This is a genomic window from Paraburkholderia sp. BL9I2N2 (genome assembly GCF_004339745.1).
Lineage (GTDB): Bacteria > Pseudomonadota > Gammaproteobacteria > Burkholderiales > Burkholderiaceae > Paraburkholderia.
This window is the reverse complement of sequence record NZ_SMGP01000001.1, coordinates 1,841,556-1,899,035: the sequence shown is the minus strand read 5'-3', so window position 1 is coordinate 1,899,035 and position 57,480 is coordinate 1,841,556. Positions and strand designations below refer to the sequence as shown.

Annotated in this window: 49 protein-coding genes and 2 pseudogenes (2 of these 51 running past the window's edge); 27 read left to right on the top strand and 24 right to left on the bottom strand. The window is 62.8% G+C overall.

Translation table 11 applies throughout. The features are described from left to right. The 3 genes in view from B0G74_RS08860 to B0G74_RS08850 are tightly spaced (each overlapping or abutting the next) and all read right to left on the bottom strand, a layout consistent with a single transcriptional unit that may run on beyond the window. Window positions 1-52 carry the 5' end (the start) of a cytochrome c gene (locus B0G74_RS08860; RefSeq protein WP_132374449.1) on the bottom strand. Its footprint begins 527 nt before the window's first position, so 52 of the gene's 579 nt are visible here — the first part of the coding sequence; its start codon is at window positions 50-52; its stop codon lies off the left edge, out of view. Continuing rightward, entirely contained in the window at window positions 45-1,322 is a 1,278-nt protein-coding gene (gene soxC / locus B0G74_RS08855; protein WP_132374448.1) for a sulfite dehydrogenase, read from the bottom strand. Before soxC ends, B0G74_RS08860 begins: the two co-directional genes overlap by 8 nt. Beyond that, entirely contained in the window at window positions 1,322-2,812 is a 1,491-nt protein-coding gene (locus B0G74_RS08850; RefSeq protein WP_132374447.1) for an MFS transporter, read from the bottom strand. The genes soxC and B0G74_RS08850 overlap by 1 nt, the downstream gene beginning before the upstream one ends. A gap of 291 nt (window positions 2,813-3,103) precedes the next feature. Here B0G74_RS08850 and B0G74_RS08845 point away from each other — a divergent pair, with 291 nt between their 5' ends. The 6 genes from B0G74_RS08845 (at window position 3,104) to B0G74_RS08820 (ending at window position 9,299) form a co-directional block, all read left to right on the top strand. Then, window positions 3,104-4,171 carry an ABC transporter substrate-binding protein gene (locus B0G74_RS08845; protein ID WP_132374446.1) on the top strand — a complete coding sequence of 356 codons (1,068 nt, stop codon included), beginning with the start codon at window positions 3,104-3,106 and terminating at the stop codon, window positions 4,169-4,171. Between the two features lie 18 nt (window positions 4,172-4,189). Further along, on the top strand, window positions 4,190-5,041 hold the full coding sequence (locus B0G74_RS08840) for an ABC transporter permease (protein WP_132374445.1): 852 nt from the start codon (window positions 4,190-4,192) through the stop codon (window positions 5,039-5,041). Between the two features lie 43 nt (window positions 5,042-5,084). Continuing rightward, a complete protein-coding gene (locus B0G74_RS08835) occupies window positions 5,085-5,963 on the top strand; it encodes an ABC transporter permease (protein WP_132374444.1) in 879 nt (292 codons plus the stop codon). 34 nt (window positions 5,964-5,997) lie between these two features. Beyond that, window positions 5,998-6,873 (top strand): ABC transporter ATP-binding protein, encoded by an 876-nt coding sequence (locus B0G74_RS08830; RefSeq protein ID WP_132374443.1) that lies wholly within the window; start codon window positions 5,998-6,000, stop codon window positions 6,871-6,873. A 43-nt stretch (window positions 6,874-6,916) separates the two neighbouring features. Continuing rightward, window positions 6,917-8,290, top strand: a complete 1,374-nt coding sequence (locus tag B0G74_RS08825; RefSeq protein WP_132374442.1) for an LLM class flavin-dependent oxidoreductase — start codon at window positions 6,917-6,919, stop codon at window positions 8,288-8,290. Between the two features lie 61 nt (window positions 8,291-8,351). Next, window positions 8,352-9,299, top strand: coding sequence for a TauD/TfdA family dioxygenase (locus tag B0G74_RS08820; RefSeq protein WP_132374441.1), 948 nt, complete (start codon window positions 8,352-8,354; stop codon window positions 9,297-9,299). 91 nt (window positions 9,300-9,390) lie between these two features. Here B0G74_RS08820 and B0G74_RS08815 read toward each other — a convergent pair whose 3' ends face one another. Both B0G74_RS08815 and B0G74_RS08810 read right to left on the bottom strand, forming a co-directional pair. Beyond that, window positions 9,391-10,704 carry a replication-associated recombination protein A gene (locus B0G74_RS08815; protein ID WP_132374440.1) on the bottom strand — a complete coding sequence of 438 codons (1,314 nt, stop codon included), beginning with the start codon at window positions 10,702-10,704 and terminating at the stop codon, window positions 9,391-9,393. A 73-nt stretch (window positions 10,705-10,777) separates the two neighbouring features. After that, window positions 10,778-11,209 (bottom strand): Lrp/AsnC family transcriptional regulator, encoded by a 432-nt coding sequence (locus B0G74_RS08810; RefSeq protein WP_132374439.1) that lies wholly within the window; start codon window positions 11,207-11,209, stop codon window positions 10,778-10,780. A 225-nt stretch (window positions 11,210-11,434) separates the two neighbouring features. On the opposite strand from B0G74_RS08810, the gene B0G74_RS08805 reads away from it, so the two are divergent. The 3 genes from B0G74_RS08805 to B0G74_RS08795 all read left to right on the top strand — a co-directional run bounded on the left by B0G74_RS08805 (window position 11,435) and on the right by B0G74_RS08795 (window position 15,183). Next, window positions 11,435-12,496 (top strand): ornithine cyclodeaminase, encoded by a 1,062-nt coding sequence (locus tag B0G74_RS08805; RefSeq protein WP_132374438.1) that lies wholly within the window; start codon window positions 11,435-11,437, stop codon window positions 12,494-12,496. Between the two features lie 52 nt (window positions 12,497-12,548). Further along, window positions 12,549-13,493 (top strand): arginine deiminase-related protein, encoded by a 945-nt coding sequence (locus tag B0G74_RS08800; protein WP_132374437.1) that lies wholly within the window; start codon window positions 12,549-12,551, stop codon window positions 13,491-13,493. 124 nt (window positions 13,494-13,617) lie between these two features. Beyond that, complete coding sequence (locus B0G74_RS08795; protein WP_132374436.1) at window positions 13,618-15,183, top strand: phospholipase D family protein; 1,566 nt, start codon at window positions 13,618-13,620, stop codon at window positions 15,181-15,183. 81 nt (window positions 15,184-15,264) lie between these two features. Here B0G74_RS08795 and B0G74_RS08790 read toward each other — a convergent pair whose 3' ends face one another. From B0G74_RS08790 to B0G74_RS08780, 3 genes are all read right to left on the bottom strand, one after another. Further along, on the bottom strand, window positions 15,265-16,095 hold the full coding sequence (locus tag B0G74_RS08790) for a polysaccharide deacetylase family protein (protein ID WP_132374435.1): 831 nt from the start codon (window positions 16,093-16,095) through the stop codon (window positions 15,265-15,267). Beyond that, window positions 16,092-17,207, bottom strand: a complete 1,116-nt coding sequence (locus tag B0G74_RS08785) for a glycosyltransferase family 4 protein (RefSeq protein ID WP_132374434.1) — start codon at window positions 17,205-17,207, stop codon at window positions 16,092-16,094. The genes B0G74_RS08790 and B0G74_RS08785 overlap by 4 nt, the downstream gene beginning before the upstream one ends. Window positions 17,208-17,768: 561 nt before the next feature. Further along, window positions 17,769-18,386, bottom strand: coding sequence for a DJ-1/PfpI family protein (locus B0G74_RS08780; RefSeq protein ID WP_132376893.1), 618 nt, complete (start codon window positions 18,384-18,386; stop codon window positions 17,769-17,771). A 166-nt stretch (window positions 18,387-18,552) separates the two neighbouring features. Between B0G74_RS08780 and B0G74_RS08775 the strand changes: the two genes are divergently transcribed. Both B0G74_RS08775 and B0G74_RS08770 read left to right on the top strand, forming a co-directional pair. Continuing rightward, entirely contained in the window at window positions 18,553-19,887 is a 1,335-nt protein-coding gene (locus B0G74_RS08775) for a PLP-dependent aminotransferase family protein (RefSeq protein ID WP_132374433.1), read from the top strand. A 296-nt stretch (window positions 19,888-20,183) separates the two neighbouring features. Next, a complete protein-coding gene (locus tag B0G74_RS08770; RefSeq protein ID WP_132376892.1) occupies window positions 20,184-21,293 on the top strand; it encodes a branched-chain amino acid ABC transporter substrate-binding protein in 1,110 nt (369 codons plus the stop codon). Window positions 21,294-21,300: 7 nt separating this feature from the next. Here the strand turns inward: B0G74_RS08770 and B0G74_RS08765 are convergent, their stop codons facing one another. Next, window positions 21,301-21,777 carry an Lrp/AsnC family transcriptional regulator gene (locus B0G74_RS08765; RefSeq protein WP_132374432.1) on the bottom strand — a complete coding sequence of 159 codons (477 nt, stop codon included), beginning with the start codon at window positions 21,775-21,777 and terminating at the stop codon, window positions 21,301-21,303. Window positions 21,778-21,955: 178 nt separating this feature from the next. Here B0G74_RS08765 and B0G74_RS08760 point away from each other — a divergent pair, with 178 nt between their 5' ends. The 4 genes from B0G74_RS08760 (at window position 21,956) to B0G74_RS08745 (ending at window position 26,764) form a co-directional block, all read left to right on the top strand. Next, window positions 21,956-23,203: a diaminopropionate ammonia-lyase gene (locus B0G74_RS08760; protein ID WP_132374431.1), complete on the top strand. Its 1,248-nt coding sequence runs from the start codon at window positions 21,956-21,958 to the stop codon at window positions 23,201-23,203. 39 nt (window positions 23,204-23,242) lie between these two features. Then, entirely contained in the window at window positions 23,243-24,406 is a 1,164-nt protein-coding gene (locus B0G74_RS08755; protein WP_132374430.1) for a M20 aminoacylase family protein, read from the top strand. An 85-nt stretch (window positions 24,407-24,491) separates the two neighbouring features. Continuing rightward, window positions 24,492-25,241: an aldolase gene (locus B0G74_RS08750; protein WP_132374429.1), complete on the top strand. Its 750-nt coding sequence runs from the start codon at window positions 24,492-24,494 to the stop codon at window positions 25,239-25,241. A 380-nt stretch (window positions 25,242-25,621) separates the two neighbouring features. Further along, window positions 25,622-26,764: an aminoacyl--tRNA ligase-related protein gene (locus B0G74_RS08745; protein ID WP_132374428.1), complete on the top strand. Its 1,143-nt coding sequence runs from the start codon at window positions 25,622-25,624 to the stop codon at window positions 26,762-26,764. A gap of 110 nt (window positions 26,765-26,874) precedes the next feature. On the opposite strand, the pseudogene B0G74_RS08740 reads toward B0G74_RS08745, so the two are convergent. Together B0G74_RS08740 and B0G74_RS08735 are read right to left on the bottom strand one after the other, a co-directional pair. Continuing rightward, window positions 26,875-26,955: pseudogene (locus B0G74_RS08740) on the bottom strand (hypothetical protein); the annotation flags it as partial. A gap of 73 nt (window positions 26,956-27,028) precedes the next feature. After that, window positions 27,029-27,358 carry a hypothetical protein gene (locus B0G74_RS08735; RefSeq protein ID WP_132374427.1) on the bottom strand — a complete coding sequence of 110 codons (330 nt, stop codon included), beginning with the start codon at window positions 27,356-27,358 and terminating at the stop codon, window positions 27,029-27,031. A gap of 199 nt (window positions 27,359-27,557) precedes the next feature. Here B0G74_RS08735 and B0G74_RS08730 point away from each other — a divergent pair, with 199 nt between their 5' ends. After that, window positions 27,558-28,070 (top strand): RidA family protein, encoded by a 513-nt coding sequence (locus B0G74_RS08730; RefSeq protein WP_243658149.1) that lies wholly within the window; start codon window positions 27,558-27,560, stop codon window positions 28,068-28,070. On the opposite strand, the gene B0G74_RS08725 is transcribed toward B0G74_RS08730, so the two are convergent. The 5 genes from B0G74_RS08725 to B0G74_RS08705 all read right to left on the bottom strand — a co-directional run bounded on the left by B0G74_RS08725 (window position 28,067) and on the right by B0G74_RS08705 (window position 33,853). Then, complete coding sequence (locus B0G74_RS08725) at window positions 28,067-29,005, bottom strand: LysR substrate-binding domain-containing protein (protein WP_132374426.1); 939 nt, start codon at window positions 29,003-29,005, stop codon at window positions 28,067-28,069. The genes B0G74_RS08730 and B0G74_RS08725 overlap by 4 nt on opposite strands. 127 nt (window positions 29,006-29,132) lie before the next feature. After that, window positions 29,133-29,942, bottom strand: a complete 810-nt coding sequence (locus B0G74_RS08720; RefSeq protein ID WP_132374425.1) for an aldolase/citrate lyase family protein — start codon at window positions 29,940-29,942, stop codon at window positions 29,133-29,135. A 55-nt stretch (window positions 29,943-29,997) separates the two neighbouring features. After that, entirely contained in the window at window positions 29,998-31,728 is a 1,731-nt protein-coding gene (locus B0G74_RS08715; RefSeq protein ID WP_132374424.1) for an iron ABC transporter permease, read from the bottom strand. Between the two features lie 2 nt (window positions 31,729-31,730). Next, a complete protein-coding gene (locus tag B0G74_RS08710) occupies window positions 31,731-32,795 on the bottom strand; it encodes an ABC transporter ATP-binding protein (protein WP_132374423.1) in 1,065 nt (354 codons plus the stop codon). Between the two features lie 8 nt (window positions 32,796-32,803). Next, complete coding sequence (locus B0G74_RS08705; protein WP_132374422.1) at window positions 32,804-33,853, bottom strand: extracellular solute-binding protein; 1,050 nt, start codon at window positions 33,851-33,853, stop codon at window positions 32,804-32,806. Window positions 33,854-34,120: 267 nt separating this feature from the next. Here B0G74_RS08705 and B0G74_RS08700 point away from each other — a divergent pair, with 267 nt between their 5' ends. Further along, window positions 34,121-35,521, top strand: coding sequence for an MmgE/PrpD family protein (locus B0G74_RS08700; protein ID WP_132374421.1), 1,401 nt, complete (start codon window positions 34,121-34,123; stop codon window positions 35,519-35,521). A 51-nt stretch (window positions 35,522-35,572) separates the two neighbouring features. On the opposite strand, the gene B0G74_RS08695 is transcribed toward B0G74_RS08700, so the two are convergent. Next, window positions 35,573-36,325 carry an IclR family transcriptional regulator gene (locus tag B0G74_RS08695; RefSeq protein ID WP_165923839.1) on the bottom strand — a complete coding sequence of 251 codons (753 nt, stop codon included), beginning with the start codon at window positions 36,323-36,325 and terminating at the stop codon, window positions 35,573-35,575. 224 nt (window positions 36,326-36,549) lie between these two features. Between B0G74_RS08695 and B0G74_RS08690 the strand changes: the two genes are divergently transcribed. Both B0G74_RS08690 and B0G74_RS08685 read left to right on the top strand, forming a co-directional pair. Continuing rightward, window positions 36,550-37,389: a TauD/TfdA family dioxygenase gene (locus B0G74_RS08690; protein WP_132374419.1), complete on the top strand. Its 840-nt coding sequence runs from the start codon at window positions 36,550-36,552 to the stop codon at window positions 37,387-37,389. Between the two features lie 58 nt (window positions 37,390-37,447). Next, a complete protein-coding gene (locus B0G74_RS08685; protein ID WP_132374418.1) occupies window positions 37,448-38,842 on the top strand; it encodes an MFS transporter in 1,395 nt (464 codons plus the stop codon). A 57-nt stretch (window positions 38,843-38,899) separates the two neighbouring features. On the opposite strand, the gene B0G74_RS08680 is transcribed toward B0G74_RS08685, so the two are convergent. Beyond that, on the bottom strand, window positions 38,900-39,910 hold the full coding sequence (locus tag B0G74_RS08680; RefSeq protein ID WP_132374417.1) for a LysR substrate-binding domain-containing protein: 1,011 nt from the start codon (window positions 39,908-39,910) through the stop codon (window positions 38,900-38,902). Window positions 39,911-40,191: 281 nt separating this feature from the next. On the opposite strand from B0G74_RS08680, the gene B0G74_RS08675 reads away from it, so the two are divergent. The 3 genes from B0G74_RS08675 (at window position 40,192) to B0G74_RS08665 (ending at window position 44,601) form a co-directional block, all read left to right on the top strand. Next, window positions 40,192-41,892, top strand: coding sequence for a thiamine pyrophosphate-dependent enzyme (locus tag B0G74_RS08675; protein ID WP_132374416.1), 1,701 nt, complete (start codon window positions 40,192-40,194; stop codon window positions 41,890-41,892). A 43-nt stretch (window positions 41,893-41,935) separates the two neighbouring features. Continuing rightward, window positions 41,936-43,114, top strand: coding sequence for a porin (locus tag B0G74_RS08670; RefSeq protein ID WP_132374415.1), 1,179 nt, complete (start codon window positions 41,936-41,938; stop codon window positions 43,112-43,114). 116 nt (window positions 43,115-43,230) lie between these two features. After that, window positions 43,231-44,601, top strand: coding sequence for an MFS transporter (locus B0G74_RS08665; protein WP_132374414.1), 1,371 nt, complete (start codon window positions 43,231-43,233; stop codon window positions 44,599-44,601). Window positions 44,602-44,682: 81 nt separating this feature from the next. Here B0G74_RS08665 and B0G74_RS08660 read toward each other — a convergent pair. After that, a pseudogene (locus B0G74_RS08660) lies at window positions 44,683-45,713 on the bottom strand (isocitrate/isopropylmalate family dehydrogenase). A gap of 167 nt (window positions 45,714-45,880) precedes the next feature. Between B0G74_RS08660 and B0G74_RS08655 the strand changes: the two are divergent. From B0G74_RS08655 to B0G74_RS08635, 5 genes are all read left to right on the top strand, one after another. Beyond that, window positions 45,881-46,813 (top strand): LysR family transcriptional regulator, encoded by a 933-nt coding sequence (locus tag B0G74_RS08655; protein WP_132374413.1) that lies wholly within the window; start codon window positions 45,881-45,883, stop codon window positions 46,811-46,813. A gap of 397 nt (window positions 46,814-47,210) precedes the next feature. Beyond that, complete coding sequence (locus B0G74_RS08650; protein WP_132374412.1) at window positions 47,211-47,774, top strand: hypothetical protein; 564 nt, start codon at window positions 47,211-47,213, stop codon at window positions 47,772-47,774. Between the two features lie 48 nt (window positions 47,775-47,822). Further along, the gene (locus tag B0G74_RS08645) at window positions 47,823-48,785 is read left to right on the top strand and encodes an isocitrate lyase/PEP mutase family protein (protein ID WP_132374411.1); all 963 of its coding nucleotides are present in this window, start codon (window positions 47,823-47,825) and stop codon (window positions 48,783-48,785) included. Window position 48,786: 1 nt separating this feature from the next. Continuing rightward, window positions 48,787-49,677, top strand: a complete 891-nt coding sequence (locus tag B0G74_RS08640; protein ID WP_132374410.1) for an amidohydrolase family protein — start codon at window positions 48,787-48,789, stop codon at window positions 49,675-49,677. Between the two features lie 39 nt (window positions 49,678-49,716). Further along, window positions 49,717-50,670, top strand: coding sequence for an isocitrate lyase/PEP mutase family protein (locus B0G74_RS08635; protein WP_132374409.1), 954 nt, complete (start codon window positions 49,717-49,719; stop codon window positions 50,668-50,670). Between the two features lie 257 nt (window positions 50,671-50,927). Here the strand turns inward: B0G74_RS08635 and B0G74_RS08625 are convergent, their stop codons facing one another. The 5 genes from B0G74_RS08625 to B0G74_RS08605 all read right to left on the bottom strand — a co-directional run. Then, window positions 50,928-51,272 carry a hypothetical protein gene (locus B0G74_RS08625; protein WP_243658148.1) on the bottom strand — a complete coding sequence of 115 codons (345 nt, stop codon included), beginning with the start codon at window positions 51,270-51,272 and terminating at the stop codon, window positions 50,928-50,930. Between the two features lie 231 nt (window positions 51,273-51,503). Further along, window positions 51,504-51,857: a copper-binding protein gene (locus B0G74_RS08620; protein WP_132374408.1), complete on the bottom strand. Its 354-nt coding sequence runs from the start codon at window positions 51,855-51,857 to the stop codon at window positions 51,504-51,506. Continuing rightward, window positions 51,854-55,072, bottom strand: coding sequence for an efflux RND transporter permease subunit (locus B0G74_RS08615; RefSeq protein WP_132374407.1), 3,219 nt, complete (start codon window positions 55,070-55,072; stop codon window positions 51,854-51,856). Before B0G74_RS08615 ends, B0G74_RS08620 begins: the two co-directional genes overlap by 4 nt. Then, window positions 55,069-56,625 (bottom strand): efflux RND transporter periplasmic adaptor subunit, encoded by a 1,557-nt coding sequence (locus B0G74_RS08610; protein ID WP_132374406.1) that lies wholly within the window; start codon window positions 56,623-56,625, stop codon window positions 55,069-55,071. Before B0G74_RS08610 ends, B0G74_RS08615 begins: the two co-directional genes overlap by 4 nt. Before the next feature lie 10 nt (window positions 56,626-56,635). Beyond that, window positions 56,636-57,480: the 3' portion of a TolC family protein gene (locus tag B0G74_RS08605; RefSeq protein WP_132374405.1), read on the bottom strand. The gene runs 457 nt beyond the window's last position; the window shows 845 of its 1,302 coding nt (coding positions 458-1,302); the start codon falls outside the window, past its right edge; its stop codon occupies window positions 56,636-56,638.

The window sequence follows — 57,480 nt, the reverse complement described above, 5'->3', positions numbered from 1 at the left end:
GCACGGCCAGCGCCGCACGCGCAAGCGTGTATCGCGAAAGCCTCTCACGCATTCCGCACCTCGCCGCTTGCGTCCACGCGCCACTGCTGAATCGCGTTGTAGTGGTACTGCGAATTCAGCCCGCGCGCGGCGACGAGTTCGGCGCGCGTCGGCTGCACATAACCGGTCGAATCCGTGGCGCGCGACAGAATCGCGGCGGCGCCGCCGTCCCACCGCCAGTCCGCCTCGAAGCGCGTCAACGCGCGATCATGGATCGCGCCGACGAGACGCGCGGCGCGCCACGTCGTCCCGCCATCGGTCGAGACCTCGACCTTGCGGACCGTGCCGCGCCCGGACCAGGCCAGACCGGTGATCGGGTAATAACCGTGCGTGGTGAGCCGATGCCCCGGTGACGGCCGCGTGATCACCGACTTCGCGTCCATCTCGAACGCGAACTGACGCGCGGTGCCGTTCGCGAGCAGGCTGGTGTACTTCGAGGTTTCCTCGCGCGTTTGCAGCGGTGCGTCGACCACCTTCAGCCGACGCAGCCACTTGACGTTGGTATTGCCCTCGAATCCGGGGACGATCAGACGCAACGGATAACCATTCTCCGGACGCAAGCGTTCACCGTTTTGCGCGTACACCACGAGCGCGCGATCGAGTATCCGTTCGAGCGGCAAACTGCGGGTCATTGCAGAGGCGTCCGCGCCTTCCGCGAGTAACCAGCCGCCCTGTGTTCCGTTGCCGGACACCGATACACCGCCGACCTCTTCCAGCAAGGTGGAAAGGCGCACGCCGGTCCATTCGCAACACGACAGCAGACCGTGTGTGAGTTGCACGGGCATGCCGCTGGGCCCGTTCCATTCATTGCCGGTATTCCCGGAACATTCGAGAAAATGAATCCGCGATTCGGATGGCAGGCGCAGCAGGTCGTCCATCGTGAACAGTTTCGGCGTCCGCACGAGTCCGTGAATCGCCAGCCTGTGCTGATCGGGATCGATATCGGGCACGCCGCCGTGATGACGTTCGTAGACGAGACCGTTGGGCGTGAGCGTGCCGTGCAAATCGGCGAGCGGGGTCATCGACGAAGCCGCGCCGGGCAGCGGCCATGCGCGTGCGCTGCGCCGCACGACGTCCGCCTCATGCGGCGACGGCACGCCGTACGGATGCTCGAGTATGGGCGCGCCGGGCACGCGGCTCGACGGCGCGACCTCGAGCGGCTTGAGCAATTCGCTCGCTGCCGCGGCTTGCGAAGCAACGAGGCTGCCGAGTGCCAAACGGCCAAGCACGCGACGGCGACCGCGCGACGGCGGCGTATCCGGTTGAGCGATACGCGCAGGCATTATCGCGTTCCCGTCACGGCTGGCTCCGCGTAATCCTCGCCGTCGATGTCATAGCCCGACGGCTCCCACCGAATTACCAGCAACGTGAGCAGCGAACTCAGCGGCGCGATCGCGATCAGCCAGAACACCTTCGTGCCGAGCGCGGCGGCCAGCACCGGAAAGAGAAACAGCGAGACCGTCGAGGCGGAGCGCACCAGCGTCTGGTTGAAACCCACGCCGATCCCGCGCAATGAGGTGGGATAGCTCAGCGACGCATACGTCATCGAATGAGAGCCCGGTCCGAAACCTTGCCCGAACAGATAGCCGCCGAGCAGCAGGATCGCCACCACGACGAGCGCGCCGCTGCCCGGTTTGCCGATCAGCGCGAGGCCGATCAGCGAGGCGAACTGCAGCGCGTGTCCGAGCACCGTCATTTTCCATGCGCCGACCGTCGGCGCGGTGCGCACGCCGATCAGGCCGCCGACGAATGCGAACGCCAGATTCAGCGCCAGCGCGGCGATGATCGTCGTGAGCGGCCCCTGCTGGAAGAAGCTGGTGATGATCACCGGCAAGCCGAAGATGATCGCGTTGTAGCCGAACGAGGAAGCACTGCCGATCACCGCGGCGAGAATCGTGCGGCGGCGATACGTTGCGTTGAAGAGCACACCGTAGTTGCGCCATGAAGCGGCACGCGGCGTTTTAACCGGCGTGTCGCTTTTCTCGACCACAGCATCCACGCCATATGAGCGTTTCAGGATGCGGGCGGCTTCGTCGAGATTGCCCTGATTCGCGGCCCACACCGGCGATTCGCTGATATAACGGCTGCGCACGAGAATGATCGCGATGGCGGGCACGGCGCCGAAGGCCAGCGTCAGACGCCACAGCCAGCCGAGCTGATGGTCGGGCAAAATCGCGTAGAGGCCGAGAATCAGCAGATAGCAGGTGCTCGTGGCCGCATACCACGCCGGACACCACGCGGCGACGCTGGCCGCCTTGTTGCCCTTGCCCGCCACGCGCGAGAACTCCGCGAGAAACGCCATCGCCACCGGCAGATCGAGACCGACGCCGAAACCCATCAGAAACCGCGCGCCGCCGAGCACCCACGCATTCGGCGCGAGACCGGCCGCGATCGCGGCGACCACGAAGAACAGCATGTCGGCCATGAACACACGATAGCGGCCGATGCGATCCGTCAGATAACCGCCGAACAGCGCACCGAGAATCGCGCCGAAGGTAATGGCCGATGAAACGAAACCCACCTGCACCGGCGACAGCGAGAACTGACGCGCGATGTCCTTGATCCCATAAGCAAGCGAGGTCAGATCGTAAGCATCCAGAAAGACACCGCCGAGCGCGATGGCAATCACGATGCGCGCATTGCTGCCCTTCGCGGCGCCGGCGTTGACGATGCGCGAAACGTCTTGCGCGCTACGGATGACAGCGGGCCGCGCCGCGCTGTCGGCGGGCGTTTGAGTGTCGACGGCGGTCGACGGAAAAGCAACAGTGGACATGATCCGGGTTTCGCATGAATGGCTGAAGCGTTGCATGGTAGCCATGCGATTCACGCCGGCAAAACGACGAATTCAACTATGCAAATCGGGATTTCCGCGCTGGCTTCATGGCGCGCCACGCAGTGGCGCTGCTCACCGCACGGTTCGCACTTCTGCAGATTTTCTTATCTGCAATGATTGGTTGGATTCGAGCACACGCGAATCTAACGTGTAGTTCCGGCGGCCGGCGCGCCGGTTATCCGCCAACCCGAGCTTTTACACCCGCTCCCACTCCTCGATTGGTATTTGCGCATGCGCTATTTCCGTCTGCTGAAGTCTTTCGTCGCCGTGGCGACCCTCTCGCTTGCCGCGGCTCACGCCTATGCCGACAAGCCCGCGGTGATCCGCATCGGCGTCGCGCAGCAAGGCACGGGCGATCCGCCCTCCTTCGGCGGCTCGCCGGCGGCGACCGTGCAATTGCAGCAGTCGCTCGAAAAGGAATTCGCCGCCGACGGCATCAAGGTCGAGTGGCTGTTCTTTAAAGGTGCCGGTCCGGCAGTCAATGAAGCGATCGCCGACAAATCGCTCGACTTCGCTTTCCAAGGTGACCTCCCGGCGGTGCTCGCCCGCGCCAATGGCCTGAAAACGCACTTGCTGCTCGCCTCGGGCGTGCGCACCGGCATCAAGGTCGCGGTGCCGGCCGACTCGGATGTGCGTTCGATCAAGGACCTGAAGGGCCGGCGCGTGTCGATCTTTCGCGGCACCAATCTGCAGCTCGTCGCCGACAACGCGCTCGCCGCGAATCAGTTGAACGAGCGCGACCTGCGCGTGATCAATCTGGACACCGCGAGTTCGCTCGCGGCGCTCGCCTCCAAGGGCATCGACGCGTCGGTCAACGATTACCACGTCTACAAGCTGCGCGATCAGGGCCTTGCGAAGGTGGTCTACGAATCGCAGAACGACGGTCCGCAATTCACGCGGCAGTCGCACCTGCTTGTGGTCGATGACTTCGATCATGCGCATCCGGACATCGTGCAGCGTGTCGTCAACGTGTTCGTGCAAGGCGCGCAATGGTCCTCCGACGAAGCGAACCGCGATGCCCTCTTCAAGCTATGGGCCAAAAGCGGCGTGCCCTATTCGTCGTGGCAGGCCGAGTTCGCCAATCAGAAGCTGAAGGATCGCAACTCACCGTTGATCGATCCGTTCATCGTGGGTCGCTACAAAGCCGTCGCGACGGATGCGCTGAACCTCAAACTAATCCGCCAGCCGGTCGAGGTCGATGGCTGGTTCGAAACGAAATATCTCGACAATGCGCTGCGCACGCAAAAGCTCGACCACTACTGGACGCGTTACGACGCTGCGGGCAAACCGCTCAGCTAATCCACCGGAGCGATCACGATGAGCGACACCGCAATCCAGGTCGAACGCGAACGGCTCGCGTCGTCCACCACGCCTCACGTTCCGCTGTTTCGCGAGCCGCGCCTGCGCGCGCTCGCGTGGCGGCTCGCGCCATGGGTCTTGCCCGCGCTGCTGTTCGCGCTGTGGGCCGTGGGTTGCGAACGCGGCTGGATCGCGCCGCAGATTCTGCCGCCGCCCGAGCGCGTGTTCGAGACGCTGCTCGAACTGGCGAAGAGCGGCGACCTCGCGCGCAATACGCTGGTCAGCCTGCAACGCGTGCTGCTCGGTTTCGGCGCTGGCACGCTGCTCGGCTTCGCGCTCGGCGCGGCGCTGGGGTTGTCGCGCACGCTCGAGGCTTACGTGCTGCCGAGCTTCAATGCGCTGGTGCAGATTCCGGTGCTCGGCTGGCTGCCGTTCCTGCTGTTGCTCGTGGGCGTGGGCGAGCCGCTCAAATACATCCTGATCGCGCATGCGGCACTCGTGCCGGTCACGTTGAGCACGCTGCAGGGATTCCGCCAGACACCCGCCGCGCTCGATGAAGTCGCGCGCGTATTCGAATACAGCGGCTGGCAGCGGATTGTCTATCTCGTGCTGCCCGCGGCTGTACCGACGCTCGCCACGGGCGTGCGGCTCGCGTTCACTAAAGCCTGGCTCGCGCTGGTGGTCGTCGAACTGGTTGCGTCTTCTGAAGGGCTCGGCTATCTGATCGTCTACGGGCGGCAACTTTTTCAGCTCGATCTGGTGATGGCGTCGGTGGTCGTGGTCGGCGCGATTGGCTATGCGGTGAACCGTGCGCTCGATGCGCTCGAAGCGCGTTTGCGGCGCGGACAGCCGTCGGCGTTTCGCGAGTGATCGCATCAATCGCATCCATGACGCTACACGTGAGGTAACTACGATGAGTCTCGCCCTCTTCAAGCGTTCCAGTCAGTCGCAACAGTCCGCCGACGCGTCCTGCGATTGCGGCGCGCCCGCTTCCTTCCGGCGCGCCGCCCAACCGCGCCGCCCGCTGCTGACACGCGTCGACTGGCGCGGCGCCGTCTTGCCCGTCATCGCAATCGTGATCTGGTGGGCCGTCTCGGAAGCGCACGTGGTCAAAAGCGGATTGCTCGTGAGTCCCGCGCAAGTCCTCGCCACCGCATGGCAGCAGATCGAGAGCGGCGCGCTGCTGAAGGCGCTCTCGGCATCGCTCGCGCGCGAAGCGAGCGGCTTCGTGATCGGCACGCTGGGCGGTTTGCTGCTCGGCAGCGCGCTCGGCTTTTCGCGGCTCGCCACACGCATGGTCGGACCGAGCTTCGACACCTTCAAACAGATCTCGCTGTTTGCATGGATCCCGTTGATCTCCGTGTGGTTCGGTCTCGGCGATGCCGCGAAAGTCGTGTTCCTCTCGCTCGCCGCGCTCCTGCCCGTCACCGCGCATACCTGCGACGGCATCCACGCCGTGCCGCGCGCCTATATCGAAGTCGCGCGCGCGTTCCGCTACTCGCGATGGCAGCTCATCCGCGCGGTGATTCTGCCGGCCGCGCTGCCGTCGATCTTTACCGGCATCTACCTCGCGCTGATCTATTCGTGGCTCGCCACGCTCGGCGCCGAGTATCTGCTGGTGGCCGGCAGCGGCATCGGCAACACCTTGATCGACGGCAGCGAGCAATTCCGCATGGACCTGGTGCTGTTCGGCGTGATCGTGGTCGGGGTGACGGGCTGGGCGTTGAATGCGCTCGCGCGGGCCGTCGAACGGGCGATCTTTGCGCGCCGGTTCCAGTCGGCCACGCGCTGAACCCGCACCTGAACTCTCACACACCGGACCGCCCATGACTGCTTCCACGCTCTCCGACAGCATCGACATTCTTCACGTCAGCAAGCGCTACGCGCAGCAAGGCGGCGCGCCGCTCGCGGTGCTCGACGACATCAGCCTGCGCGTGCGCGCGGGCGAGTTCGTCAGCGTGCTCGGCTCGAGCGGCTGCGGCAAATCAACGTTGCTGCGGCTGATCGCGGGACTCGACACCGACTATAGCGGCGACATCGTCGTCGCCGGCGACAAGGTCCGCGATACGTCGCTCGAACGCGGCATCGTGTTCCAGGACCACCGGCTCTTTCCGTGGCTCACGGCGTCGCAAAACATTCTCGCCGCGCTGCGTAACGCGCCGCTTTCCGCACGCGAGAAACGCGAAGCCGTGGCGGAACATATCGCGCTGGTCGGACTCAAGGGTTTTGAAAATGCTTACCCGCATCAATTGTCGGGCGGCATGGCGCAGCGCGTCGCGATCGCGCGCGGCCTCGTCAATCGTCCGCGCGTGCTGCTGCTCGACGAGCCGTTCGGCGCACTCGACGCGCTCACGCGCGGCCGTTTGCAGAACGAGTTGCAGCGCATCTGGGAACACGAGCGCATCACGATGATCCTCGTCACGCACGACGTCGACGAAGCGCTTTACCTCGGCGAGCGCGTCGTCACGATGGCGCCGCGGCCGGGCCGCATCAAGCGGATCGTCGACGTCGCATTGCCGCGGCCACGCGAGCGCAACGATCCACGCTTCATCCGTTTGCGCGACGAAGTGCTGGCCGACTTCGCCGATCAGGATGGCACGCGACGCGAAGCGCGCGAGGACCGCGATGATGACAGGCCGAACGGAGGCACGCGCGTTCCAGTAGCAAGCCCGCCGATCACGGAATGGCGGCTTGCATGGTGACGCACGCGTTCTCCCCGAACAACAAACCTTCATGGAGCAGACGATGAGCGGCGAAACACAGCGGAAGCGGCAGATCAAACTGGGGGCCTTCCTGATGGAGACGGGCCATCACATTGCCGCATGGCGACACCCCGATGCGCATGCGACGGGTGGACTCGACTTCGCGCACTACGCGGAACTCGCGCAGATCGCCGAGCGCGCCAAATTCGACGCGATTTTTTTCGCCGACAGCGTGAGCGTACGCGACACGAATCTGCCTTCCCTATCCCGCACCGCGCGCGCCGATCATTTCGAACCGCTGACCTTGCTTTCGGCACTCTCGGTTGTCACGAAACACGTCGGCCTGATCGCGACGGTCTCCACGACATTCAACGAACCGTACAACCTCGCGCGCAAATTCGCATCGCTCGATCATCTGAGCGGCGGCCGCTCGGGTTGGAATCTCGTCACGTCGAGCACGGAATCCGAGGCGCTCAATTTCAGTTTCGATCGGCATCCGGATCACGCGGTCCGCTACGAGCGCGCTCGCGAGTTCTACGACGTGGTGGCAGGGCTGTGGGATAGCTGGGAAGACGATGCGTTTATCCGCGACAAGGAGAGCGGCGTCTACTTCGACCCGGACAAGCTGCACGTGCTCGGCCATGCGGGCAAGCATTTCAAGGTACGCGGGCCGCTGAACGTCGCGCGTTCGCCGCAGGGCTGGCCGGTCGTCGTGCAGGCCGGCGCGTCCGAGGCCGGGCGCGAGCTCGCCGCGCAGACCGCGGAGGTGATCTTCGTCGCGCATCAGACGCTCGACGAAGCGCAGTCGTTCTATCGCGACGTCAAAGGGCGTCTGGCGAAATACGGGCGCGCGCCGGATCATCTGAAGATCATGCCGGGCATTTTCCCGATTGTCGGCCGCACGCAGGAGGAAGCCGAGGAGAAATTCGCCAAGCTGCAGGACCTGATTCATCCGACCGTGGGTCTCTCGCTGCTGTCGAACATGTCGGGCGGCGTGGACCTTTCCCAGTATCCCGTCGACGGGCCGCTGCCCGAATTGCCGGAAACCAATGGCGGCAAGAGCCGTCAACGGCTGCTGTTCGATCTCGCGCGGCGCGAGAACCTGACGATCCGCGATCTGTATCTGCGCATTGCGGGCGCGCGCGGCCATCAGCAGGTGGTCGGCACGCCGACGAGCATTGCGGACCAGTTGCAACAGTGGTTCGAAGAAGAAGGCGCGGATGGGTTCAACATCATGTCGCCGTGGTTGCCGGGCGGGTTGACGGAATTCGCCGACCAGGTCGTGCCGGAGTTGCAACGGCGTGGACTGTTCCGCACGGAATACGAGGGCAGCACGCTGCGCGACAACCTCGGGCTGCCGCGCCCCGTGAATCGCCATGCGTCAGCGACGCAGCAAGTCGCCGCCCTGGCAAGCTGATCAAGCGGCGGTTTTCGCGCCGCCGGACACGTTCTCTTCATCAGGACATCAGGAGCTTTTCATGAGTGCAGCCGCAGTGCAGGACGTACAGTCGATTCAGGTCACGCCGCTTTCCGCGCATATCGGCGCGGAAATTCATGGTGTCGATCTTACGCAAAAGCTGGATGCGCGCCAGATCGCGGAGATTCGCGCGGCGCTTCTGAAGTGGCGCGTCGTCTTCTTTCGCGAGCAGTTTCTCACGCACGAGCAGCACGTCGCGTTCTCGGCGCAGTTCGGCGAACTGACCTTGGGGCATCCGGTGTTCGGCCACGTGGACGGTCATCCGGAGATCTACTCGATTTCGAAGTACCGCAAAGCGACGCGCTTCGAGGGGCAAACGCTGCAACGCCCGTGGACCGGCTGGCATACGGACGTGACGGCCGCGCTCAATCCGCCCTGGGCGTCGATCCTGCGTGGCGTGACGATTCCGCCTTACGGCGGCGACACGCAGTGGACCAACCTGGTGGCCGCCTATCAGAAGCTGTCCGCACCGCTGCGTGCGTTCGTCGATGGTCTGCGCGGGCTGCACCGTTTCACGCCGCCGGCCGGCGCGAGCGGCACGGAGGCGTTCAACAAAGCCGTCGAGCAACGCAGGCTCGTCACCGAACATCCGCTTGTCAGAGTTCATCCGGAAACGGGCGAGCGGGCGCTCTATGTCAGCCCGAGCTTCCTGAAGTCGATCGTCGGCGTGAGCCCGCGTGAAAGCCAGGTGTTGCTCGAGCTGCTCTGGGAACATGTGACGCGGCCGGAGTTCACCGTGCGCTTCAAATGGGAGGCGGGCAGCATCGCGTTCTGGGACAACCGGGCGACGGCCCACCTCGCGCCCACGGATATTTTCGATCTCGACTTCGACCGGCAACTGTATCGCACGACACTCGTTGGCGACGTGCCCGTTGGCCCGGACGGCACGCAGTCGGTGGCGATAGAAGGCTCGCCGGTGAGCGCCGCGGCGGCGGTTGCGTTGAACTAAGGACGAAGGCCCCGCGAGCGGAAAACCGGCAGCGGGCGCAGCAAAAAGATATCGCGGCCCTGACCGGCGCTGTCGATCAGATCGACAGCGCCTACCGCTTCAGTTTCCCGCGTGCCTGCGCGTCGAGTTCGCGCAGATGAGCGAGCTTGTCGCCGATTTTTGATTCCAGTCCGCGCGGCACCGGCTGATACCAGCGTTGTTCGGCGACGTCTTCGGGAAAGTAGTGTTCGCCCGCCGCGTACGCATCCGGTTCGTCATGCGCGTAGCGGTAGTCCTTTTTGTAGCCGAGATCCTTCATGAGCTGCGTCGGCGCATTCCGAAGATGTAGCGGCACCGCCCGCGTGCGGTCGCCGCGCACGAATGACAGCGCCTGATGCCACGCCATGCTGAGCGCATTCGACTTCGGCGCGACGGCGATATACACGAGGGCCTGGGCGAGCGCCAGTTCGCCTTCGGGCGAACCGAGCCGTTCATAGGCCTCGGCCGCGTTCACTGCGACCTGCAACGCTCGCGGATCCGCATTACCCACCTCCTCGCTCGCCAGGATGATGATGCGGCGCGCGAGATAACGCACGTCGACACCGCCGTCGATCATTCGCGCCATCCAGTACAACGCGGCATCCGGATCGGAGCCGCGCGCGGATTTGATCAGCGCGGAAATCTGGTCGTAGAACTCCTCGCCCCCTTTGTCGAAACGCCGCGTCGTTGTCGCGGACGCGGTGCTGACGAAGCTCGCGTCGATGCGTGTGAGCCCGGCTGCGGTAGCGGCATTGGCGAGCTGCTCGACGAGGTTCAGAAACTTGCGGCCGTCGCCGTCGGCAAAGCCGATCACGGCATCGAGCGCGGATGGCTCGAACTCGAGTTCGCCCAACACCGCCTGCGCTCGCCGGAAGAGCTGCCGCAATTCCTCGTCGGATAGCGGCTTGAGCACGTACACCTGCGCCCGCGACAGCAGCGCGCTGTTGACCTCGAAGCTGGGATTCTCCGTGGTCGCGCCGATGAGCGTCAGCCGGCCCGTTTCCACGTGCGGCAGCAAGGCGTCTTGCTGGCTCTTGTTGAGCCGGTGAATTTCATCGAGGAACAGGACGGTCGAGCGGCCCCGGTGGTCGAGCATCTGCTGGGCACGCGCGGCGGCCTCCCTCAGTTCCTTGACGCCGGCGGCGACGGCCGACTCGGCAATGAACTCGTAGTCGAAAGCCCGCGCGGCAAGCCGCGCAATCGTCGTCTTGCCGACGCCGGGCGGCCCCCACAGAATGAACGAGTGCAGTCGTTGGGAGTCGAGGGCGAGCCGCAGCGGCTTACCCGGGCCCAGCAGGTGAGACTGCCCGACGACATCGTCGAGCGATTCGGGCCGGAGTTGCTCGGCGAGCGGCGCGCGAGGCTGAGTGGCAAAGAGGTCGGTCATGGTGCGGATGTGAGCGGCTTTCCCTTGGCGGACGTGCGGGCTCACGGAATTGAGTGGCCGCAATAAAACGCCCTTATATCTTGTGAGTCGACAGCAGAATACTCGTTTCAGTACTCGCGATGCCGTCGATCAGACGGATCGCGCCAAGCACCCGATCGAAGTTTTCCAGTGAATCCGCCCGCAGCTCCGCGATCAGGTCCCAACGCCCATTGGTGCTGTGGATCGTCGCGACGTTGGGGTGGCCACGAAGCACTTTGAGCACATCGGCCGCGCGGTTGCCTTCAACCGCAATCGACATCAACGCCCGGATCCGGTGCGCCTCCGCCGCGGGTTTCAGGCGCACGGTATAGCCCACGATCACGCCGCTCTTTTCCAGCCGCGTCAGCCGGTTCTGCACCGTGGCGCGAGCGACCCGCAAGTGCTTCGCCAGCGTCACAACGGACATGCGCGCGTCATCGCGCAGTAAAGCAATCAACTGCCGGTCGATGTCGTCGAGATCGATCATTTTTTGAGCCTACACCGGTTTCCGGCCGGGTTCCGTTCAGGCTGCGTCGAGCATACCTGGGTCAGATAGAAGTGCGGACAGTACAAAACGCGCATTCGGAGTGCGCATCTTGACACTTCCGAGCACCAAACTGCAATGTTTGTTGTCTTTTTGTTGGCGTGGAGGCACGGAATAATTTCGCTATCGCTCCGGTTCGGAGCCTGCAACAACAACGGAGACATCACCATGACCCGCTTCCTCGACGTACCCGCAACGTACCGGCTCGTCGCCGATATCGGCGTACCGCGCTTTCTCGACGAACTTGCCCAGATCATCCGTGCCGACTATCTGCGCTGGAGCGAGTTCGACAAGTCGCCGCGTGTCGCCTGCCATTCGCGACTCGGCGTCATCGAGTTGATGCCTGTGGCCGACGCGGAGCTGTTTGCCTTCAAGTACGTGAACGGTCATCCCATCAATGCCGAGCGCGGCATGCAAACCGTCATGGCGTTTGGCGCACTGGCCTCGGTGGATACCGGTTACCCGCTGTTTCTTTCCGAACTCACCTTGACCACGGCGCTGCGTACCGCGGCGACTTCCGCGCTGGCGGCGAATGCACTGGCTCGGCCCGATTCGCGACGCATGGCCTTGATCGGCAATGGCGCGCAAAGCGAGTTTCAGGCCATTGCGTTCCATACACTTGTGGGCATCGACGAGCTTCGCGTGTTCGACGTCGACGACCGCGCCACGGACAAACTCATTCGCAATCTCGCGGCGTGGCCGCAATTGCGCATCGTCCGCGCGACGTCGGTTGCGCAGGCCGTGCGCGGCGCCGATATCGTCACGACCGTGACCGCCGACAAGGCCTACGCGACGATCATCACGCCGGACATGATCGAACCGGGCATGCATCTGAACGCCGTGGGCGGCGACTGTCCGGGCAAGACCGAACTGCATGCCGATGTGCTGAACATGAGCCGCGTGATCGTGGAGTACGAGCCGCAGACCCGTATTGAAGGCGAGATTCAGCAATTGGCCGCCGACTCGCCCGTGGTCGAACTGTGGCGCGTGTTGCGCGGCGAAATCGCCGGACGCGAAAATGCGCAGCAGGTCACCGTATTCGACTCCGTCGGCTTCGCGCTCGAAGACTATTCGGCACTGCGCTATTTGCATGAGCTCGCGCGGACACACAAAGTCGGAATCGAAGTCGCGCTGATTCCGCCTGCCGCGGATCCGAAGGACTTGTTCGGCGAACTCGCACTGGCAGCCATCGAGCGGGCGAGTGTCGACCACGTATTGGCGCCGGTCTGACGCGCAGCCCGCTATCGACGCGCATGTTCTCTTACTTCCGCGATCCCTATCCATGAGCCTTCTGTCGATTCAGGCGCCGTCCGCTGTCGTCGTGATCCGCCCGCACTGTTTTTATCCCAACCCCGAGACGGCAAGCGACAACGCGTTTCAGCGCACCGGCGGCTTCCCAGATCCCAATGAAGCGGGATCGCTAGCGGCCGCCGCCTATGACGAAGTGACGGCCGCTGCGGCGGCGTTGGAAGCCGCGGGCGTGCGCGTTCATCTCTTCGAGGACCACGGAACACGGGGCACGCCCGATTCCGTGTTCCCGAACAACTGGTTCTCGACGCACCCCGGCGGGCACGTCGCGTTGTATCCGATGCACTGCGTCAACCGCCGGCGTGAGCGCAGAAGCGATGTGATCGAGATGTTCAAGGCACAGTATCGCGTGCAGGACGTCATCGACTATTCGGGACTCGAATACGACGACGTGTTTCTCGAAGGCACGGGAGCCATGGTGCTGGACCACATCGCGCGCATCGCGTATGCCGTGCGCTCGCGCCGCGCGGATCCGGTGGCGCTCGAACGGTTCTGCACGAACTTCAACTTCGAGCCGGTATGCTTCGACGCGGTCGACTCGGCAGGTCTCGCGGTCTATCACACCAACGTCATGATGAGCGTCGCAACAGAGTTCGCGTTGATCGGGCTCGACCTGATCGCCGATGAACGTCGGCGCGCCGAAGTGAGGGCGCGCCTGATGGAAAGCGGACGCGTCGTGATCGATCTCGACGCCTCGCAGATCGGCAACTTTGCCGCGAACGCGCTTGAACTATCCGGCAGCGGCGGACGCGTGCTCGCGCTTTCGGAGCGGGCCGCGTCATGCCTGACGGCCAGGCAGAAGGCGCTGATCGAACGCTCTGCCCGACTGCTGCCACTGCGCGTGCCCACCATCGAAATGGCCGGGGGCTCGGTCCGCTGCATGCTGGGGGGCATTCATTTGTCGCGGCGACCCGTCTGAACGGCGCGAAGCCGGATGCAACCCGGGATGGACGCGTTCCGGATGGCGGCGCAACTGACGCCGCACTCGACGCGCCTCACGCTTGCCGCTATCTTACGGACACGCACGCTCGAAGGGCACAACCATGGCGACGTTCCGCGGTCTCGTTGCAGTCTTGCTGATCACGCTGCTGTCCGGCTGCGCGAGCCTGCCGCCGCAGACCGGCCGTACCGCGACGCACGCACTGACGGATACGGACGGCACGCGGCTCGCCGTCGCCTTCATCCCGCAGGAGCGCAAGCATCCCGACAACAGCGCGTTCCATCTGCTGTCCAACGGCGTCGATGCCCTGCTCGCCCGCATCGTGCTGACTGAGGCCGCCGAGCGCACGCTCGACCTGCAGTACTACATCTGGCACGACGATCTGACGGGCCGTCATCTGGCCGGCGCGGTGCTCAAAGCCGCCGATCGCGGCGTCAGGGTTCGCGTTCTGCTGGACGATCTGGGCACGGCCGGCGACGACAAGGTTCTGCTCGCGCTCAGCTCTCACCCCAACATCGAAATACGGCTCTTCAATCCGATCGCCAATCGGTCCTTCAAGAAGCTGGGCATGGCGCTCGAGTTCAGACGGATCAATCGGCGCATGCACAACAAGGCATTGATCGCGGACAATCAGGCCGCCATTCTCGGCGGCCGCAATATCGGCGACGAGTACTTCGGCGCATCCAGCGAGGTCGACTTTGGCGACCTCGACGTGCTGACTTTCGGGCCCGTCGTCCACAAGGTCTCCAATGCTTTCGACGAATTCTGGAACTCGGATGCCGCCTATCCGATCGCCAGCCTGACCGGACATCCCGCCGAGCCGGACTCGCTGCCGGCTTATCGTGCCAAGCTCACGGCGTTCATCGCCTCCGAGCGCGATTCGCCGTACGTCACGCAGGTCAAGGCACGCCTCGGCGAAACGCTGAACGCGCGCGACACCGATTTCTCCTGGGGCAAGGCGACCCTCCTGTACGACGATCCCGCCAAAATCACACGCTCGCCCGACGATCCACAGGGACATCTGCTGTCGCAATTCAATGCGTTGAGTATCGAGCCCGCGAAAGAAGTGCTGATCATCTCGCCGTACTTCGTCCCCGGCAAAAAGGGCGTGGAATGGATGCGCGCGCAAACGAAGCGCGGCGTGCGCGTGACCGTGCTGACGAACTCGCTCGCCGCGACCGACGTCGCGGTGGTTCACGCGGGATATCAACGTTATCGCAAGGATCTGCTAGACGCCGGCGTGCATCTGTATGAGTTGAAGCCCGTTGTCGACAGGAACGCCGGCGAAGACGCCGGCCAGAAAAAGAAATCGATCCTGGGCTCTTCAAAGGCCTCGCTGCATGCGAAGACCTATGTGTTCGACAGAACCAGCATCTTCATAGGCTCGATGAATCTCGATCCTCGTTCGATCACGCTCAATACGGAAATCGGCGTGTACTGCGAAAGTGCCCCACTCGCCGCACAAGTCGCGGATGGAGTCGAGCCGAAGCTCGATCAGATCGCGTGGCGGCTCGAAACCCGCACGGATGCGAATGGCACGAGCCGGATCGTATGGATCGACACCGCGCCGGATGGCAAGGTCAGCGAACTCGACGAACCCGGCGTGTCCAGCATGAAGCGTGTCGGCATCTGGTTCCTCGGTTTGTTGCCGATCGAGTCGCAGTTGTGATGAAGCGGCCCGGCTGTGGGCGCCATAGCAACGGCGCAGAGGTGGGAAGGTTGCGCCGGCGAAAAATCAGGGGCCGCCGTACTACCGTTTGATCCTCAAATACGCCCGGCTGATCGCGGGCCGCGTATGCACCCATAACCGCGAGGCGAGCCACGAAGCCGGCCGGTCACGCACTTCCAAACGAGTGATCGAGCGAGTCGCGCCGTCATGACGTCCCGGATAGTTCGAACCCGCCTCGCACGTGTAAAAGTGACGGAAGCCGGCCTGAGCCGCAATGCGCCGATAGTCGTCGTCGTGGTATCCCTGCGGCCAGCACAGATGATCCGATACGGCGCCCAGTCTTTGCTCCAGCATGGCGCGCGCGCTGGCGAGATCGCGTGTCAGCCCGGCGCACTTCTCCTCTGCGTTGGCGGAGACTCGATCCCACCGCACATGGCTATGCGTATGACTGTGAAACTCGAACGTGCCGGCTTCACGCATCGCGTCGATCTCCGACCACCGAAGAATGGCGCGATCGGCTTCACCGCTTTCGATCGCGACCTCGCCATCACGGTGATTGAGCAATGCAGGCAGCGCGCCGCCCGAACGCGCGTGCGCACGCACCGGTCCTTCGCCGATCCAGCTCGTCACCAGAAAGCACAACGCGGTCAATCCATGTGCCTGTAGGACCGGGTGCGCATGCACCCAGTTGTCGAGGTAGCCGTCGTCGAAAGTCAGCACGACGGACTTCTTCGGCAATGGCTCGCCCGCCAGATAGGCCGACAGTTGCGCACTGCCGACGGTCGTGTACCCCGCCTCGGCCAGATACGCCATTTGCGCGGCAAAGTGTTCCGGCGACACCGTGATCATGCCTGGCGAGGTGCTGATGTGGTGATACATCAGCACGGGCACCGCGCGGGCGAACTTCGTCATGCCGCCGCCCGCCGTTCGCCGTAGTAAGCGCGCCGGGCGTAGATGCCGCGCATATAGCAGTCGATGGTCTCGTTCGCCATGGCGTCCACCGTGAAGCGGTTATCGGTCTTCAGACGCGCGGCCAGTCCCAGGCGCTCGCGCAGCGGCGCATCGTCGATCAGACGCGCCAGTGCGCTCCTCAACGCATCGATGTCGTGCGCCGGCACGAGCAGGCCATTCACGCCGTCGTCGATCAACTCGGGCACGCCGTCGACGCGCGTGCCGATCACCGGCAAACCCACCGCCATCGCTTCGATAAACGATTGTCCGAGCGCTTCCTGATGCGTCGGCAAAACGAACAGATCGCAGCCGCGCAGCACGTTGGTAATGTCCGTGCGAAAGCCGAGCAGATGGATACGCTGGGACAAGCCCATGTCATCGACAATCGTCTTGATCTTCTCGAACCACACGCCGTCGCCCGCCATCACGACATGCAGACTGGGACGCTCGGCCAGCATCGGCCTGACGGCCGCGATCAGGTCTTCGTGGCCTTTCTTCTCGCGGACGATCGCCACCATGCCGGCGACAACCGTGTCGGCGTTCAGTCCGAGTTCATCGCGCAACGTGGAGCAGGTCCCCGCTTCCGGCTTCAGGATGCCGTCGTAAATCGTCTCGACGCGGTGTTCCTGCACGCCCGCGGAGATCAGGTACTTCCGCACATGATGGCTGACCGCGACGACGCGATGAGGAATCCAGTTGTACGTGGCAAGCGATGTGATCGGCAACGCCAGATGCCGCGTGCGCACGATGAACGGCGTCCGCGCGAGCCGCCCCGCCATGCCGGCGACGAGGCTGTCATGGCCGCTGTGCGTATTCAGCACATTGAAGCGACGACGCTCGAGCAGCGACCGGATCGTGAGCATGGAGCGCAGATCCGCGCCCGCCCGCATGCGCGCGTAATGCACCTGAAAGCCTTCAGCGTGCGCGCGAATCCCAAGACACGCGTCTTCCGGACAAACGAGTTCGACGTTATGACCCAGCGCTCGCAACGCGATCATTTCCTTGAGCGTGCGAACCTCCTGGCCTCCCCATCCCCGTGACGACTCACTATGGAGAACACTTAATGCTTTCATGCGCTGACAGTCTCCCCGGACCCTTGCTGTGTACGACGACCCGGTTTGTAATCGTTGGTAATATTTACCCCGGACCGCTGCGACCTTAGGGCAAACGCAGTGTTCATGGGGGGAAGCGAATGTGAAGTTGCGTCAGCCGATGACGGCTGACGTCCGTGTTAAACGGACTGGCATGACTTCTCGTTGACACTCGACTTTCAAGTTGTGGCGGGAGTATTTGGGTAGCCTCCCGTTTTGTAAATAGCCAAACTCACTGACCCGGACGGATTGAATCGGCGCAAACGTTATCGCCGGGTAAGTGTTGGTTTTTGCGCAGTTGAAGCGGCGGGGAAAAGGAGAGAACGCAGAAAGCGCTTGACTGGGAATGACGTTTAGCGTGGGTTGAAGGCATCGGCGATGCCTTCAGTTTTTGCCGTGGTAGCGACTGCTGCTTCGACCGATCGGAGCCGGTCGTATTGCGGAGGATCGGGCCGCCGCGGTGTGCCAGGCGACCTCACTCAAATGACCGATTTTCTAAGAGGAATAGTCAATAGGCCGCGCTGGCAATTTTAGTTTGTTCGCTTACACCGTCGTCAGCTTCGCCTCCAGGAACGGCATGATATTGCCCATCGCGCGGGACAGGTAGGCCTCTTTCTCTCCGACCGGAGCGACGTAATGCAGTGCGCTCTGCGCCGCGTCGATCCCCTCCAGACGGGCGATGATCCAGGCGGCGAGATAAGCCGAAGCCAGACAGCCTCCGGCGGTCGCCACGTTGCCGCTGGCGAAAATGGGCTGATTCAACACGTCGATACCCGCTTCCTGAACCCACGGCCTGGTGGTGAGATCGGTACATGCCGGCACGCCATCGAGCAGGCCCAACCTGGCGAGAACAAGCGTGCCGGAACACTGCGCGGCCAGCAGCTGTTTCGACGGGTCGAGTTGCAACTGCGCCATCAACGCACTATCGGCGACGACTTCACGCGTCTGTCTGCCGCTGCCCACGATCACCGCATCGGCAGTACAGGCCTCTTGCAGTGAAGCCTGGGCTTCGATGACCACGCCATTCATCGACTTGACCCGCGCGGTGGGACAAGCGATCGACACCCGCCAGCCTGGCTTCTTGACGCGATTGAGGACGCCGAGCGCGATAAGCGAGTCGAGTTCGTTGAAGCCTTCGAAAGTAAGGATGGCGATGTGCATGATGTTGTCGTCCATGAGCCCAAGGGGCGCTGACTGTTGGCGGCCGCTTCATGAGGCCGCGGCACTAAAGCCGGCAGGTCCCGCGACGGCGCAAACAGAGTTGCGATGTGACATCGTATGGCCGAGAATCAATACAATCAAATAATTGTCATGGATACATTTGCGCATGCCCACCTCGCGGTACAAATTGCTGGTCGACAGAATGGCGACCGAGATTCGGACGGGACGCCTCGCGCCCGGCACGCGCTTGCCGACTCACCGGCAGCTCGCCGCCAAGGAGGGACTTGCGCTGGTCACCGCGTCGCGGGTCTATGCCGAACTCGGGGCGATGGGATTGGTCAGCGGCGAAACCGGCCGCGGCACCTTCGTGCGAGAAATATCCCTGCCTCCGCGCCTGGGCGTCGACCAGCATGCCGGCGACGCGGGTTTGACGGACCTCAATTTCAACAATCCGTCCCTCCCCGGTCAGGCCGAACTTCTCAGAAGCGCCCTGCGCCAACTCGCGTCCTCCGGCGACCTGGATGCGCTATTGCGCTATCAGCCGCACGGCGGCCGGACGCATGAACGGGAGATCGTCGCGCGTCACCTGGCGTGCCGGGGGCTCGCTGTCAAAGGCGATCAGGTCGTGATCGTGAACGGCGCGCAGCATGGTTTGACAGCAACCGTTCTAGCGCTCCTGAAGCCCGGCGATGTGGTCGCGGTCGACGCGTTGACCTATCCGGGGTTCAAGGTGCTAGCCGAAACGATCCGGCTCGAACTGGCGCCGATTCCGGTTTCCGACCAGGGCCCCGACCTGAACGCGCTCGAACGCTTGTGCCGAAGCAGAAAAGTGCGTGCCATCTACACGATGCCGACACTCCATAACCCGCTAGGCTGGGTCATGAACGCGCATTGTCGGCACGAGTTGGCGGCGCTTGCCCGAAAGCACGGATTGCTCATCATCGAGGACGCCGCGTATGCCTTCCTCGCGCAAGACCCGCCGCCCCCGTTGGCAGCGCTCGCACCTGAGACGACGGTGTACGTCTCGGGACTGTCGAAAAGCATCGCCACCGGCCTGCGAGTCGGTTTCGTTGCCGCCCCCGACCGCTGGGTCGCGCCGATCGAGCGTGCGATCCGGGCCACCACCTGGAACACGGCCGCGGTGATGACCGCGATTGCCTGCGGCTGGCTGGACGATGGCACCGTCGCACGTCTGGAGATAGAGAAGCGCGAGGATGCGAGGCTCCGGCAATCGATGGCCGCCGAGGTCCTCGCCGGACTGCGACGCGTTTGTCATCCGGTGTCCTACTTCCTCTGGCTTCCTCTCGCAGAGGAGGTTCGCGCGGACGTGGTTGCGATGGCGCTCGTGCGCGAGGGAATTTCAGTCTCGACTGCCGAGCCTTTCTCGACTTCGGAACATGTACCGCATGCGATTCGCGTGGCGCTTGGTTCTGTTGAATTGACCACGCTCCGGGAGTCGTTGGAAACGATTAGACGCGTGATCGCCTCTTACACCTATTGAGTGGCTTAAGCGGAAGCGCTCCTTTCGTCGGAAATAGCGAACGGCCGTTGTCACGTCGACCCGACGCTTCGCCGGTGTGCCAACACCGCCGAGAAAAATTATCGATCCGCAGGCTGTTTTCGATCAGCAATTTCACGAGCGGCACCTCACGCGATTTTGGCTACCACGCGGGCACCGTACGATTTCCATCAGCCTGCGCGACAAGCAAAAGGCCCCGAGTCGTGCCTCCGATGCATCAGCCCCGTCTCCATTTCTGCGAGTATCCGATCGTGAAAACACTGAAGTGCACCACCGCCATGTTTGCTCTGGCACTAGCGACGTCGCCGTTGTCGGCTCGCGCGGACGTCACCGTGAAAATCGGCCAGGTGTCGCCGCTGACCGGCGAACTCTCGCACATCGGCAAAGATGACGAGAACGGCGTCAGGCTCGCAATCGAGGATCTGAACAGCAGGAAACTGCGTATCGGCGGACAGACCGTGACGTTCGCGCTCGACTCCCAGGATGACGCCGCCGATCCCAAGACGGCAGTGACCGTGGCGCAAAAACTCATCGATGACAAGGTGGCGGGCGTCGTGGGACATGCGAATTCCGGCACGTCCATTCCCGCATCCAAGATCTATTCCGACGCCGGTATTCCGATGATCACGGAGTCCGCGACCAACCCGAAGCTGACGGCGCAAGGCTACAAGTCGGTGTTTCGCATGGTTGCCAATGACGTCAGACAGGGAACGGTTATCGGCACCTACCTCGTCAAGGATCTGAAGGTGTCCAGGGTCGCCATCGTCGATGACCGCACGGCATACGGGCAGGGCCTCGCCGACGAGGTCGAAAAGGCCGTCAAGGCGGCGGGTGGCACCGTCGTGGTTCGAGAATACGGAACGGACAAAACGACCAACTGGATGGCCGTGCTGACCACGATCAAGAGTCATGTTCCGACTGGCATCGTGTTTACGGGTGGCGATACGCAGGCAGCCTCGTTCGCGCAACAGGCGCAGAAACTCGGCCTGAAGGCGAAACTGATTGCAGGCGATGAAGCGTGCACGCCGCAGTTCATCAAGCTGGCCGGATCGGCCATGACGGACAACATGTACTGCACGCTCGCAGGCGTGCCGCCTGCGAAGATGCCGCAGGGCGACGCCTTCTTCAAACGCTTCCAGCAGCGCTTCGGCACGCCTGTGCAGCTCTACGCGCCGTATGCATACGACGCCGTGATGGCCATGGCGGGCGCGATGCAGGCAGCCGACTCCACCGACCCGAAGGTCTACCTCGCCAGGCTCCAGACTTTGAAAATAGATGGCGTAACCGGCCCCATCCAGTTCGATGCGAATGGCGACATCCGCAATGGCGCGATCACCGTTCGCCAGTTCGGGCAAGGCGACTGGCACGACCGCAGCGTCGTCAGATAGCGACGGGCTATTCGTCGAGATCGACCGGCACCGTCAAGCCGACCTTGACGCGGCTCATGCTGACCAGCGTCTTGAAGCGCTTGACGTTGTTATTCGCGAAGAAGAGTTGCCGGGTCAACTCGTTGTATTGCTCCATATGCCGCACCGTCATGACGAGCACGAAGTCCCACTCGCCGGCGACGTAATAGCACTGCTGAACTTGCGGACACTGTGAGAACGTCCGCTTCATCGCGTCCAACAGGTCGATCTGTTCGCTCTCGACCTCGATGGACGTGATGATCGTGAGAGGCGAACCCACCTTCTCCGGCGAAACGATTGCGGCATACCGTTCGATCACGCCCTCGTCGGCAAGACGGCGCAGGCGCCGGTTCACGGCGGCAGTGGACAGACTGACGCGTGACCCAAGCTCGTTCTGCGGGATCTGCGCGTCTTCCTGTACTTCGCGCAGCAGCTTTCTGTCGAAGGTATCGAGAGTCGTGGCCATAGTCGTGCTTCAACCCGGTTAAATGAGATTTTTTTTCATAAAGAGCCTGCATTTTGCGTCATATCGGCGCGGATCAAGCAATATTATTTTGGTGGAAGGTGACATGTCGAGGACGGCGTCCCGCCCTTTTCCCGACTGAAATCACTTTGTCCAACCGTCTTTCCGGAGTCGAATTGCAATGCTCATCGCCAACAAGCATGCGTCGCGTACCTGCTACCCCAATGACCTGACGCAGATCCTGAACGTTGCGGCGGCCCAGCAAAGCCGTGCATGGCTGTCACATTGGGATCACCTCAATCCAAAGGCAACGCCGCTCCGGGATTTACCCGATGCCGCGGCGCGACTCGGCGTCGCGAAGCTGTGCGTGAAAGACGAGTCCGTGCGTTCCCCACTCGGCAGCTTCAAGGCGCTGGGCGCACCCATCGCACTGGTCCGGCTGATCCTGCGCCTTTGGCCGATGCACGACCTCGACGCAGTTGCCGTGATCGAGGGACGCTGCAAGGACATGCTCACCCATCTGACGGTGATCAGCGCAACGGACGGTAACCACGGCAAGGCGTTGGCGGCGGCCGCGCAAACGGTCGGCTGTGAATGCGTGATCGTGCTGCATGCCAATGTGAGCGTCGAACGCGAGCAGGCGATCGCCGCGTACGGCGCGAAGATCATCCGCATCGCGGGCAACTACGACGAGTCGGTCGAAGAGGCAGCCCGCCTTGCTGCTGCAAACGGCTGGCATGTCGTGTCGGATACCTCGTACGAAGGCTATGAGGACATTCCTCGCGACGTGATGCAGGGATACGGAACCGTGGTCGCCGAAATCATCGAGCAAAGCGCCAGCGATCAGCACGTCCCGGCATTCACCCACGTCTTTCTGCAAGGCGGCGTGGGCGGCCTTGCCGCGGGTATCGCGAGCTTTCTGTGGGAGACCTATGGCGCGGATCGGCCGCACTTCGTGGTGGTCGAGCCGCAACAGGCCGATTGCCTGTATCAAAGCGCGCTCGAGGGCCGCGCGACGAGAGCTAGCGGAGCGATCGATTCTCTTATGGCCGGGCTGGCTTGCGGCGAGACATCGCCGCTCGCGTGGAAAATCCTGCAGCCTTGCATCGATCACTTCATGACCATCCAGGACGACGACGCGATCACTGCCATGCGCACATTGGCCGCCGGCTCCGCGCGCGATGTGCCGCTAGTGGTTGGCGAGTCGGGCGCTGCGGGTTTCGCAGGCCTGACCGCTTTAATGAGCGACGCGAACCTGGCGCGAGCAGTCGGACTGAATGCGGATTCGCGCGTGCTCGTCATCAGCACGGAAGGTGCGACCGCGCCCTCCGTCTACGCGCAATGCGTGGGCGAAACCGCTGCGTCGGTGCTGGAGCGTCAGGCCGATTGGCTCGGCCATCTTGCTCACTCATCGGCGGATATGGCATGACGCGTCGGCATGCATTGAATTCGAACAGGATCTGAAACCATGGAAACGTCCCTGCAATCGCAGTTGAAAAGCTGGCGTCAGCATCTGCACCAGCATCCGGAAACCGGCTTCGAGGAAGTCGCGACCGCCGATTACGTGGCGAACATTCTGCAAACGCTCGGCCTCGAAGTCCACCGTGGAATCGGCGGTACCGGACTCGTCGCCAATCTCACCGTTGGGCCGGGAAAAGGCGTGATCGGACTGCGTGCCGATATGGACGCGCTCAATATCCTCGAAAACGCGCCTGACCGTTCGCACGCGTCGTGTACGCACGGCAAGATGCACGCGTGTGGTCACGACGGCCATATGTCCATGATCCTCGGCGCGGCGCGCCTGCTTTGCGAGCGGCGAGACTTCAACGGTACGGTGCGGTTTATCTTCCAGCCGGCGGAGGAACACGGCCGCGGCGCAAAAGCGATGATGAGCGACGGACTCTTCGAGCGCTTCCCTGTCGACGCAATTTTCGGTGCGCACAATATGCCGGGCCAGCGGGCCGGCACATTCGCGACCCGAGCCGGCGGAATCATGGCGAGCGAGGATAACTTCGTCATCCATATCAAGGCGCGCGGCACGCACGCGGCGCGGCCGCACATGGGCGTGGATCCCATCGTGATCGCGTCGCAAATCGTGCTGGCGCTTCAGACCATCGTTTCGCGCAACCTGGATCCGGGCTTACAGGCGGTGATTTCCTGCACCGAGTTCATCACGGACGGCATTCGCAACGTCATCCCGTCGAATGTGACGATCAAAGGCGACACGCGCAGCTACGCGCCGGAGGTGCAGCACATGCTCGCCACCCGCATGCGAGAAATCAGCGAAGGGATCTGCCACGCGCACGGGGCGCAGTGCTCGTTCGAATACACGCACGAATTTGCACCGACCGTGAACTCGGGGGATTATGTGGAGCTTGCGGTCTCGGCGGCTCGCAATATCGTCGGCGCTGAAAACGTCGAAGCCAACGTGCAGCCCATGATGATCTCCGAGGACTTCGGCGCCTTCCTGCAGGTCGTGCCGGGCAACTTTGCTTTCATCGGCAACGGGGATACGGGCAAGACGGGCGGCGTGCCGTTGCATAATTCAACCTATGACTTCAATGATGATATTTTGCTAACCGGCGCGCGATACTTCGCGGAAATAGCGAGGCTCGCACTACCTCTCGCCTGAAGCCGCTGATAAGCTCGTCAATGTTTGTCGAGAGTCGGGCGATAAGGGCCGCCTCCTCCACATCATTACGAACGCGGACACCGCCATGAAAGCTACCCCGGTTGTTGAAGACGCCATCTTTCACGCCCCGGAAGTCGTCGCCCTGCGGCAGAATCTTGCGCTGGCACTGCGTGCCGCCGCGCATCACGGTCTCGGCGAAGGGATATGCAATCACTTCAGTATCGCACTGCCCGGAAACCGCGGCCTCTTCCTGCTGAATCCGCGCGGCCTGATGTGGAGCGAAATCACGGCGGACGACATCGTCATCGTGGACGGTCTCGGCAATCGCGTCGCCGGCCGGCACGAGGTCGAGCCCACCGCCATGTTCATCCACGCGGCGGTCCATAACATCGCGGGCAAGCATTGCGTGCTGCATACGCATATGCCCTACGCGACGGCGTTGACGCTGACCGAAGACTGCGGCCTCGATACCACGCTGTCGCAAAACGCAATGCGCTTTCACGGCCGGATCGCACTGGACCGCGAGTACAACGGCCTGGCACTGGATGCCGGAGAAGGCGAACGGATCGCGCATGCAATGAATGGCAGCGACATCGTATTCCTCGGCAACCACGGCGTGGTGGTGTGCGGCGAGCGCATCGACTACGCGTACGATGATCTTTACTATCTGGAGCGGGCTTGCCAAAGCCAGGTGTTGGCGCTTTCCACGGGGCGGCCACTGAAGCCGGTGGACCCTGCCCTTGCGGCTCGCGTGGCAAATCAGGTGCAAAGCGAGCGGGCGCAGTCGGAACTGTTCTTCACGGCATTGAGGCGCACACTTGGCGAACCTGAGTAACAGTACACGCAGTGCCCCTATGCCCCGGACAATGGCGAGGCGGGGTTGCAGCCACGCCGCGTTTCGTGCAGAGTAGCAACTAATGAAAGACGAGGAAGCGAACCCGCGATCCGTCTCGATCATGTCGGCGCAGTATCCCCGCTATTGAATAGAAACGAGTACAGCACGAGCAGCAGAACATCATGGACTTTTTGAGCATTCTCCCGCAACGACCTCCGGTGCCCGCTATGGCGGCCGGAGTCTGCTCGAGAACTCAATATGCGCGACAGGGAGGCTAAGCGCCTGCGCCTCGCGTGAGAATCGATGATCCGGACGCCCCTTGCGGGCGTTTTTTCATTTCAGGCCTGTTTTTACGCTGAATTCTGAATCCGGAGCACATCATGAAATTCTCACAGCATTTTTTCGCCAACAGTTTCTTCGAGCAGGACAACACCCGGCTGGAACTGACCGACCTCGCCCGCAAGGCATGCCTCGTCCATCAGGACGCCGCGGGACTTTACTCCTGGATGTCGCTCGGCCTGAGAGCGCAGCGGCGCGTCGAGAGCGTCGTGCGCGAGGAGATGGAGCGCGCCGGCTTTTGCGAAATCCAGATGAGCCTGTTGCAGGACGCCGATCTGTGGCGGCAAACCGGGCGACTGGACGTGTATGGCGACGAGCTGATGCGGCTCACGAGCCGCTCCGGCCGGCTCTTTTGCCTCGGCGCCACATGCGAGGAATTGGCCACCAACATGGTCAAGACGCACTACAACAGGACGGACATGAGTCTGGGCCTCTATCAGTTCGGCAACAAATACCGCGACGAACTGAGGACGCGCGGCGGCCTCGCACGCGCCAAGGAGTTCATCATGAAAGACGGCTACGCCTTCAATGCCACGGAAGACGGCGCGCGCGCAGCATATGAGGCCGTTCGTGAAGCCTATCAGCGCATCTTCAGGCGACTGGGGCTCGCCGCCATCGTCAAGTCCAGCGACAACGGGGAAATCGGCGGCCAAAGCTCGGAGGAGTTTCATGTCCTCAGCGAACTCGGCGAGGACGAGACCGACGGCAAGAAATCACTCGAATGTGCGCACATTTTCGACCTGGGCGACCGTTACTCCAAGGCTATGGGACTGGTGAACGCCAAAGGCGAATTCGTCAGAATGGGCTGCTTCGGCGTGGGCGTTTCACGCCTCGCCATGTTGCTCCTCAGCCGGCAGCGCGACGAGCGCGGCTTTTGGGGCAGCGAGTCGTTGAACACCTTCGACGTCGTGCTCACCGTCATCGACTGGGAGCGTCAGGAACGGCAGGAGGCCGCCCAGGCGCTGCAACGCGAACTGCAAGCAAAAGGATTGAGCGTGCTGGTCGACGATCGTCTGGCGCAAGCCGGAAAAAAGCTCGCCGACGCCGAGTTGATCGCATGCCGGCAACGCGTGGTGGTCAGCGGCAAAGCACTCGCGTCGGGCCGCTTCGAATGGATGGACCGGCGAACCCTGGCGCGTGAGGAGGCGTCGGCGGCGGAGATTGTGGCGCTTTGCGCGAGTTAGTTAGCCTTGGCGCGTGTGCGCTTCGGCATCTGTTTCGGGCGCGCCCAGATCGTTGCTGATCCGCACACGCTCCGGTTGGCCGGCCGCGCCACTTCGATCACCCGTGTGATTCAACCCGCCGTCCATCCTCCGTCAACGACCAGATTCGCGCCCGACATCAAGGCCGAGTCGTCGCTCGCCAGAAAAGCGGCGGCGCTGGCGACTCATGTCGTTCTCTCGCGCCGGGATTTCATGCGTGCTGACAGGGCTTGCGCAATGAACTCCTCACTGAAGCCACTTCCGCACATCCTTCTCCCATTCCGGGTCGCCGCAGCCTTGCGGGTTTTCCGGCCCGAGCACGGTAATGTAGCCTTTGCTCTTCATGCACGATTCGTAAGCGCGAACCTTCGTGCATTGACCCGGGCCCGCGTTGCGCGACACCGTTTTGCATTGCGCGATCGTCCTGTCCATCGGACCGAAGTCCATATCGCTTGCCTGATTGAGCATCGGCGCGTCGGCGCCCGAGGCGGAGAATTCGACGGGGCCGGTCTGCGCGCAGGCACTCAATGCACCGGCCAATATGGTAATGAAGAGAAGATGGACACGCGGTTGCATGGGGCGGCTCCTGTTTGGCAGAGGTTGCGAAATCATACGCCCGCGCGGGTGTATATCGTTGCCGTTAGCTCGCATGGAAGCGTCGAGCATGCTTCACACGTTTCTCACCAGCGCCCGGTCGTGTCATGATTTGCCTACCGGATCGCTTCGCATCGACCAACGCCTGACCAGCTCCGAACGCCCGCCGGCTTTCACCTCAATGGAAACCTTCAACACCGCCATGACCACGCCCACATCGAATGCTTCCCCTCGTACGGCCCTCGCCCGTCTGAACGCCCTTGGCCTCGCCTTGCCGAACGTGCCCGCGCCGCGCGGCGCGTTCAAACCGTTTTCACGCTCGGGCCAGTTGATCTTCCTCTCCGGACAAATCTGCGAATGGGAAGGCGAAGTGCGATTCAGTGGTCCGGTCGGCGAGGTCCATGACCTTCAAGCCGGACAGCAAGCCGCGCAGATCTGCGCGCTGAACCTGTTGGCGGCGTTGCAACTCGCGCTGGACGGCGACCTGGACCGCGTGCTCTGTTGCCACCGCGTCGGTGGCTTCGTGTACGCGACGCCGGGTTATCCGGACGTGCCGAAAGTGATCAACGGGGCGTCCGATCTTTTCTTCGAGGTGTTCGGCGAGCGCGGCCGGCATGCACGGACGGCGGTCGGCGTCGCCACCCTGCCCGCCGCGGCGTCCGTGGAGGTTGAGGCAATCTTCGAGGTTCGCTAAGGCGTCGCCGTGCCGGCCGTCAGCGTGTCTTCTTTTCCGACATGCGCTTCGGCCGCGAACATATCGACCAGTTCACGGGCGAACAGCGGCAGCGCGTCGAAGTCGCGCACGCAGACATGCAGCCGGCGCAACGCCCAACTATCGGTCAACGCGATCGCGGTGATGCGCATGGTCGGCACGAGCCTGCGCGCCACGGAGTCGGGAATCACGCCGATGCCGACGGTCGCCTCGATCATCCGGCACACTGCATCGAAATTGCCCATCTCCGCGCGAAAGCGGAACGGCCGCCCGGCCTCGGCGGCGGCCCGCACGAGAAACGCGTGAATCGCACTCCATTCCGACAAGCCGACGTAATCGAACGCGAGCGTCTCGGCGAACGCCACCGCGTCACGTCCCTCGAGCACGTGACCGCTCGGCACGATCAGCACCAGACGGTCGTCGCGGCAAGGCAGGTAGCGCAGGTTTTCCGCAGGCGGACAGCCCGCGACAATGCCGAGATCGGCGGCGCCGTCGGCGACCGCCCTTGCAATCGCCTGACTGCCGCTCTCGCGCAGTTCGAGGTCGACATCCGGATGCGAGGCGAGAAAACGGCTCAGGATGTTCGGCATCACCTCCATCATCGCCGTGGTATTGCCGAGCACGCGCAGCCGCCCTTTGACGCCTCGCGCGAATTCCTGCATATCGCCGTGCAACTGTTCGACCTGCGCGATCAGAATGCGCGCATGCCGCATCAGTTCCTCGCCGGAACGCGTGAGCGTCACGCCCTGATTGGTGCGGTACAGCAAAGGTGTGCGGAAATAGTCTTCGAGGTTCTTGATCCGCATGCTGGCCGCGGGCGCCGACAGGTGCGATTTCTCGGCCGCCCGCGTGAGACTCAATGATTCGCCGATGTTCACCATCAACTGCATGTCGGTCAGATCGAAATGCGTCGCCATAACGTGGATTGTCTCCTCAGCGGCAAACCGGGGCACGGGTGTCACGCTTTGCCCGTGACCTCGCGCGTGGCTTATGTTACCTCCTCCGGCGTGCCGCATCATCATGGCGATGTTCGCAACCGCGCATTCAGACCAGGCCCAGGTCTTTGCGCACGTTCGGCAAAAACTCCATCATCGCGACCTGAAACAGGAACTGCGCGCCCTGAATCATGATGAAGTTCATACCGGCGTCGTGCAGCCGTTTGACCCGCTGGCGCATTTCCTCCAACGTATAGGCGTAGCTCGTATTAGCGCCGACCATGATGCCGCGCTGTTGCGCTTTCTTCACACCACGGTCCACCAGCTTCCACAGATCCGGACTATTGAAGTCCGGTTTCTTCGCATTGCCGCCCAGCACTTTCGACAGATCGGTCATCGCGAAGAAGAACATCTTCAGATCGGGATGATCGAGTACCTTGTCGAAGTCGTCGATGCCGCCCTGGCTCTCCACGTGCGGAATGATGTACGTGGCCTGCGCCATCTCGTCGGTGCGCTGCTCCCATTCGCGATTGTTGAACGGATGAATCCAGAGCGCGCGCCGGTGCCAGTCGCGCGCAATTTCGAGCGCTTCGTCGATTTCCTGCAGGCCCGAATGCGAGATCAGCACGTATTCCGCGCCGAGGCCTTGCAAGCGCGACAGATCGACGCCAATGCGCGCATCGTAGCCATGCCACGGATTGGTCTGCATGCGCACGACCGGCGTAATGCCGGCCGCCTCGCAGGTGCGGATCATGTTCTGCACGTCATGGAAGTCCATGCCGGTAAACATCATGTCGATCATGATCCAGTCGAAGCCGAGATGCGCGCACAGTTCCGCGGTTTCGGGATCGTTCGCCCACACGCCGAGTGCCGTGCGGCCCGACTTCATCGTGTCCATCAGCATGTTCTTCGGTTTCATACCCTGCTCCTCCAGACGCCCGGCAACGGGCAGATTACGCAGACGGCCGTCTGCTTCAGTTCGGTGTGACCGGTTGCATGGAACGCGGCGCGCTCCAGCTGCGAAAGCAGGTCTTCAAAATCGCCATGAAGACGATGCCGACCGCCATCTGCAACAGCGAGTAACTCGCGAGCCGCGAGAAATCGCCGACATTCCACGCTTCGAATGCGAGCACGGAGAACGTGCGGTCCGCCGCGGTGTAGAGAATCACGACCATCGAGAGCTCGGTCATGAAGAAGCTGAAGAGCAGCAGCCACGCTGCGATCACGCTGGCGCGAATGAGCGGCAACGTGATTTGCGTGAACGTGCGCAACGGTCCATAGCCGCACACGCGTGCGCTCTCTTCGAGCTCGGGATGCACCTGGATCAGGCTGGCCGACACCGACCGCACCGCATAGGCGGTAAACCGGCCGACGAACGCAAAGACGATGATCAGCGTGGTGCCGTAGACAGAGAGCGGCACGTTGATCCAGAACAGCAGCATGCCGACGCCGAACGCGATGCCCGGCATCGAAATGGGCAGCAGGATCACGTATTCGAGCAGGCCCTTGCCGCGCAGCCGGGTGCGCACCACGATCCACGCGATCACGATGCCCGCGAGCGTCGCCGCAGTCGCGGAAACCACCGAGATGAGCACGCTGTTTTGCAGCGTGAACCAGACGTCGTCCGATTGCAGATAGCCGATCGCCGTGGTGAACGAGTACTCGCCGGACCAGGTGTAGCGCGACAGCGCCGCGGCGATCAGGATTGCGATCGGCGCGAGGATCGTGGACACGACATAGAGCGCCGCAAGCGCGCCGGTGGCCCAGCGCCATGCGCCGAGTTCGACGAGCCGCGGCCGGAACCCCTTGCCGCTGATGGTCGTATAGACCCGCTTGCCGATCAGCACGCGTTGCAGCCACGTCGTGAAGCTCGACAACGCAAGCAGATAGATCGACAGCACGGCCATCACGCCATAGTTGGGCGGCACTTCCTGCGAGCCGATCCAGATGCGCGAGGTCAGCATGAGAATCTGTCGCGACCAGCCGAGTACCACCGGCGTGCCGAACAGGCCGATCGCTATCGTGAATGCGAGGACAGCGCCGGACAGCACGGCCGGCGTGAGTAGCGGAATGGTGATGCGGCGCATGGTCTGCAAGGGCGTGAGGCCGCACACCTGCGCCGCTTCCTCGAGGCTCGGGTCCATGCTGCGCAGCGCCGCCGCGACGATCATCATCACGTACGGCGCGAGATACAGGCCGATCACCATCAGCATGCCCCAGCGGCTGTAGACGTCCAGCACGCCCGGCAAACCGAGCGCCGCGAGGAGCCGGTTCATGATGCCGCTGCGGGGCGCGGCGAGCAGCGCCCACGCGACCGCGCCGACGAACGGCGGAATGAAGATCGGCAACTGGCTGATCCATTGCAATACGCCACGCATCCACGTATCGGTGCGCTCGAAAATCCACGCGAACGATACGCCGAGCAGCGTGGCGATCATCGCAGCGCCGCCCGACACGAACAGCGTGTTGCCCAACGCGTCCCAGTAAATCCGCTTGCCCAGCACTTCGGCGAAGTAACGGCCCGTCACCGACGGCGTGCCCGCGTCCGCGTCGAATACGGCGCGATATAGCACGGCGCACAGCGGCGCGATCACGAGGACGGCGACGGCGCAGCAGATCAGCACGATCGCCATGATCGCCGGCACCTGCTGCATGAACCGGTGGCGCTGCACGGCGTGACGCTCCGAAAGAGGCAGGTCGGCCAAGGTCACGCTCCTATCACGCGTATATCGTCCGCCGCCACTTCGATACTGACCGCGTCGCCCGGCCGGCGTGGACCGGCGTCGAGCTGCACGACGCTCATCTGGCCGAACGCGGTGTCGATCCGGTACTCGGTGCGATTGCCGACGAAACTCGCCTCGGCGACGCGCCCGGCGATCGAGCCGGGTGTACCCGCCTGACGCACGCGCCACTTCTCCGGACGAATGCACAACAGCTCGCCGGGCCGCGGCGGTTGCGCGAGCGCGGCGGGCAACGTCAGGCCGCCGGGCATCGCGAACACCGCGCCGTTCGCGCCCATTTGCCATTCGTAGTCCGCGATGATGTTCGCCCGCCCCAGAAACTCCGCTGCATGACGCGTGGCGGGACGATCGTAGAGATCCTTCGGCGCGCCTTTCTGGATCACCGTGCCGGCGTGATACAGGTAGACGGTGTCCGCTATCGACATCGCTTCTTCCTGATCATGCGTGACGAACAGAATGGTGCGGCCGAGACGCCGCTGCAATTCACGAATTTCGATGCGCATCTCCACGCGCAGTTTCGCGTCGAGATTGCTGAGCGGCTCGTCCATCAGAATGACAGGCGCCTCGGACACGATGGCGCGCGCGAGCGCCACGCGCTGCTGCTGACCGCCTGATAACTGCGTCGCGCTGCGCTCGGCGAACGTGTCGAGGCCGACGAGCCGCAGCGTCGCCATCACCGCGTCGCGTGCCTTGGCGCCGCTCACTCCTGCCGCCCGCAACGGCAGGCCGACGTTTTCGAATACGCTCATATGCGGCCAGATTGCGTACGACTGGAACACCATCGACACATGACGGCGTTCGGGCGGCACCCACAGCGCGGGCGTAGCCTGATACACGGTACGTCCGGCGATCACGATCTCGCCATCCGAAGGCCGCTCCAGTCCCGCGATACAGCGCAACGTCGTGGTCTTGCCGCAACCGCTCGCGCCGAGCAGCACCGAAATCTGCGCCTCGGCGAAACTCTCGCTGACCGACTTCAGCACCGGTTGCGCGCCATAGGATTTTTGCAGGCGGCGAATGATGATCGACATGCGTGGCCTCACCTGATTCCGGTTGCTTTCTGCCAGAGCTCGATCAACTGCGCCTGCTGCCTGAGCGCGGCGTCGATGTCGAGCGGCAGCACCTTCACCGTCGCGAGCTTCGGCATGCCCTGCGGCGGCGCCGAGCCGTTGCGCAATGCGTACTCGTTCGCTTTCTGGATGATCGTCTGCGCGTCGCTCATCATGAAGTCGACGAACAGCTTCGCCGCCGCGGGATGCGGCGCGCCCTTGAGCGCCGCGACCGAAAACGGCGTCGACACGGTGCCGGATTTCGGCACGATGAATTCGAGCGGCGCGCCCTTGGCGACCGCACCGCTATAGTGGTTGTTGACCACGTAGAACATCAGCGGCTTTTCGCCGGACAGCATCTTCGACAAGCCGGCCGGCGTGGTCGGTGTCAGTTCAGCCCCAGACTTGATGAGCCCCTGGTAGATCGCCACAGTGCGCTGTTCGCCGAAGTTCTGGTACAGCGTCGCAAGCAACGAGAAAGCCGCCGACGACGTACGCGGGTCGTAAAACGTGATCTGGTTTTGCCACTCCTTCTTCGGGTTGGCGAAATCCATCCAGTCTTGCGGCGGTTGCATGCCGTTCAGATACTGTTTGTTTGCACCGACGCCGAGAATCAAGGTCTTCACACGTTCGAAGTCCTTTCCGGCGGGCGCGGCATCGGCGGGAAAGTTCTTCAACTCCGGCGAGTGATACGGGTCGAGCAGTTGCTCGTTCTGCATCCGCGTGAAGACGTCTTCCAGCGAGAAAAACGCGTCCGCGGCCTGCTTGCCTGCATTGCGCTCGGCGATATGGCGGTTGTAAATCTGCCAGCAGCCCGCGACGTAAGAACTGACCTTGATCTCCGGATAGCGCTTCTTGAATGCGTCGAGATACACCGGCGTTTGCGGCGGGTCGCATCCGTAGACCACGAGGCCGCCCTCTTTCTTCGCCAGCTCGATCAGCGCGGGATCGCTCGCGAAGGCCGTACGCGAGACCATTGGCAAGAGTGCAAGCAGCACCGCCAAGACGCCGATCCAGGTTCGCAGCGGGGCTCGTAGCATGTCTGTCTCCAATCGTCTTATGGTATTTCCCGTGCCGCTCACGGACACGCTGCGTCGCGGGCTTTACCGAGCATCGCCGATAATCGCCGCATACGGAATTTCGATATGCTGAACGTCGATTTAAGCGTGGACGAAGATCCGGGTTATCGCGGATGTGCACCGTGTTTTTCGCGAAACAGCTTGCTTGTCACGCAGGCCGATCTATAACGTGAATCCTGTTGGCCCGCGATTTCAGGCCTCGAATTTCGACATGCGATGGAGCTCACGATGGCAAGCACACCCGCCGGCAACCGCACGCTTTCGCAAACGTTCGCAGCGTTTGCTCACTCGCTGAACCTCGACGAAGTGCCGCGCCACGTACGCACGCGCGCCAAGCATCTGATCCTCGACGCGCTCGGCATTGCGTTCGCGTCCCATTGCAACGAATTCGCCGACGTGATCTTGCGCGGCATCAGGGCGCTCGGCGAAAGCGGAGTCAGTCCGGTGATCGGCAGCAGCGAAACGCACACCGTGCGCAATGCGGTGCTGCTCAACGCGGCGCTGATGCATGGACTCGATTACGACGACACGCATATGAAAGGCATCGTGCATGCAACCGCCTTCTGCGCGCCGGCGGCGCTATCTGTCGGCAACGAAACCGGCGCCAGCGGGCGCGCTGCGCTCGCCGCGTATCTGGTGGGTATGGAAGTCGCCACGCGTCTGGGCGCGGCGGCGAAAGGCGGCTTTCATCATGCCGGCTATCACCCGACCGGTGTGCTGTCGCACTTCTCGGCCGCGTTGATCGCCGGCCGCCTCTATGGACTGGATACCGCGCAACTGGCCGCGGCGCAAGGGATTGCTGCGAGCACCGCTTCGGGCGTGCAAGTGTTTCTCGAAGAAGGCACGTGGTCCAAGCGCTTGCATCCGGGCTGGGGCTGCGTTGGCGGCATCACAGCGGCACGGCTTGCACAGGCCGGTTTTGTTGCGCCGTCGCGCCCGTATGAAGGGCGTTACGGGCTTTTCGATTCGCACCTGCAGCAACACGCGGGCGAAGTCGATTACGTCACGGCGAGCGCGGGTCTCGGCGAAATCTGGGAAACGGAACAGATGGCGATCAAACCCTACCCTGTGTGCCATTTTCTGCATTCGATCGCGGAGGCCGGCGCCGATCTGGCGCACAGCGGCGAGATCGATGTGAGCCGGATCAGCCGCATTCAGGCGCTGCTGCCCGAACCGGTCATGCCGATCGTTACCGAGCCGCTCGAAGCGAAAAGGCGGCCCACCACGAAGTATGAAGCGAAGTTCAGCGCGCAGTATGTGGCGGCGGCGTCGCTCGTGCGTGGACGCTTCGGACTGGCTGAACTGGAACCCGATACGCTCGCCGATGAGCGCATCCTCGCGCTGTCCGCGCGAGTGGAATGCGTCGCGGACCCCGATAGCGCGTTCCCCGCCTACTACTCGGGCGGCATGCTCGTCGATACGGACGACGGCCGGCAACATCGCCGCTATTACCGCATCAACAAAGGCGCCGGCGAGCGCGCGCTCTCCAATGAGGCGATCGTCGCAAAGTACTTCGAGAACGCGTGTTGGGCCGTCAGTCACGCGCGCGCCGAACAGGTTCGCGATGCGGTGCTTGCGCTCGATGAACTGCAAAGCAGCGACCTGTGGGCCGTGCTTCGCGGAGGCTGAACCCTGCGCCGCAAGTGCCCCTACCGCGCTCTCGACGGATCTTGCAGGCCGCTACGTCCGGCTCGAAATCTTCTTGCAGTACTTGGCGACCGCCCGGCCGATGGAGATCTCGTTGCCCTTGACCCGCTGCGTCGGCGCGCCGACGACGATCGCATATGCCTCGCCGTTGATCCACACGTAGTGCCCGATCGAGGCGATCTCCGACTGATATCCGCCGATCGACACGAACCAGCCGCGCTCCTTGCCCTGCTCGATCAGACGCTTGTAGCGCGTCTTGCTGGTCACGGTATTCGGCGCGTATTGCTCGAACTCGAGTTCCTCGATCAACGCGTTGCGCGCGTCGTCGGTCATCGCGCCGAGCAGCGCCTGCCCGGCGGCGCCGATATGCAGCGGCCGCTTTTCTCCGACCGTCGCCGCGTAGCGCAGCGTTTGACCCGACTGCACGACTTCGAGGTAGTGCGACTGATGGCCGGTTCGCGTGGCGAGGAACACCGTCTCGCCGGTTTCGTTGCAGAGCTCCTGCAACACCGGCCGCACGTGCGATAGCAGCGGATCGTTGTCGATGATGACGCGCGCCTCGTCGAAGATACGGCGCGTGGGATAGTAGTCCGCCGAATCGTGCACGCGATACAGGTAGCCGTTCGATTCGAGCGTCTTGAGCAGCGCGAGGCAGCTCGACTTGGGGAACTCCAGACGCTTGCTGATCAACGCGAGCGGCACCGCCTGCTTGAGCTCCGCGAACAATTGAAAAATCTCGACTACGCGCCGTGCGCTTTTGACATCCGAATCGTTCGCGACCGTCATTGCGCCCCCGAAAAAGCCTAAGGAAAACCCGAATTCACGCATGGACGGAAGGCAAACGCGCTTGCGCAGCGTTTGCACATCGCCTATTCTGAGTTCATGGATAAGCATAGACGTTCACATATATGAACGCAAGAAGTTTTCTGAACGGGCGGCGCCGAGCGTGGGAGACTGCGCCCCGGCCGTGCTGACAGGCGCTCGTCACGTGTATCGCGGAGGAGACTCGCATGGCATCGAGCATCATCGTCAGACCGCTGGCCGGTTCTCTGGGCGCCGAAGTGTTCGGCGTCAATCTGTCCGGCGAACTGGATCCTTCAACGGTCGCACAGATCCGGCGCGCGTTTCATGAGTACCTCGTGATCTTTTTCCGCGAGCAAGATGCATCGGATAACGATCTTGCTCACTTTGCCCGTTATTTCGGTGAGCTTGCGGTGTTGCCGCCACACCGGCAGCATCCGGGCTCGCTGCCCGAACTGCTGATCATCGACAAGAAGCCGGAAGACGCGCTCGTGTTCGGCTGGGAATGGCATTCCGACACCACACACCTGGAGATTCCGCCGCTCGGTTCGGTGCTTGCCGCGCGGATTCTGCCACCAGTTGGCGGCGACACGTTGTTCGCGAATCAGTACATGGCGTACGACACCCTCTCCGACGGCATGAAGACCATGCTGGCCGGTCTGCGCGCCGTGCATGCGAACGGCCACATTCTCGCGTCGCTCGAAGCCGAAGACGTACTCGCGCAGGGCCAGGGTTACGGCAGCCATACGACGCTGTCAGCGGTGCATCCGGTCATCAGGACGCACCCCGAGACCGGCAAGAAAGCGCTGTTCGTCAATTCGCTGCATACGGAACGTTTTGAGGATATGACGGTGGCCGAAAGCGCACCGTTGCTGCGCTTCCTGTTCGAACACTCGACGCGACCCGAATTCACCTGCCGCTTCCGCTGGGCTCCCGGTTCGATTGCGTTCTGGGACAACCGCTGTTGCCAGCATCTCGCGCTCGACGATTATCCCGGCCAGCGGCGCCTGATGCATCGCGTCCAGTTGCGCGGCACCCGGCCGGTGTAGATCCGCGAGGAGCCTCAAACACTCGGGAACGAGACGCGTAATTCTGGAGGAAGACACCATGTCGATCGCAGAGGCAACTATCGAACGGATGCCTGTCGGCGCGGCGCACCGCCGGATGTTCTGGCTGCTCGGCGCGGGCATGCTGATCGATGCGTTCGAGTTGTTCATGCAATCGGGCGTGGTGGCTTCGATGGTGCACACGAACTTCACCGGCACCGGCGGCGTCGCGCAATTCATCTTCGCCACCTTCTTCGGGCTCGCGATCGGTTCGGTCATGAGCGGCACGCTCGCCGATCGCTTCGGACGCAAATCGCTCTACCAGTTCAATCTGCTGCTGTTCAGCCTCGCGACGCTCGCGACCGCGGCGGCGCCCTCGTTCACGCTGGTCGTGATCTTGCGCTTCATCGCCGGGATCGGACTGGGCGGCGAGTTGGTGGTGGGCTACGCGATCATGGCTGAGATGACGCCCGCGCATTGCCGCGGACGCTGGGGCGTGACGCTCGGGCTGCTGGTGAATTGCGCGCAGCCGCTGTCGGCATTCGTCGGCGCATGGTTTCTGCCGGCTGTCGGCTGGCGCGCAATGTTCGTGGTGGGCGCGGTGCCGGCACTGATCGTCTGGTATCTGCGCCGGGCGCTGCCGGAATCGCCGCGCTGGCTCGAACGTCAGGGCCGCACCGCGGAAATGCATGAGGTGCTCGACGCCCTGTGGCTCGAAAATACCGGCGACGCGCACGCGCCGCGCGTCGCGCCGGCGAGCTTCCTGCCGGAGCGCAATGAGTTGCCGTGGACCGCGCTGTTCGGCCGCCATCGGCTCGGGCGCACGCTGTTCTGTTTTGCGATCGTGTCGCTGATCCTCGCGAGCCAGTACGGTTTCATCGGCTGGGTGCCGACGCTGCTGCTGCATCGTGGCCAGTCGATCGTGCACTCGCTCACCTACTCCGCGGTGATGGCAATGGGCGCGCCGATCGGCATGCTGATTCCGATTTTTCTCGTCGACCGGCTGGGGCGCCGGACCGTGGTGGCGACGGCGTCGTTTCTGGCGGCCGCCGTCGGCATCGGCTATGCGTTCGCACTCGATGCGCCCGCCTGGCTGCTCGTCACCACCGGCTTTCTCGAAGTGCTATTCGTGCAGATCACCGCGAATACGGTGCTCGCAGTCTACCTGCCCGAACTCTTTCCGACCGATATCCGTGGCACGGGCTTTGGCGCGTCCACCGCAGTTGGACGAGTGTCGGCCGCGATCATGCCGTATTTCGTGTTGTTCGTGCTGAATGGCTTTGGCTCGTTCGCCGTGTTCGTGATGCTGGCAAGCGTGCTGCTGCTGTTGTGCCTGCTGGTGCTCGCGGTCGGTCCGGAAACGCGCCGCAAAACGCTCGAAGATGTCGAGCGGGAAATTCTCGCGGGCGTGGACTTGAGCGCGGATCATAAGCACGCGAAGTCGCCGGCGTCCTGAAGACGAGCGATAGGAGTTTGCACGCGCGGCTTCATGGAAGGCCGTCGCGCGAGGCGCTCACCGCATATGAGCGAACCGGCGAAACACATTCGCCTCTTCGCTGCGATGCGAGGTGACGCGTGCATGATTCATGGCGGGGTCGAGCAGCGTGATGCCGGACCACTCGCCCTGCGCGGACAGTTCGTGAATCAGATCGACGATGGTCTGACACACCACGGAAGTCGCGGAGTTCATCGGCGTCGCGCTGGACCAGCAGACGCTCGCCGGGCGCTTCAACGCCGGGTCGACGATCCTGCGCACTCGTGGGCGCCTTGCCGGATCGCGTTGCGCCAATGCCGACACCGGCAGGATCGTGCACGCCGCGCCCGATTGTGCAACGGAGATGAGCGTGGGAAGCGAGTCGATATCGGCGACGATATTCAGCTCGACGTTCTCGCGCGCGAACACCCGTTCGAGCAACAGGCGCAAACCGTTCGAGATGCCGGGCGCCACGAGTTTCACGCCGCTGAGTTGCGCGAGGGTGCAGGTTTGTGCAAGCGCACCCACTGTTCCGCCCGGCTCGCCGAATACGTACAGCTGTTCTTCGAGAACCGGCAGCGCGGTCACGCCCAGCGTGTCCGCATCGCGAAACAGAATGGCCAGATCGATGCGTTCGTTCGCGAGTAGTTCGCTGATAAAGCCACTCATGCTTTCAAAGAACTGCAAACGGATGCGAGGAAAGCGCTCCTGAATGCGCGCGAATAGCGGCATGGCGAGAATCGACGCCATGGTGGTCGGAAAACCCACGGCGACGGTACCGCTCTCGGCATTTCCGCCTTCCCGCACTTCCTGCTTGAGTTCTTCCATTTGCCGCAATACCAGCCGGCTATGACGATAGAGCGACTGGCCCGCGGCGGTCGGCGCCACGCCTTGCCGGCTTCTGATCAACAGCTTCGTTTCGAGTTCCTCCTCGAGGCGGCTCATCTGCTGGCTCAGCGAAGGCTGCGCGACATACAGCTTCTCGGCGGCCTTGCCCATGCTGCCGCAATCGACGATCGCAACGAAGTACCGAAGCTGACGGGTATCCATGATTCGTGATCCTGAGTTTAACGGTCAGAGGTTATGCCTATGATGGACTCATTCAATTGGTATTTCCACGCAAACCGCACTTCTTCTACAGTCTTTCAATTGGCATCACACAAGCGCGCCGACACGCTGGCGCCCGACAGGAAATGCAGACCGTTCTTCGCGAGAGAGAAAGCATCGATAGCGGCATAGCTGATATGCCGGCGATCCGATTGATGCTGCACGGCGATCAAAACAACAATGGACCCGTCGACTCCCCTTTCGCCCACTTCTATTTACGGCTCATGAATCCTGCAACCGCAACGACTTCATCCCACGCCCTGCTTTCCGTGCTCGCCGCAAACGGAATCGATCGCGTTTTTCTGGTGCCCGGTGAAAGTTATCTGGGGATTCTCGATGCGCTCGCGGACTTTCCGCAGATCGACGTGGTGACATGCCGCCACGAAGCGGGCGCCGGTTTCATGGCATGCGCGGACGGACGCCTGACGCGCCGTCCCGGTGTCGTCATGGTCAGCCGTGGACCCGGCGCGAGCAACGCGTCGATTGCTTTGCATACCGCGCAACAGGACGGCATTCCTCTGCTGTTGATCGTCGGACAGATCCCCAAAGCGGATTTGCGCAAGGAAGCATTTCAGGAGATCGACTATCAAAGGATGTACGGGTCGATCGCCAAATGGGTCGTGGAAGTCACGGCGCCGGAACAGTTGGCGACCGCCGCGTTCAAGGCGCTGCGTATTGCAATGGCCGACACGCCCGGCGCCGTCGTGCTGGTCGTACCCGAAGATATTCAACAGCAGCAGGTCGAGTCGGATGCATGGCAGGTGCCGCCTGCCGTAGCGACAATCCCCTCCGACGCAACGCTCGAACGTATCGCCCGTCTGCTCGAACAGGCGCAGCGGCCGCTCATCATCGCCGGCGGCGCGTTCGAGGCGCCGCGCGGGCGCGAGTCGCTGCTGAGGTTCGCGCAAACGTACGACGTTCCCGTCGCGGTGTCGTTTCGACGCCAGGACATTTTCCCCAACCGGCATCCGCTGTATGCGGGCGACCTGGGATTGGCCAATCCGGCGGAGCAGATCGAAGCCTTCGAGTCGAGCGACTTCGTGCTCGCACTCGGCACGCGGCTCGGCGATATCACGACACAGGGTTATCGCTTCCCGAAGCCGCCGCGCGCGGCGCAGACATTCGTGCATTGCCACGCGGACGGCCACGCCGTCGGCCTGCATGTGGCGCCGGATATCGGTGTCGTGTGCGATCCCGTGGCGCTTGCCGATGCGCTCGTTGGTGTGCATCGTTCACCAGCGCGTTCGCAACGATGGTCTATGCGCTTGCGAGGCATCGCCACGCGCATCGCCGAATGGCCGCACCGCACCGTCGAACCTGGCGACAGCAACGGCGACACTGGCGCTGGCGTGCGATTCGTCGACGTCGTTCGCTCACTGGCGGAGCATGCCCCCGTGGATGCCGTGATCTGCGTCGATGCCGGCACGTTCGCCGCGCCCGTGTACCGCCATTTTCCTTTTCGCTATCCGCAACGCCTGATGTCACCGCTGTCCGGCGCAATGGGTTACGGCACGCCGGCCGCCATTGCGACGCAGCTACGCTTGCCGGCGCAGAAAACGATCTGCCTCGTCGGCGACGGCGGCTTTGCCATGACCGGCAACGAGATGATTGCCGCAGTGGCGCGCCGCTTGCCGATCCTCTTCATTCTCTCCAACAACAGCTGCTACGGATCGATCCGCGTTCACCAGGATCGCACCTATCCGGGACGGCATATCGGCACCACGCTGACCAATCCGGATTTCACCCTGATTGCCGGCGCGTTCGGCATCGACGCCGAGCGCGTCACGGCTTCAGACGAAATCGACGCAGCCGTCCAACGCGGCCTCGCGGCACAGCGGCCCTATTTCATCGAAGTCATGTCGAGCATCGAATCCGTTCAGCCACTTTCGAGCGTGCCGTCGATGGCGCTCAACCAGGAGCCCTGATTGCGGTTATCACCCTACAACTAGAGACACGCAAGGAGACAACATGAAGATGATGTCCACGGCGGGACTGCTGGCAATCATTGCCGCAACCGCGCCATCCGCTTTCGCCCAGTCGAGCCTCACGCTGTACGGAATGATCGACGAAGGGCCCGAATACAACAGCAACGCAGGAGGCAAGCACCTGTACAACCTGACCACGGCCGCGCAGGGTGGCAGCCGTTGGGGGTTTCGTGGCTCGGAAGATCTCGGCGGCGGCCTGAGCGCCATCTTCAGGTTGGAGAACGGCTTCGATCTCGGCACCGGCAAACTGGGCCAGGGCGGCCTGATGTTCGGCCGGCAGGCCTACGTCGGGTTGACGTCCACGCGCTTCGGCTCCGTCACGCTGGGACGTCAATATGATTCGGTGGTCGACTATATCGGACCGCTGACGGTGGGCGATCAGTGGGGCGGCACGATCGGTTCGCACCCCGGCGACCTCGATAACTTCGACAATAGCCAACGCACCAACAACTCGGTCAAATACGCGAGCGCGAACTACGACGGCATCACGTTCGGCGGTCTGTACAGTCTGGGCGGCGTGGCGGGCAACGTCACGCAGAATCAGGTGTGGTCGCTCGGCGCCGGCTATACGAACGGACCGCTCGCGCTCGGCGCCGCGTATCTCAACGTGCGAAATCCGAACGTCAGTTTCTTCGGCAACAGCACGACGGGCACGGCCACGCCAGCGGCCAATTCGATCACGAGCCCTGTGTACAGCGGCTACGCGTCGGCGAATACCTATCAGGTGATCGGCGCCGGCGGCAATTACACGATCGGCGCCGCCACGCTCGGCGCGACCTATTCGAACACCAAATTCATGGGACTCGGCAATACCGCGCAAAGCGGCCCGAATCCACGCCACCTCGGCGGTGAAGTGACATTCAATAACGTCGAACTCAGTTTCAAGTACCAGGTGCTGGCCAGTCTGCTGGTCGGGCTCGAATACGACTACACGCGCGGCAGTTCGGTGAACGGTGCAGATGCGGCCCAGTACCACCAGGGCACGCTCGGCGTGGACTACTTTCTTTCGAAGCGAACCGATTTGTATCTGGTCGGCGTTTATCAACACGCCTCAGGGGTAGACTCGACCGGCAAGCCGGCGGTCGCGGCGATCAATCAGGTCACCGCGTCGAACAGCAATAACCAGACCGTCGTGTCGCTCGGCTTTCGCCACAAGTTCTGATGAAACTCACTCCGCACGCGATCCGAGCCGCCGACACCAGCCGCTTTCTCCCACGTTTGCGCGTGACGCCCGCGCGCAATGAACGTGCGCAGTCCCAACGGACACAAGGATGCACCATGACAACCAACCTGCGCATTCCCATCGCCGCGCGAATCGAGCGCCTTCCCGAATCGAACTACCTGCGCTTATCGATTCTGCTGATTTCGCTTGGCACGTTCTGGGATTCGTACATGCTATTTTCAGTTGGGCCCATTTCCGCGCATTTCTTCGCTTACCTCGGGCAACCGCATCTCGCCACCGAATTGCCGCTGGCGCTTTTTTTCGGCACGTTCGTGGGCGCGGTCGGCTTGAGCACGGTGGCCGACAAGATCGGCCGGCGCGGCGCTTTCACGCTCGACCTCTGCATTCTCGCGACCGGCGCGCTGCTCGCCGCGTTCTCACCGAATGCCACGGTATTGCTGATCGCGCTGTTTATTGCGGGCATCGGCACCGGCGCGGAATTGCCGTTGTCGACGACCTACGTGCAGGAACTGTCGCCCGCGCGAGCGCGCGGCAAAATGTCGAGCTTCGCGCTGACGATTGGCTTTCTCGGCGGCACGGTGGGCGGTTTCGCCTCGATGCTGCTCGTGCCGCTGAATGACTTGCCGCTACCAGGATTTCGCATCGCATTGCTGCTCGCGGCGCTCGGCGGCTTTTCATCGCTTCTGCTGCGCGTGGGCTTGCCCGAGTCGCCGCGCTGGCTGGAACGCATGGGCCGGCGCAACGAAGCCGACGACGTGATGGATAAAATCGAGCGCCGCGTCATGCGCGAAAAGAACCTCGTGATGCTGCCGCCCCCGCCGAAAACGGAATACGAAATCGAGAGCGGCGTATCGCCGATCAGCCTGCTGCTGTCGCGCGCCTATCTCCGCAGAACCATGAGTGCGTGGGGAATCGAACTGCTGCAGGGATTCGGTGCATACGGCTTTGCCACGTTCGTGCCGTTCTTCCTTTACTCGCGCGGCTATTCGATCGTGCACGCGCTGACCTACACCGCCGTCATCCAGATCGCGTACCCGGTCGGCTGTCTGGTCTCCGTCTACATTACGGACAAGATCCAGCGCAAATGGGGCATGGCGTTCGCGTATGTGCTGAATATGATCTTCGGCCTGTGTTTTCTGCTGGCCGACTCGACCTACATGATCGTGCTGTTCGGCTTTCTCACCGAGGCCATGATTTTCATCAACGGCCCGTTGCTGCATACGTATGAGGCTGAAATCTATCCGACGGGCATCCGGGCGCGCGGTGCCGGCATCAGCTTCGCGCTCAGCCGGTTGGGCGGTTTTTTCGCGCCGCTCGTCGCGTCGTTCCTGCTGGGGATCGGTGCGGGGCATAGCTGGTTGATCGGCATCGGCGCCGCGGCGTGGTTTGCCTGTGCGCTCGTTGCCGCGATCGTCGCCGTGGATACGACCAACATCAGTCTGGAAGATCTCGAAGTGAAGCATTGACGCGCCGATCGCCGCCGGTTCCTGCGCCGGGCGGCAACGCCCGTCGCAATGGAAGCGGCAGCGATATCCTCGCGGCCCCGCTCAACCGAGCCGCGCGATCAGTGCGTCCGTAAATACCGCCGTCGATGCATGCCCGCCCAGATCGGGCGTGCGCACGTTGTCGTCGTTGAGCGTCTGTCTGATCGCCTGATTGAGGCGCTGCGCAAGATTGCCCGCGCCGACGTGTTCGAGCATCAGGCCCGCGGCCAGCATCTGCGAGACAGGATTGGCAATGCCGCGCCCGGCGATATCCGGCGCCGAGCCGTGCACGGCTTCGAAAATGGCGGCGTCGGCGCCGATATTCGCGCCGGGCGCGAGGCCGAGTCCGCCGACCAGTCCCGCGAGTTCGTCCGAGAGAATATCGCCGAACAGATTCGTGCACAGCAGCATGTCGAACTGCCACGGATTCAACACGAGCTGCATCGCACAGGCGTCGACGATGCGATCGTCGACGGCCACCCTGCCCTCGTAGTCGCGCGCAACCTCTCGCGCCGTCTCGAGGAAAAGACCGGTCAGCGCCTTCAGCACATTCGCCTTGTGAACGACGGTGATTTTTTTGCGTCCATGCTCGACCGCGTAATCGAACGCGTATTGCGCGATGCGCCGGCAACCTTCGCGCGTGTTCATTCCCGTCAGAACGGCGACGCCATGCGGATCGTCACCTATCGGAATGTAATGTTCGTGCGCCACATAAAGCCCCCCGATGTTCTCGCGCACCAGCACGATATCGATATGTCATAGCGCCCGGGCACGATGGTGCGCACCGGCCGGAGATTGGCGTAGAGCGAAAACGCCTCGCGCAGCCGCACATTGACGGAGCGAAATCCTCCGCCTACGGGTGTGGTCAACGGCCCTTTCAACGCGAGCCTCGTGCGGCGAATGCTGTCGAGCGTCGTCTCCGGCAATGGTTCGCCGCCACGTTCGATTCCGGCTATGCCCGCGTGCTGAATGTCCCACGCAAAGGGCGCGCCTAATGCGTCGAGTACCTTGACTGTGGCAGCGGTGATTTCCGGGCCGATGCCGTCGCCCGGTATCAACGTCGCGGGAATGGGGGATGATTTGCTTGAACTCATCGTGCGACTCCTTCTGTGTGTTCCTGACACGGCAGTGCACTGCGACATGCTCGCGGGCAATGCCGCCGGATGCCCGGGTAGAGCACTATTATCAAAAACTTTGTGCGCGCCTCACAATCGGTTTATCGGGCATAGCAGCTATGCCGCAAAAAAGCAGGAGCGTCAGAATGGATCTGAGACGACTCGAATTGCTGATGCAGGTGTCCGCATTCGGCAGTTTTTCGAAAGCCGCCACTGTGCTGGGCATCGCGCAACCTGCGTTGGGCCGGCAGATCCAGAAGCTCGAAGAGGAATGCGGCCTGCGTCTACTCTACCGCCACGGCCGCGGCATTTCGCTGACGCCGGAAGGCCTCGCACTGATCGAACGCGCGAGTCCGCTCGTGCGCCAGTTGGCTGCGATTCCAGCGGATCTCCAGTCGGAACGCGACTCGCCGCATGGACTCGTTACCGTCGGCTTGACGCCGACCGTGTGCAATCTGATCGGCATGCGCTTGATCGCCGGTTTGCGCGAGACACATCCCAATCTGCAGGTGAACGTGGTATCGGGCTATAGCGGCTATGTGCACGAGTGGCTGATCGACGGCCGCCTCGACATGGCGATTCTGCACGACGCCCGCCGTTCGTCCACCGTCGCGGTCGATCCTTTGGCGGCCGCGGAGTTGTTCCTCGTCACGCCGGCCGCCGCCACGAACTTCGCGATACCTGACGAGACGACGCTCGCGGGCGTTGCGCAAATACCGCTGGTTTTGCCGACGCGCAACCACGGTCTGCGCCGCACGCTCGAATACGCGGCCGGCAAGGAAGGCGTGACGCTCGACGTGCAGTACGAAGTCGACACGCTCGAACTGCTCAAGGAAATGGTGGTCGCCGGCCTCGGCTGCACGGTACTCGCGAAACCCGCCGTGCTCGGCGAACTGGCTGCGGCCACGCTGCACGCGCGGGCGCTCGCGAGGCCGCAATTGCACACGCGGCTCGTGCTCGCGACCGCGGTTCATCGCCCGGTCACACACGGCATCCGCATTGTGGAGCTGGCGATCAAAGCACTGTTTACAAAGCTTATCGAGCAGCACGATCAATATGGTCTCTCGCTGCCGCAGTAGCGTGAGCGAACCATAGGATTGGGCTATGTCCGTGTCATCGTTTTGGTATTTCCGCGTTGCGGGCGCTTGCTCTATATTGGTTGCAACACAACGCAGCCGCCTCAGACGCAAGACGGCGAACCACTAAACGGAGACCCCTCGCACGTCACGCGCGCCACAGCCTTACATCGGCATTGCGTGACAGTCACTTCATCGCGCCGGCAAGAACTGCAGCGTCTCTCGCGACGCCCGGTCAATCATGCCGCGACCGACCTCGCGTTCACCCAGTGCATCGGTCACGCATGCTGCTGCGCGGCGCGAGGCAATTCCGATAGCACGGTTCCTGCTCGAGCAAGCCGAGGCGCCGTATCGTAGGGCAGATATGTGTCAAACAGAAGAGGACGCAATGGAGCACACAATGAGTCAATCGAAAGAACCGATCGATGTCGTGGCGATGTTTCCCCAGGTCGCCGACATTAGCGACGCGACGCTGCGCAAGGCCGTCATTGCCACATGGGAGACGCTGTGGGAGATGAGCCCCTGGAAGCGGATCGCGGAGGTTCCGACATCGACTGAAATTCCTTATCCCACTCTGCCCCATAACCAGTGTGTGCTGGAGATGGCGATGTCGGTCGCCGATCTGTTCGAACGCCACCACGGCATCAAGGTGAATCGCGATTATCTGATCGCGGCGGCCGTGTTGCAGGACGCGAGCAAAGTGGTCGAATTCGCACCAGACGCGGAAGGCAAGGTCGTCGCCACCGATATCGGCAAACAGTATCCGCACGCCTTCTGGGCCGCGCATCTGGCCTTGCGCAACGGCATTCCCGATGAAATCGTGCACGTGCTGCTGACGCATTCGCCTCAGGCGCCGAAATTCCCCGCCACGCTCGAAGGCAAGATTCTGTACTACGTCGATCAGATAGACGTGATCGGCATTCACAAGGACCGCTGGCGCAAAGAGCTTTTCATTACGAAGTGACGCGCAGCGTGAGCAGCCATTGCCGGTTCGTATTGCCTGGAGGAAACGATGAGCAAGAGAAGCAAGCTGCGTGAATTGATTGCCGCCCCTGAAATCCTGGTGATGCCGGGCGTGTTCGATGGTTACAGCACGAGACTGCTCGGCGCATCCGGATTCGCCGCGGGCTTTGTGACCGGCGCCGGCGTGAGTGAAGCCAGTCTTGGCTGGGCCGATCAGGGCATCATGGGACTCGAGGAAAACCTGCGCGTCACGCGCGCGCTCGCCTCCTGTTACGAGCAGCCGCTGATTGCCGACGCCGACACGGGCTACGGCAACGCGGTCAACGTGCATTTCACGGTTCGCGCATTCGACGGCGCGGGCCTCGCCGGCGTGATGATCGAAGATCAGGTCTGGCCGAAACGCTGCGGCCATATGAAAGGCAAGCAGGTGATCTCCGCCGAGGAAGGCGCGGAAAAAATCCGCGCCGCTGCGGAAGCGCGGCTCGATCCGGAGCTCCTCATCATGTCGCGGACCGACTCGCTCGCCACGCATGGCATCGACGAAGTCATCAAGCGGTTGAATATGTACGCCGAAGCCGGCGCGGACCTACTGTTCGCCGACGCGCTGCTGGCCACGGATCATATTACGACGGTCGTCAAGAATGTCTCCAAGCCGGTTTGCGTCAACATGGGATTCGGCATTCGCCAGCGCTCCACCACGCCGTTGATTTCGGCGCGGCGATTGCAGGAGTTGGGCGTGGCCGTGGTGGTCTATCCGCGCTTGCTGACGGCGGCGGCCATTCAGGGCATGAAGAACGCGATTGCTACGCTGAAGGAGTCGGTGGAAAGCGGTGATGTGATCGAGCGCCCCGACCTCGTCGTGTCGTTCGAGGAACTCAACGATCTGGTCGGGATCGCGGAGCTTGAACGCATCGAACAGCGCTATCTGACACCGGAACAATATCAGCAGAAATACGAGCATGCCGCGTACGAAAAAACGGCCGTGACCACCAACCCTGGCGCGGAGCTTTGATATGACCGATTCGGCAAAAGATCGTCGACATACTTTAACGGATGAACCGCCGGTCTGCCAATCGCCGGATGCCTCGCCGGTTGCGCTACCGTTCGTCTTGCCGCCGGGCGCATGCGATTGTCATGCGCACATCTACGGGCCGCCTGAACGGTATCCGTACCGCGATAAGCGGCGCTATACGCCCGCGCCGGTCGGCCTCGACGAATATCGCGCACTGCTCGCGAAGCTCGGCGTCACGCGCGCGGTGATCGTCCAGCCGACTGTCTATGACGACAATCGGATCACACTCGACGTGCTCAACACATCGTCCGGCGCATGGCGCGGCATTGCGCAATTGAAACCGGACGTGAGCGACGCGGAGTTGCGGCGTCTCGACGCTGCCGGATTCCGCGGCGTGCGTCTGCATACGCGCTCGGGTCTCGACGATCTGGACGCAATGGCAAGGCGCGTGGCGCCGTTCGGCTGGCACGTGCAATTGCATCTCGATGCGCGTGACCTCCCGGAGATCGGCCCTCGCCTCGCGCGTTTGCCGGTGCCTGTCGTGCTCGATCATTTCGCGCGCATCGTCGTTCAGGACGGCCTCGATCAGCCGGGTTTCAAAGCGCTGCTGACGCTCATGGAAAGCGGCCAGTGCTGGGTCAAACTATCCGCGCCGTTTCGCCTCGGCAACGACATTTCCCCCTATGCCGCCGTGCAGCCGTTCGCCAAAGCACTCGTGGCAGCGCGGCCTGACCGGCTGGTGTGGGGCAGCGACTGGCCGCACTCGTCCTATCACGGCGTGATGCCCAACATGGGCGTGCTGCTCGGCCTCGTCGGCGAGTGGGCGCCCGAGGGCGGCATCCGCGACATGATTCTCGGCATCAATCCCGCGCGGCTATACGGCTTCGAATAGCCGTATAGCCGCGCGTTTTCCAAACGTGGAGAGTGGCATATGGGCAGCACGAAAATCCAGCAGATGCGAGCGCTTCTGAATTCCGGCGAAATCATCATTTCACCGGGCGTCTACGACGGCTACAGCGCGAGAGTGATCGAGAAGATGGGTTTCAAGGCGGCCTCGACGACCGGCGCGGGGCTGGCCAACTCGCGCCTGAGCCAGCCGGACATCGGCATCATGACGCTCACGGAAAATGTCGATGCATGCCACTGGCTGGCGCGTTCCGTCTCGCTGCCGCTGATGGCCGATGCGGACACCGGCTATGGCAATCCGGTGTCGGTGTATCACACCGTGCAGTTGTTCGAGGAAGCCGGCGTGGTCGGCGTGAATATCGAGGATCAGGTCAGCCCGAAGCGTTGCGGCCACATGCGCGGCAAGGAAGTGATCGACGCGCGGGAAATGGCCAAGAAGATCGAAGCCGCGGTGAAGGCGAAATCCGATTCCGGCTTTGTGATCAATGCGCGCACGGATGCGATCGCTGTCGAAGGTATCGATGCCGCGATCGAACGCGCGAAACTGTATGTGGCCGCCGGCGCGGACATGGTCTATCCCGACGCGATCGCATCGGAAGAGCAGATCAAAAAATTCGTCGACGGCGTCAACGCGCCCGTCAGCATCAACATGGGCTTCGGCATTCGCTCGCGGCCCACCACGCCGCTGATCCCCGTGCGCCGTTTGCAGGAGCTCGGCGTAAAACGCGTCACCGTCGCGCGGATGTTGCCGGCGGCCGCGATCATGGGCATGATGCGCGCGCTCGAACTGTTTCGCGACGGCGCGCAGAACGGCACGGTGCACGACCGGCCCGATCTGCTGGTGGGCATCGACGATATTACCGACCTGATGGGCTATCCGATGATCGACAAACTCGAAACGGAATTTCTGCTACCCGAGGATATCGAGCGCAAATACGGGTCGAGCGCGGCGAACTACGTGGTGCGGGAGAAACGTTAGGCTTTCAGCACGCACGCGGCTTCGCGAACCGGACGAGGCTGACTCGCTGCCCGCTTCCTCGTCCGTCGATAAAACTTCCTTCAAGCCCAGTTTCTCGGCAATCCTCGACATAAGGCCGTCGCGCCGCCACTGCAACCATTTGATATAGCAGGTCTACAACGGAGGAAAGGACGCGGGCAGTCGATGCCATCTTTCGTTCTGCGTCGTGACCCATAGGCGCTGGCGGTTCGGAGTCGAGGGTGCGCGTTCGGCAAATCCTAATAACGGTTCAGCGGTCCTGGCAAGGTCTCGTCCTTGCGCTTCGTCCTCGCCCGATTTGCACTCCGGCGTAGAACCGCGCCGATCTCTTTCCATCGAGGACGACGCCGCGCATCGTCGCCCGCATAGTTCGATTCGACCGCGGCGATCAAACTCGCGGCATCCTGATCGCCGGTCGCATCGATGTTCTCGAAGCGCGCGGGACGACCGAAGTCGCCTCCTCTGTCCATCCACGCATACAAGGCCGGAATGGTCCGCCGCCACTCGCCCTTGCGCGCGGCCATTGCGAGCTTGCGCCAGGCGAGCGCGTCGCTTGCCAGCCAGCGGTTTCGCGCTTGACTCACCACACGTGCACCAGGCGCTGCAGGAATTGACCCGCACGCTGCAATCGCTGAACGCGTTGGCCGACTATCTGGAGCGCCATCCGGAGTCGCTCGTGCGCGGCAAACCTGGAGACACGCCATGACTTCCTCATGGCCCTCCTCCATCAGCCAACGGCCCAGCGTCGGCACTGACACAGCAATGCGTTTGCGATAGGACAAGGCACCGACGCATCGCTGTGCGACCGCGAACCGTTACTGTTTCATAAGCTTCACGATGGTCAGCGTGCCATCTACGTTTTCAACGCGAACCTTGACCTTCTCGCCCGCCTTGGCCTGTTTGACCATCGCCGCATCCTTGGCCTTGTACGCCATGGTCATCGCCGACATGCCGATGTTCTTCAGCTCGCCGTGCTGAAGCGTCACCATGCCGGTGGACGGATCCACCTTTTTGATGACGGCATCGGTGAGCGCTGCGTTGTTCGGTGTCCCGGCATCCATCGCGCCGTTGGCCATTTTCATGCCGGCCATGTCGTCCGCCGCTATCGCCGCGCCGGCGAGCGTAAGACCGGTGCAGAACGCAGCCGTCAAAGTGATCAACTTCTTCATTGGTTTTCTCCAGAGTGAGTTTGCGGCACAAGCGTGCCAGTGGGTGCTACGTGGGATTGCAGCGCTTCTTGCGTGGTGGCTTTCATGCGCGCAACGCGGCGGCGTTGCAGCAACAGCCAGGCGGCGGGAATGATGAGCATGGACAGGAGCGGCGCGGTCACCATGCCGCCAACCATCGGCGCGGCGATGCGCTGCATGACTTCGGAGCCGGAGCCGTGGCCCAGCATGATCGGAATGAGGCCCGCCAGGACAACCGCGACCGTCATCGCCTTGGGCCGCACACGCAATACCGCGCCTTCGCGGATGGCGTCGACCAGGGTCGCCTCGGTAAAGGGCTCGCCCGCGTCGAGGCGATGGTTAAGCGCGCCCTTCAGGTAAAGCAGCATCACGACACCGAATTCAGCCGCCACGCCCGACAACGCGATGAATCCCACCGCCGTCGCAACGGACACCGCGTGCCCGAGAAGCCAGATCAACCAGAACCCGCCGACCAGCGCAAATGGCACCGTCGACATCAGCAACAAGGCATCGGCCGCCGAGTTGAACGTCAGGAACAGCAGTACAAAAATGACCGCGAGCGTTACCGGAATCACCGTTCGCAGCTTCGCGGCCGCCCGCTCCAGATACTCGAACTGACCCGACCAGGCGATCGAATAGCCGGGCGGCAGGACAACATGCCGCGCAACCGCGACCTGCATCGCTTTCACCGCCGATTGCAAATCCGTATCGCGAATGTCGACGTAGACGTAGCCTGATAGCCGGGCGTTCTCGCTACGGATCATTGGCGGTCCATCCGAAATCCTGATCGTCGCCACATCGCCCAGCGTGATCTGCGCGCCGCGATCCGTGACGACCGGCAACTGGCGCAGGTTTTCGACTGAGTCCCTGATCTCCCGCGGATAGCGGATGTTGATCGGAAAGCGTTCACGGCCCGCGATCACCTCGCCGACGTTATCGCCGCCCACCGCAGTCGACACGATGGACTGGATGTCCGTCACGGACAGTCCATAGCGGGCGGCCGCGAGCCGGTCGATATCGACGTCGATGTAATGACCGCCGTTCAGGCGTTCGGCCAACGCCGACGTGACGCCCGGCACGTTCTTCAGGTCGGACTCGACCTGCGTGGCGATCTTGTCGATCTGCCCCAGGTCCGCGCCGGAGATTTTCACTCCGACGGGCGTCTTGATCCCGGTCGACAGCATGTCCAGGCGATTGCGAATCGGCGGCACCCAAACATTCGACAGCCCCGGAATCTTCACCCGCGCGTCGAGTTCATCCACCAGCTTCTCGGGTGTCATCCCAGGCCGCCATTCGCTGCGCGGCTTGAACTGGATAGTGGTCTCGAACATCTCGAACGGCGCGGGATCGGTCGCCGTGTCGGCGCGTCCCGATTTGCCGAATACGCTTTTCACTTCGGGAACCGTCTTGATGAGGCGATCCGTCTGCTGGAGAAGCTCGGCGGCTTTGTCCGCGGAGATGCCGGGCAACGCGGTCGGCATGTAAAGCAGATCCCCTTCGTCGAGCGGCGGCATGAATTCGCCGCCGAGCCGCGACACGGGAATCAACGTGATGGCAAGCGCCAGCACTGCCAGCCCGATCGCGATCCACGGCCGGCGCAACGTCGCTTCGAGCACGGGACGATAAAGCCGGATCAACACACGGTTGATCGGATTGGCGTTCTCATGCGGAATCCGGCCACGGATCAGATAGCCCATCAGCACGGGCACGAGCGTGACGGACAAGCCGGCGGCAGCGGCAATGGTGTAGGTCTTTGTGAACGCCAACGGCGCAAACAGCTTCCCTTCCTGGCCTTCGAGCGAGAACACCGGAATGAACGACAGCGTGATGATCAGCAGCGAAAAGAACAGCGCCGGGCCGACTTCGGCGGCCGACTGTGCGATCAACTCCCACCGCCGGGCAGTCGTGATCGGCGTATCGGGGTGCGTGTGGTCGTACGCCTCGAGATGTTTGTGGGCGTTCTCGATCATCACGATCGCTGCGTCGATCATCGCGCCAATCGCGATCGCAATGCCGCCCAATGACATCAGGTTCGCGTTGACGCCCTGGTAGCGCATCACGATAAACGCGGTCAACACGCCGAGCGGCAGCGACAGGATCGCAACGAACGCGCTACGCAGGTGGAACAGGAACACCGCGCAGACCAGGCCGACGATGATGAACTCCTCGATGAGCTTGTCCCTGAGGTTGTCGACCGCGCGCTCGATGAGCTGCGAGCGGTCATAGGTCGTCACGATCTCGACGCCCGGCGGCAGAGACTGCTTCAGGCCGGCGAGCCTGGCCTTGACCGCGTCGATGGTCGTCAGCGCATTCTTGCCTGAGCGCATCACGATCACACCGCCGGCCACTTCGCCTTCACCGTTCAGTTCGGCAATGCCGCGGCGCATTTCAGGTCCGATCTGAATGCGTGCGACGTCGCCAAGCAAGACGGGAGTTCCAGTGCTGTTCGTGCGCAGCACGATGTGGCGGAAATCGTCGAGCGAGCGCAGATATCCCGACGATCTGACCATGTACTCGGACTCGGCCAGTTCGACCACGGAACCACCGGATTCCTGGTTCGCCTTGCCGATGGCATCCGCGACGCTAGCCTGCGTGATGCCGTAGGCGCGCAGCTTGTCCGGATCCAGAACGACCTGGTATTGCCGCACCATGCCGCCGATGCTGGCGACCTCCGAAACGTCCGGTACCGATTTCAACTCGAACTTCAGAAACCAGTCGTTCAAGGCGCGAAGCTGGCCAAGGTCGTGTTTGCCCGTGCGGTCGACCAGTGCGTATTCGTAGACCCAGCCAACGCCCGTGGCATCGGGCCCGAGTGAGACAGTCGCGCCCTGCGGCAAACGGCTCTGCACCTGATTGAGGTATTCGAGCACGCGCGAGCGGGCCCAATACGGGTCCGTCCTGTCATCGAATAGCACGTAGACGAACGCGTCCCCGAACGACGAATAGGCGCGGATGGTGGTGGCGCCCGGCACCCCCAGCAGGGTCGTCGTGAGCGGATACGTCACCTGGTCTTCGACGACTTGCGGCGCCTTGCCGGGATACGATGCCTTGATGATGACCTGCGTGTCGGACAGATCCGGCAGTGCGTCGACCGGCGTTTGAGTCAGCGAATAAACGCCCCATGCGGTGACGAGCACTGTCGCGAGCAGCACGAGGAACCGGTTGTAAATCGACCAGCGAATGACGCGTGCAATCATTTCGCGCCTCCGGCCGGTTCGACCTGCGTCAACTGGTAGCCGTCGTCGGACGGCTTGAAAACGAAATGCACGGACTCGCCGACCTTGACGTCCGGAAAGGCCGTCGGAGACGGCTTGCCGAAGGTCATGGTCATCGCACCCCAGCCTAGCGCCGGCACGGGTTGATGTGAGAACGTGATGTCGCTGCTGGTGACTTTTTCGACCCTGCCGGTCGTTTCGTAGGTTTGCGCGGCAGCGGGCGCGGAGGCAGGAGCAGGAGCAGGAGCGGAAGTCGAGGCCGACGCCGCCGGTGCCGCGCTTCCTTCGAGTTTCGGCAGCACGGACCTCAGGCTTGCTTCGGAGTCGATCAGGAACTGGCCCGACGCGACGACCTGTTGGCCTTCGGTCAGCCCGCTCGTGACCTCGGTGCCGTCGCCGCTATCGTGGCCGATCACAACCTGGACAGGCTGCAACCGGCCATCGCTATTCCTGACAATGACGATCGAGCGCTTGCCGGTCGTGATGACCGCTTCGGACGGCACAAGCAGCCGCGAGACCGGTTTCGCTCCACTGACCCGTGCGCGCATCAGCATCCCGGGGGTCAGCTTCAGTCCTGCGTTGTCGATTTCGAGGCGCGCCTGCAGCGTCCGGCTGTCCGGACTGATGCCCGGCAGGATTTCACGGATGTGGCCGCTAAAGTGTTGCGAAGCGTCGCCGGCGAACGTCGCGTCGACCATCATGCCGGGCCGCACCTGCAATGCGAGCGACTCGGGTATCTCAACGATCAGCCACAGCTTCGACAGCCCCGCGATCTTGGCGAGCGTTTGTCCAGGCGACACCATCGCACCATCGCGAACATTCAGTTCCGTCAGCACGCCGGCTTGCTGGGCGAATAGCGTGACATGGGTCTGCGCTTTTCCGGTTCGCTCGAGGCTGGCAATCAGCCCGTCCGGAATCGACAGCGCCCGCATGCGTGCACGTGCGGCGGCAAGCAGTCCGGCATCCATGCCCCCGCGTTTGAGCGCCAGATACTCTTCCTGAGGCGCCAACCAGTCGGGCACGAAGAGCGACGCAATCGGCACCCCCTTCGCGACACGTTGCATCGGCGCGCTCGCGTACAGGTGATCGATATAACCCGTCACCCGCGACTGGATGACATCGGCCATCGACTCATCGAACTGGGTGGTTCCGATCGCATCGAAACTTTCAGAGGCGTCCTGCCGGACCACCGTCGCGTATCGGATGCCGAGATTCTGTTGCAGCGTCGAGTCGACCTTGATACCGCTGGAACTCCCTTCGTCCGCGAAGACGGGCTGAAGCTCCATGTTCATGAAGGGTGATTTGCCGGGCTTGTCGAAGTGCTGGTTCGGCACCATCGGATCGTGCCAATAGAGCACGTTGCGGCCAGTTTTCGGGTCGATCTTGTCTCCGGCTGCGGATGGAGTCGCGGCTGTGGCTGACGCCGTGGGCGTACTTGTTGCGGCACGATGACTGCCGGTCACATAGCCGGCGCCTACAAGCGCAGCGGCAGTGAACACTGCCGCCACGGCGCGAACGATCAGTTTCTGGTTCATGTTTTTCTCTTTACTGGGCGGAGGTCAGGTCGGGCGGCAAAACCTGGTATTCGAGCTGCGCCCAGACGAGGGAAACGTCCCGTTCAAGGTTCAACACCTGAAGGTCCGCTTCGAGCTGTGTGTGTCTCGCGTCCAACGCATCGGAGAGCGTGCCGGTACCCGACCGGTACGCGGCATTGGCCAGTTGCACTTTTTGTTCGGCCGCGGGAAGAACGGTTTGTCTGGCGTTGGCCAGACGCCCCCGCCCACTGGCGAGCTTTGCCGTCAGACTCTGGATATCCGCGACCACCTGCCGCTCGGTGTCTTCATAAACGAGCCGCGCCTGCGTGCCCATTTCGGACTTTTGCTCGACGTCGCGGTCTTCGACGTTCCCGCGATGGATCGGCAAAGGGATGGAAACACCGACCGACACATAGTCCGGGAACTTGCCACCGCTCTTGAAGTAGGTCAGCCCCCAGGTCCAGTTCGGGCTTCGGTTGCTTCGGGTAACGTCCGTGTCGGCATCGGCCAGCGAAATGGCTGCGCGGGCCGCGATCAACGAAGGCTGAACCTGAGCAAGCTGCTCGACGCTCAAACCCGATACGTGTGACTGGAGTGCCGGCGGCGTGCCGCCCACTTCGAGCACATTGCCCGCTCCCGTCCAGCGCGACAGCGTGATCAACGCGGTCCTCTCGTCCTGCTGGGCGCTGATCAGTTCATCACGCGCATTGCCAAGCGTCAGGCTCGCCTGGGCGACATCGATCGCCGCCCCTTTTGCGCCACGGTACGACGCCTGTTTTGCGGCGAGCTCCTGGCTCAGATGGTCGACCAGCGCCTGACTCAGCGCGACGGCCTTCTTTGCGTAGATGGCATTGA

Excerpts from the sequence above, each read along its gene's own strand:
- B0G74_RS08800 (WP_132374437.1), top strand. The coding sequence starts at position 12,549 with ATGAGCCTTCTGTCGATTCAGGCGCCGTCCGCTGTCGTCGTGATCCGC.
- B0G74_RS08825 (WP_132374442.1), top strand. The coding sequence starts at position 6,917 with ATGAGCGGCGAAACACAGCGGAAGCGGCAGATCAAACTGGGGGCCTTC.
- B0G74_RS08810 (WP_132374439.1), bottom strand. The coding sequence starts at position 11,209 with ATGATCGATCTCGACGACATCGACCGGCAGTTGATTGCTTTACTGCGC.
- B0G74_RS08805 (WP_132374438.1), top strand. The coding sequence starts at position 11,435 with ATGACCCGCTTCCTCGACGTACCCGCAACGTACCGGCTCGTCGCCGAT.
- B0G74_RS08755 (WP_132374430.1), top strand. The coding sequence starts at position 23,243 with ATGGAAACGTCCCTGCAATCGCAGTTGAAAAGCTGGCGTCAGCATCTG.
- B0G74_RS08705 (WP_132374422.1), bottom strand. The coding sequence starts at position 33,853 with ATGCTACGAGCCCCGCTGCGAACCTGGATCGGCGTCTTGGCGGTGCTG.
- B0G74_RS08775 (WP_132374433.1), top strand. The coding sequence starts at position 18,553 with ATGCCCACCTCGCGGTACAAATTGCTGGTCGACAGAATGGCGACCGAG.
- B0G74_RS08820 (WP_132374441.1), top strand. The coding sequence starts at position 8,352 with ATGAGTGCAGCCGCAGTGCAGGACGTACAGTCGATTCAGGTCACGCCG.
- B0G74_RS08835 (WP_132374444.1), top strand. The coding sequence starts at position 5,085 with ATGAGTCTCGCCCTCTTCAAGCGTTCCAGTCAGTCGCAACAGTCCGCC.
- soxC (WP_132374448.1), bottom strand. The coding sequence starts at position 1,322 with ATGCCTGCGCGTATCGCTCAACCGGATACGCCGCCGTCGCGCGGTCGC.
- B0G74_RS08670 (WP_132374415.1), top strand. The coding sequence starts at position 41,936 with ATGAAGATGATGTCCACGGCGGGACTGCTGGCAATCATTGCCGCAACC.
- B0G74_RS08710 (WP_132374423.1), bottom strand. The coding sequence starts at position 32,795 with ATGTCGATCATCATTCGCCGCCTGCAAAAATCCTATGGCGCGCAACCG.
- B0G74_RS08790 (WP_132374435.1), bottom strand. The coding sequence starts at position 16,095 with ATGACGAAGTTCGCCCGCGCGGTGCCCGTGCTGATGTATCACCACATC.
- B0G74_RS08850 (WP_132374447.1), bottom strand. The coding sequence starts at position 2,812 with ATGTCCACTGTTGCTTTTCCGTCGACCGCCGTCGACACTCAAACGCCC.
- B0G74_RS08685 (WP_132374418.1), top strand. The coding sequence starts at position 37,448 with ATGTCGATCGCAGAGGCAACTATCGAACGGATGCCTGTCGGCGCGGCG.
- B0G74_RS08840 (WP_132374445.1), top strand. The coding sequence starts at position 4,190 with ATGAGCGACACCGCAATCCAGGTCGAACGCGAACGGCTCGCGTCGTCC.
- B0G74_RS08845 (WP_132374446.1), top strand. The coding sequence starts at position 3,104 with ATGCGCTATTTCCGTCTGCTGAAGTCTTTCGTCGCCGTGGCGACCCTC.
- B0G74_RS08750 (WP_132374429.1), top strand. The coding sequence starts at position 24,492 with ATGAAAGCTACCCCGGTTGTTGAAGACGCCATCTTTCACGCCCCGGAA.
- B0G74_RS08830 (WP_132374443.1), top strand. The coding sequence starts at position 5,998 with ATGACTGCTTCCACGCTCTCCGACAGCATCGACATTCTTCACGTCAGC.
- B0G74_RS08645 (WP_132374411.1), top strand. The coding sequence starts at position 47,823 with ATGAGCAAGAGAAGCAAGCTGCGTGAATTGATTGCCGCCCCTGAAATC.
- B0G74_RS08700 (WP_132374421.1), top strand. The coding sequence starts at position 34,121 with ATGGCAAGCACACCCGCCGGCAACCGCACGCTTTCGCAAACGTTCGCA.
- B0G74_RS08680 (WP_132374417.1), bottom strand. The coding sequence starts at position 39,910 with ATGGATACCCGTCAGCTTCGGTACTTCGTTGCGATCGTCGATTGCGGC.
- B0G74_RS08725 (WP_132374426.1), bottom strand. The coding sequence starts at position 29,005 with ATGGCGACGCATTTCGATCTGACCGACATGCAGTTGATGGTGAACATC.
- B0G74_RS08745 (WP_132374428.1), top strand. The coding sequence starts at position 25,622 with ATGAAATTCTCACAGCATTTTTTCGCCAACAGTTTCTTCGAGCAGGAC.
- B0G74_RS08815 (WP_132374440.1), bottom strand. The coding sequence starts at position 10,704 with ATGACCGACCTCTTTGCCACTCAGCCTCGCGCGCCGCTCGCCGAGCAA.
- B0G74_RS08620 (WP_132374408.1), bottom strand. The coding sequence starts at position 51,857 with ATGAAGAAGTTGATCACTTTGACGGCTGCGTTCTGCACCGGTCTTACG.
- B0G74_RS08765 (WP_132374432.1), bottom strand. The coding sequence starts at position 21,777 with ATGGCCACGACTCTCGATACCTTCGACAGAAAGCTGCTGCGCGAAGTA.
- B0G74_RS08655 (WP_132374413.1), top strand. The coding sequence starts at position 45,881 with ATGGATCTGAGACGACTCGAATTGCTGATGCAGGTGTCCGCATTCGGC.
- B0G74_RS08785 (WP_132374434.1), bottom strand. The coding sequence starts at position 17,207 with ATGAAAGCATTAAGTGTTCTCCATAGTGAGTCGTCACGGGGATGGGGA.
- B0G74_RS08665 (WP_132374414.1), top strand. The coding sequence starts at position 43,231 with ATGACAACCAACCTGCGCATTCCCATCGCCGCGCGAATCGAGCGCCTT.
- B0G74_RS08640 (WP_132374410.1), top strand. The coding sequence starts at position 48,787 with ATGACCGATTCGGCAAAAGATCGTCGACATACTTTAACGGATGAACCG.
- B0G74_RS08650 (WP_132374412.1), top strand. The coding sequence starts at position 47,211 with ATGAGTCAATCGAAAGAACCGATCGATGTCGTGGCGATGTTTCCCCAG.
- B0G74_RS08635 (WP_132374409.1), top strand. The coding sequence starts at position 49,717 with ATGGGCAGCACGAAAATCCAGCAGATGCGAGCGCTTCTGAATTCCGGC.
- B0G74_RS08720 (WP_132374425.1), bottom strand. The coding sequence starts at position 29,942 with ATGAAACCGAAGAACATGCTGATGGACACGATGAAGTCGGGCCGCACG.
- B0G74_RS08770 (WP_132376892.1), top strand. The coding sequence starts at position 20,184 with ATGTTTGCTCTGGCACTAGCGACGTCGCCGTTGTCGGCTCGCGCGGAC.
- B0G74_RS08690 (WP_132374419.1), top strand. The coding sequence starts at position 36,550 with ATGGCATCGAGCATCATCGTCAGACCGCTGGCCGGTTCTCTGGGCGCC.
- B0G74_RS08615 (WP_132374407.1), bottom strand. The coding sequence starts at position 55,072 with ATGATTGCACGCGTCATTCGCTGGTCGATTTACAACCGGTTCCTCGTG.
- B0G74_RS08735 (WP_132374427.1), bottom strand. The coding sequence starts at position 27,358 with ATGCAACCGCGTGTCCATCTTCTCTTCATTACCATATTGGCCGGTGCA.
- B0G74_RS08780 (WP_132376893.1), bottom strand. The coding sequence starts at position 18,386 with ATGCACATCGCCATCCTTACTTTCGAAGGCTTCAACGAACTCGACTCG.
- B0G74_RS08610 (WP_132374406.1), bottom strand. The coding sequence starts at position 56,625 with ATGAACCAGAAACTGATCGTTCGCGCCGTGGCGGCAGTGTTCACTGCC.
- B0G74_RS08730 (WP_243658149.1), top strand. The coding sequence starts at position 27,558 with ATGGAAACCTTCAACACCGCCATGACCACGCCCACATCGAATGCTTCC.
- B0G74_RS08760 (WP_132374431.1), top strand. The coding sequence starts at position 21,956 with ATGCTCATCGCCAACAAGCATGCGTCGCGTACCTGCTACCCCAATGAC.
- B0G74_RS08675 (WP_132374416.1), top strand. The coding sequence starts at position 40,192 with ATGAATCCTGCAACCGCAACGACTTCATCCCACGCCCTGCTTTCCGTG.
- B0G74_RS08695 (WP_165923839.1), bottom strand. The coding sequence starts at position 36,325 with ATGACGGTCGCGAACGATTCGGATGTCAAAAGCGCACGGCGCGTAGTC.
- B0G74_RS08795 (WP_132374436.1), top strand. The coding sequence starts at position 13,618 with ATGGCGACGTTCCGCGGTCTCGTTGCAGTCTTGCTGATCACGCTGCTG.